At 53.8% G+C, this 57,671-nt stretch carries 51 protein-coding genes (2 of these 51 cut by a window edge); 36 read left to right on the top strand and 15 right to left on the bottom strand.

Features of this window, described 5'->3' with window-relative positions; translation table 11 throughout:
* The 10 genes from ACKI5T_RS04890 to ACKI5T_RS04845 form a co-directional block, all read left to right on the top strand.
* Positions 1-418, top strand: partial view of a phage tail sheath protein gene (locus ACKI5T_RS04890; protein WP_407435968.1) — the final stretch only. Its footprint begins 770 nt before the window's first position; 418 of the gene's 1,188 nt are visible here — the last part of the coding sequence; its start codon lies off the left edge, out of view; it ends in the stop codon at positions 416-418.
* A 12-nt stretch (positions 419-430) separates the two neighbouring features.
* Positions 431-949, top strand: coding sequence for a phage major tail tube protein (locus tag ACKI5T_RS04885; protein ID WP_015960467.1), 519 nt, complete (start codon positions 431-433; stop codon positions 947-949).
* A 56-nt stretch (positions 950-1,005) separates the two neighbouring features.
* Positions 1,006-1,314 carry a phage tail assembly protein gene (locus ACKI5T_RS04880; protein ID WP_407435966.1) on the top strand — a complete coding sequence of 103 codons (309 nt, stop codon included), beginning with the start codon at positions 1,006-1,008 and terminating at the stop codon, positions 1,312-1,314.
* 32 nt (positions 1,315-1,346) lie between these two features.
* On the top strand, positions 1,347-1,469 hold the full coding sequence (locus ACKI5T_RS04875; protein WP_407435964.1) for a GpE family phage tail protein: 123 nt from the start codon (positions 1,347-1,349) through the stop codon (positions 1,467-1,469).
* Complete coding sequence (locus ACKI5T_RS04870) at positions 1,459-3,876, top strand: phage tail tape measure protein (protein WP_407435962.1); 2,418 nt, start codon at positions 1,459-1,461, stop codon at positions 3,874-3,876. The genes ACKI5T_RS04875 and ACKI5T_RS04870 overlap by 11 nt, the downstream gene beginning before the upstream one ends.
* A 14-nt stretch (positions 3,877-3,890) precedes the next feature.
* Positions 3,891-4,355 carry a phage tail protein gene (locus tag ACKI5T_RS04865; RefSeq protein WP_407435960.1) on the top strand — a complete coding sequence of 155 codons (465 nt, stop codon included), beginning with the start codon at positions 3,891-3,893 and terminating at the stop codon, positions 4,353-4,355.
* Positions 4,352-5,521 (top strand): phage late control D family protein, encoded by a 1,170-nt coding sequence (locus ACKI5T_RS04860; protein WP_407435958.1) that lies wholly within the window; start codon positions 4,352-4,354, stop codon positions 5,519-5,521. Before ACKI5T_RS04865 ends, ACKI5T_RS04860 begins: the two co-directional genes overlap by 4 nt.
* 76 nt (positions 5,522-5,597) lie before the next feature.
* Positions 5,598-5,819 carry a DNA-binding transcriptional regulator gene (locus ACKI5T_RS04855; protein WP_407435956.1) on the top strand — a complete coding sequence of 74 codons (222 nt, stop codon included), beginning with the start codon at positions 5,598-5,600 and terminating at the stop codon, positions 5,817-5,819.
* 229 nt (positions 5,820-6,048) lie between these two features.
* Positions 6,049-6,540 (top strand): hypothetical protein, encoded by a 492-nt coding sequence (locus ACKI5T_RS04850; RefSeq protein WP_407435954.1) that lies wholly within the window; start codon positions 6,049-6,051, stop codon positions 6,538-6,540.
* Entirely contained in the window at positions 6,537-7,349 is an 813-nt protein-coding gene (locus tag ACKI5T_RS04845; protein WP_407435952.1) for a hypothetical protein, read from the top strand. The genes ACKI5T_RS04850 and ACKI5T_RS04845 overlap by 4 nt, the downstream gene beginning before the upstream one ends.
* A 481-nt stretch (positions 7,350-7,830) precedes the next feature.
* Here the strand turns inward: ACKI5T_RS04845 and yegQ are convergent, their stop codons facing one another.
* A complete protein-coding gene (gene yegQ, locus ACKI5T_RS04840) occupies positions 7,831-9,192 on the bottom strand; it encodes a tRNA 5-hydroxyuridine modification protein YegQ (RefSeq protein ID WP_407435950.1) in 1,362 nt (453 codons plus the stop codon).
* Positions 9,193-9,565: 373 nt separating this feature from the next.
* Here yegQ and ACKI5T_RS04835 point away from each other — a divergent pair, with 373 nt between their 5' ends.
* On the top strand, positions 9,566-9,994 hold the full coding sequence (locus tag ACKI5T_RS04835; RefSeq protein ID WP_015959696.1) for a VOC family protein: 429 nt from the start codon (positions 9,566-9,568) through the stop codon (positions 9,992-9,994).
* A gap of 174 nt (positions 9,995-10,168) precedes the next feature.
* On the top strand, positions 10,169-10,822 hold the full coding sequence (locus tag ACKI5T_RS04830) for a hypothetical protein (protein WP_407435948.1): 654 nt from the start codon (positions 10,169-10,171) through the stop codon (positions 10,820-10,822).
* A 174-nt stretch (positions 10,823-10,996) separates the two neighbouring features.
* Here ACKI5T_RS04830 and ACKI5T_RS04825 read toward each other — a convergent pair whose 3' ends face one another.
* The gene (locus tag ACKI5T_RS04825; protein WP_407435946.1) at positions 10,997-11,362 is read right to left on the bottom strand and encodes a DUF596 domain-containing protein; all 366 of its coding nucleotides are present in this window, start codon (positions 11,360-11,362) and stop codon (positions 10,997-10,999) included.
* Between the two features lie 187 nt (positions 11,363-11,549).
* On the opposite strand from ACKI5T_RS04825, the gene ACKI5T_RS04820 reads away from it, so the two are divergent.
* The gene (locus ACKI5T_RS04820) at positions 11,550-11,960 is read left to right on the top strand and encodes an ASCH domain-containing protein (RefSeq protein ID WP_407435944.1); all 411 of its coding nucleotides are present in this window, start codon (positions 11,550-11,552) and stop codon (positions 11,958-11,960) included.
* Positions 11,961-12,066: 106 nt separating this feature from the next.
* On the opposite strand, the gene ACKI5T_RS04815 is transcribed toward ACKI5T_RS04820, so the two are convergent.
* The 3 genes from ACKI5T_RS04815 to ACKI5T_RS04805 form a co-directional block, all read right to left on the bottom strand.
* Complete coding sequence (locus ACKI5T_RS04815) at positions 12,067-12,591, bottom strand: GNAT family N-acetyltransferase (protein ID WP_407435942.1); 525 nt, start codon at positions 12,589-12,591, stop codon at positions 12,067-12,069.
* A gap of 320 nt (positions 12,592-12,911) precedes the next feature.
* Positions 12,912-14,090 carry an MFS transporter gene (locus tag ACKI5T_RS04810; RefSeq protein WP_407435994.1) on the bottom strand — a complete coding sequence of 393 codons (1,179 nt, stop codon included), beginning with the start codon at positions 14,088-14,090 and terminating at the stop codon, positions 12,912-12,914.
* Between the two features lie 27 nt (positions 14,091-14,117).
* Complete coding sequence (locus ACKI5T_RS04805) at positions 14,118-15,314, bottom strand: MFS transporter (protein ID WP_407435940.1); 1,197 nt, start codon at positions 15,312-15,314, stop codon at positions 14,118-14,120.
* Positions 15,315-15,448: 134 nt separating this feature from the next.
* Here ACKI5T_RS04805 and ACKI5T_RS04800 point away from each other — a divergent pair, with 134 nt between their 5' ends.
* Positions 15,449-16,036: a TetR/AcrR family transcriptional regulator gene (locus ACKI5T_RS04800; protein ID WP_407435938.1), complete on the top strand. Its 588-nt coding sequence runs from the start codon at positions 15,449-15,451 to the stop codon at positions 16,034-16,036.
* 163 nt (positions 16,037-16,199) lie between these two features.
* On the opposite strand, the gene ACKI5T_RS04795 is transcribed toward ACKI5T_RS04800, so the two are convergent.
* Positions 16,200-16,577 carry a RidA family protein gene (locus ACKI5T_RS04795; protein ID WP_407435936.1) on the bottom strand — a complete coding sequence of 126 codons (378 nt, stop codon included), beginning with the start codon at positions 16,575-16,577 and terminating at the stop codon, positions 16,200-16,202.
* Positions 16,578-16,757: 180 nt separating this feature from the next.
* Here ACKI5T_RS04795 and ACKI5T_RS04790 point away from each other — a divergent pair, with 180 nt between their 5' ends.
* A complete protein-coding gene (locus tag ACKI5T_RS04790; protein WP_407435934.1) occupies positions 16,758-17,147 on the top strand; it encodes a VOC family protein in 390 nt (129 codons plus the stop codon).
* 73 nt (positions 17,148-17,220) lie between these two features.
* On the opposite strand, the gene baeR is transcribed toward ACKI5T_RS04790, so the two are convergent.
* The 7 genes from baeR to yegD form a co-directional block, all read right to left on the bottom strand.
* Positions 17,221-17,943 carry a two-component system response regulator BaeR gene (gene baeR / locus ACKI5T_RS04785; RefSeq protein ID WP_059179522.1) on the bottom strand — a complete coding sequence of 241 codons (723 nt, stop codon included), beginning with the start codon at positions 17,941-17,943 and terminating at the stop codon, positions 17,221-17,223.
* Positions 17,940-19,343, bottom strand: coding sequence for a two-component system sensor histidine kinase BaeS (gene baeS, locus ACKI5T_RS04780; protein WP_407435931.1), 1,404 nt, complete (start codon positions 19,341-19,343; stop codon positions 17,940-17,942). Before baeS ends, baeR begins: the two co-directional genes overlap by 4 nt.
* Entirely contained in the window at positions 19,340-20,755 is a 1,416-nt protein-coding gene (locus ACKI5T_RS04775) for an MFS transporter (protein WP_407435929.1), read from the bottom strand. Before ACKI5T_RS04775 ends, baeS begins: the two co-directional genes overlap by 4 nt.
* Positions 20,756-23,833, bottom strand: a complete 3,078-nt coding sequence (mdtC, locus tag ACKI5T_RS04770; RefSeq protein ID WP_407435927.1) for a multidrug efflux RND transporter permease subunit MdtC — start codon at positions 23,831-23,833, stop codon at positions 20,756-20,758.
* A complete protein-coding gene (locus ACKI5T_RS04765) occupies positions 23,834-26,956 on the bottom strand; it encodes an MdtB/MuxB family multidrug efflux RND transporter permease subunit (protein ID WP_407435925.1) in 3,123 nt (1,040 codons plus the stop codon).
* On the bottom strand, positions 26,956-28,191 hold the full coding sequence (locus tag ACKI5T_RS04760; RefSeq protein ID WP_407435923.1) for an MdtA/MuxA family multidrug efflux RND transporter periplasmic adaptor subunit: 1,236 nt from the start codon (positions 28,189-28,191) through the stop codon (positions 26,956-26,958). Before ACKI5T_RS04760 ends, ACKI5T_RS04765 begins: the two co-directional genes overlap by 1 nt.
* A gap of 371 nt (positions 28,192-28,562) precedes the next feature.
* Positions 28,563-29,915 (bottom strand): molecular chaperone, encoded by a 1,353-nt coding sequence (gene yegD, locus ACKI5T_RS04755; RefSeq protein WP_407435921.1) that lies wholly within the window; start codon positions 29,913-29,915, stop codon positions 28,563-28,565.
* Positions 29,916-30,048: 133 nt separating this feature from the next.
* Between yegD and alkA the strand changes: the two genes are divergently transcribed.
* Positions 30,049-30,909 (top strand): DNA-3-methyladenine glycosylase 2, encoded by an 861-nt coding sequence (gene alkA / locus ACKI5T_RS04750; protein WP_407435919.1) that lies wholly within the window; start codon positions 30,049-30,051, stop codon positions 30,907-30,909.
* A 9-nt stretch (positions 30,910-30,918) separates the two neighbouring features.
* Here alkA and ACKI5T_RS04745 read toward each other — a convergent pair whose 3' ends face one another.
* Complete coding sequence (locus ACKI5T_RS04745; protein WP_407435917.1) at positions 30,919-34,248, bottom strand: diguanylate cyclase; 3,330 nt, start codon at positions 34,246-34,248, stop codon at positions 30,919-30,921.
* Between the two features lie 343 nt (positions 34,249-34,591).
* Here ACKI5T_RS04745 and udk point away from each other — a divergent pair, with 343 nt between their 5' ends.
* From udk to asmA, 3 genes are all read left to right on the top strand, one after another.
* Positions 34,592-35,233 carry a uridine kinase gene (udk, locus tag ACKI5T_RS04740; RefSeq protein ID WP_015959679.1) on the top strand — a complete coding sequence of 214 codons (642 nt, stop codon included), beginning with the start codon at positions 34,592-34,594 and terminating at the stop codon, positions 35,231-35,233.
* 91 nt (positions 35,234-35,324) lie between these two features.
* Positions 35,325-35,906, top strand: coding sequence for a dCTP deaminase (dcd, locus tag ACKI5T_RS04735; protein ID WP_015959678.1), 582 nt, complete (start codon positions 35,325-35,327; stop codon positions 35,904-35,906).
* A 25-nt stretch (positions 35,907-35,931) separates the two neighbouring features.
* Positions 35,932-37,779 (top strand): outer membrane assembly protein AsmA, encoded by a 1,848-nt coding sequence (gene asmA / locus ACKI5T_RS04730; protein WP_407435914.1) that lies wholly within the window; start codon positions 35,932-35,934, stop codon positions 37,777-37,779.
* 43 nt (positions 37,780-37,822) lie between these two features.
* Here asmA and ACKI5T_RS04725 read toward each other — a convergent pair whose 3' ends face one another.
* Entirely contained in the window at positions 37,823-39,406 is a 1,584-nt protein-coding gene (locus ACKI5T_RS04725) for a TerC family protein (protein ID WP_407435912.1), read from the bottom strand.
* 693 nt (positions 39,407-40,099) lie between these two features.
* On the opposite strand from ACKI5T_RS04725, the gene ACKI5T_RS04720 reads away from it, so the two are divergent.
* From ACKI5T_RS04720 to wzxC, 17 genes are all read left to right on the top strand, one after another.
* Positions 40,100-41,239, top strand: a complete 1,140-nt coding sequence (locus ACKI5T_RS04720) for a polysaccharide export protein (protein ID WP_059179533.1) — start codon at positions 40,100-40,102, stop codon at positions 41,237-41,239.
* Positions 41,240-41,244: 5 nt separating this feature from the next.
* A complete protein-coding gene (gene wzb / locus ACKI5T_RS04715) occupies positions 41,245-41,688 on the top strand; it encodes a low molecular weight protein-tyrosine-phosphatase Wzb (RefSeq protein WP_131488711.1) in 444 nt (147 codons plus the stop codon).
* Between the two features lie 2 nt (positions 41,689-41,690).
* The gene (gene wzc, locus ACKI5T_RS04710; RefSeq protein WP_407435909.1) at positions 41,691-43,853 is read left to right on the top strand and encodes a tyrosine-protein kinase Wzc; all 2,163 of its coding nucleotides are present in this window, start codon (positions 41,691-41,693) and stop codon (positions 43,851-43,853) included.
* A 106-nt stretch (positions 43,854-43,959) separates the two neighbouring features.
* On the top strand, positions 43,960-44,802 hold the full coding sequence (wcaA, locus tag ACKI5T_RS04705) for a colanic acid biosynthesis glycosyltransferase WcaA (RefSeq protein WP_407435907.1): 843 nt from the start codon (positions 43,960-43,962) through the stop codon (positions 44,800-44,802).
* Between the two features lie 2 nt (positions 44,803-44,804).
* The gene (gene wcaB, locus ACKI5T_RS04700; RefSeq protein ID WP_407435992.1) at positions 44,805-45,293 is read left to right on the top strand and encodes a colanic acid biosynthesis acetyltransferase WcaB; all 489 of its coding nucleotides are present in this window, start codon (positions 44,805-44,807) and stop codon (positions 45,291-45,293) included.
* A complete protein-coding gene (gene wcaC / locus ACKI5T_RS04695; protein ID WP_407435906.1) occupies positions 45,290-46,507 on the top strand; it encodes a colanic acid biosynthesis glycosyltransferase WcaC in 1,218 nt (405 codons plus the stop codon). The genes wcaB and wcaC overlap by 4 nt, the downstream gene beginning before the upstream one ends.
* On the top strand, positions 46,482-47,702 hold the full coding sequence (wcaD, locus tag ACKI5T_RS04690; protein ID WP_015959669.1) for a colanic acid polymerase WcaD: 1,221 nt from the start codon (positions 46,482-46,484) through the stop codon (positions 47,700-47,702). Before wcaC ends, wcaD begins: the two co-directional genes overlap by 26 nt.
* A gap of 141 nt (positions 47,703-47,843) precedes the next feature.
* Positions 47,844-48,590 carry a colanic acid biosynthesis glycosyltransferase WcaE gene (gene wcaE, locus ACKI5T_RS04685; RefSeq protein WP_407435989.1) on the top strand — a complete coding sequence of 249 codons (747 nt, stop codon included), beginning with the start codon at positions 47,844-47,846 and terminating at the stop codon, positions 48,588-48,590.
* A 15-nt stretch (positions 48,591-48,605) separates the two neighbouring features.
* The gene (wcaF, locus tag ACKI5T_RS04680) at positions 48,606-49,154 is read left to right on the top strand and encodes a colanic acid biosynthesis acetyltransferase WcaF (protein ID WP_407435904.1); all 549 of its coding nucleotides are present in this window, start codon (positions 48,606-48,608) and stop codon (positions 49,152-49,154) included.
* Positions 49,155-49,178: 24 nt separating this feature from the next.
* Positions 49,179-50,300 carry a GDP-mannose 4,6-dehydratase gene (gene gmd / locus ACKI5T_RS04675; RefSeq protein ID WP_407435902.1) on the top strand — a complete coding sequence of 374 codons (1,122 nt, stop codon included), beginning with the start codon at positions 49,179-49,181 and terminating at the stop codon, positions 50,298-50,300.
* Between the two features lie 2 nt (positions 50,301-50,302).
* The gene (locus ACKI5T_RS04670; protein WP_407435900.1) at positions 50,303-51,268 is read left to right on the top strand and encodes a GDP-L-fucose synthase family protein; all 966 of its coding nucleotides are present in this window, start codon (positions 50,303-50,305) and stop codon (positions 51,266-51,268) included.
* Positions 51,269-51,270: 2 nt separating this feature from the next.
* Positions 51,271-51,750, top strand: a complete 480-nt coding sequence (locus ACKI5T_RS04665; protein ID WP_407435898.1) for a GDP-mannose mannosyl hydrolase — start codon at positions 51,271-51,273, stop codon at positions 51,748-51,750.
* Positions 51,747-52,970, top strand: coding sequence for a colanic acid biosynthesis fucosyltransferase WcaI (gene wcaI, locus ACKI5T_RS04660; RefSeq protein ID WP_407435896.1), 1,224 nt, complete (start codon positions 51,747-51,749; stop codon positions 52,968-52,970). Before ACKI5T_RS04665 ends, wcaI begins: the two co-directional genes overlap by 4 nt.
* Positions 52,971-52,972: 2 nt before the next feature.
* Positions 52,973-54,409: a mannose-1-phosphate guanyltransferase gene (gene cpsB / locus ACKI5T_RS04655; protein WP_015959662.1), complete on the top strand. Its 1,437-nt coding sequence runs from the start codon at positions 52,973-52,975 to the stop codon at positions 54,407-54,409.
* Positions 54,410-54,530: 121 nt separating this feature from the next.
* Positions 54,531-55,901: a colanic acid biosynthesis phosphomannomutase CpsG gene (cpsG, locus tag ACKI5T_RS04650; protein WP_407435893.1), complete on the top strand. Its 1,371-nt coding sequence runs from the start codon at positions 54,531-54,533 to the stop codon at positions 55,899-55,901.
* A 48-nt stretch (positions 55,902-55,949) separates the two neighbouring features.
* A complete protein-coding gene (gene wcaJ / locus ACKI5T_RS04645; protein WP_407435891.1) occupies positions 55,950-57,344 on the top strand; it encodes an undecaprenyl-phosphate glucose phosphotransferase in 1,395 nt (464 codons plus the stop codon).
* 155 nt (positions 57,345-57,499) lie between these two features.
* Positions 57,500-57,671 carry the 5' end (the start) of a colanic acid undecaprenyl disphosphate flippase WzxC gene (wzxC, locus tag ACKI5T_RS04640; protein WP_407435889.1) on the top strand. Its footprint extends 1,307 nt past the window's final position, so 172 of the gene's 1,479 nt are visible here — the first part of the coding sequence; the start codon lies at positions 57,500-57,502; its stop codon lies off the right edge, out of view.

Below are 57,671 nucleotides of genomic sequence, written 5' to 3'. Positions count from 1 at the left end.
GAATCAGGCCGGTGTGACCACGCTTATTCGCAACGACGGTTTTAAGTTCTGGGGCAACCGCACCTGCTCGGATGACCCGCTTTTCCTGTTTGAGAACTATACGCGCACCGCGCAGGTGCTGGCTGACACGATGGCGGAGGCGCACGCGTGGGCGATGGATAAGCCCATCACCGCAACGCTTATTCGTGACATCGTCGCCGGTATCAATGCCAAATTCCGCGAGCTGAAAACCAACGGCTATATCGTCGATGGCGCGTGCTGGTATGACCCGGAGTCGAATGACACCGCAACCCTCAAAGTCGGTCATCTGTATATCGATTACGACTACACCCCCGTCCCGCCGCTGGAAAACCTGACCCTGCGCCAGCGCATCACGGATACCTATCTGGCGATCCTGTCGGACTCGGTCAACAGCTAAGGAGCTGCAAGCATGTCACTACCGCGCAAGCTTAAATATCTGAATATGTTCAACGACGGTCTGAGCTACATGGGCGTCGTGGAATCCGTCACCCTGCCAAAGCTGACCCGCAAGCTTGAGAAGTATCGCGGCGGCGGAATGCCGGGCTCGGTGTCAATCGACCTCGGCCTCGATGACGACGCGCTGTCGCTTGAGTGGACGCTCGGCGGTCTGCCTGACATCGACCTGTGGGCGCAGTACGCCTCGCCGGGTGCTGACAGCGTGCCGCTGCGTTTTGCAGGCTCTTACCAGCGCGACGACACCGGCGTAATTTCTGCCGTTGAGGTGGTGATGCGTGGCCGTCACAAAGAGTACGACGGCGGCGAGAACAAGCAGGGCGAAAGCGGGACGACCAAAATGTCGACCGAGCTCGCCTATTACCAGCTCACGATTGACGGCAAAGAAGTCATTGAGATTGACGTCATTAACATGGTGCTGAAAGTCGACGGCGTTGACCGTCTGGCGGAGCACCGCAAGGCGATTGGCCTGTAACCCCTGAACCGGTCAGCGAGGCTGGCCGGTCACTTAATGTTGACGAGAAAAAGCTGATGGAAAATATCAACGAAACTGCAGTAACCGAAACCGTAAATCCTAACGTTGTTACCCTCGATACCCCGCTGATGCGCGGTGAGCAGAAAATCGAGCAGGTGACGTTAACCAAACCGAATGCGGGAACCCTGCGCGGCGTGTCTCTGGCCTCGCTGGCAAATTCTGACGTTGATGCGCTGATTAAGGTGCTGCCACGCATGACGTATCCGGTGCTGACCGAGCACGAAATTATTCGCCTCGATGCGTCTGACCTGATTTCGCTTGCCGGTAAGGTGGTCGGTTTTTTGTCACCGGCTTCGGCTCGTTAACCTTCCCTGAAAACCTGTCGGTCGATGACCTGATGGCGGATATCGCGGTGATATTCCACTGGCCGCCATCAGAGCTGTATTCCCTGAGCCTGAACGGGCTCCTGACATGGCGCGACAAGGCGCTGCAACGTAGCGGAAACCATCATGAGCAATAACGTCAGACTTGAGGTGCTGCTGAACGCGGTCGACCGGGCAAGCCGACCGCTTAAGGCAATCCAGACCGCCAGCAAATCCCTGTCGGGCGATATCCGTACTTCACAGAAATCCCTGCGCGAGCTCAATGCGCAGGCATCCCGCATTGACGGATTCAGGAAAGCCAGCGCGCAGCTCGCCGTGACCGGCCAGTCACTGAACAAGGCAAAGCAGGAAGCGGCCGCGCTGGCCGTCCAGTTTAAAAACACCGAGACACCCACGCTCGCACAGGCGCGCGCACTGGAAGCGGCGAAGAAATCTGCTGCCGACCTGCAGCTCAAATACAACGGCCTGCGTCAGTCCGTGCAGCGTCAGCGCACCGAGCTCGCGCAGGCGGGGATTAACACCCGCACGCTGGCGAATGATGAAAGGGGGCTTAAGTCTCGAATCAGTGACACTACACTGCAGCTTAACCGTCAGCGCGACGCGCTGGCGCGGGTCAGTCAGCAACAGGCCAGGCTGAGCGCAGTGAAAAAACGCTACGAATCCGGGCAACAGCTTGCCGCCGGGGCGCGCAATGCCGGGATGGTCGGCGTCGGTGTATCAACTGCCGGGCTTTACGGGGCGTCACGCTTCATCGCGCCGGGCATCGGATTTGATAAACAGATGTCAGGCACGCAGGCGATCCTCGGGCTTGATAAAAGCGATGACAAACTCGCGGCCATTCGTAAACAGGCGCGTGATATCGGTGCGACCACGGCCTTTTCGCCGGGTGACGTGGCGCGCACGCAAACCACGCTGGCACGCTCGGGCTATAACGCCGACGACGTGCTGGCCGCGACCGGGTCAACCGTCAACCTGAGCCTTGCGGCTGACGTTGATATTGCCGAAGCGGCTGACATCATTACCAACATGCAATCGGCGTTTAACCTGTCGACCACCGAGATTGAGCGCGTTGCGGATGTGATGACCAAAGGTTTTACGTCGTCGAATACTGGCCTTGTCGAGCTGGGCGAGGCGATGAAATACGTCGCACCGATTGCGGAGGCCGCCGGGGCGAGTATTGAAGACACGACGGCGATGCTCGGGATTCTGGCGGATAACGGGATTAAAGGCTCGATGGCCGGGACCGGGGCGAGTGCCATTTTCAACCGCCTGCAGGCTCCGATGGGTAAAGCGGTCGATGCTATCTCAGAGTTAGGCGTCAAAACCCGCGACTCGAAAGGGAACATGCTGCCGGTCGAGAAAATCCTCAAGGATATTCATAAGTCCTTTGCGAAAAACAAGCTCGGGACGGCGGAGCAGGGCGAATACCTGAAAGTTATCTTTGGCGAGGAGGCGATGAAGGGGGCGGTTAAACTCGTCGCCGCTGCCGGTGACGGGTCACTGGCGAATAAGCGCCAGCAAATCGGGGACTCAAAAGGAACCACGGAGCGGATAGCCAAAATCCAGACCGACAACCTCGACGGGGATCTGAAAAACCTGCAGTCGGCTTATGAAGATTTGCAGATGGAGGTATTCGATAAAGAGAACTCCGCGCTGCGTCGCCTGACGGTTTCCGCAACCGATATGCTCGGCAAGGTCGCCGCCTGGGCGAAAGCGAATCCCGAACTGACACAGACTATTTTCACCGTCACCGCCGGGGCGCTGGCGCTGGTTGGTGTGCTCGGCGGGATTGGCCTGATCGCGTGGCCGGTCATCGCCGGGATTAACGGCATTATCGCCGCTGCCGGTTTGCTGGGAGTGATTTTCTCGACTGTCGGGACCGCCATTGTCACGACCATCGGGGCAATCAGTCTGCCGGTGGTGGCCGTGGTCGCGGCTGTCGTGGGTGCTGCGCTGCTCATCTATAAATTCTGGGAGCCGATTAGCGCCTTTTTCGCGGAGGTGGTGGCGGGAATTAAAACTGCTTTTGCCTCGCTGTCGCCGGTGTTTGACGCTATCGCGGAAAAGCTCGGTGCTGTCTGGAAATGGTTCACTGACCTGTTTGAGCCGGTGAAGTCCCTGCAGGACATTTTCGAGCGCTGCAAAAATGTCGGTGTGGCCTTTGGTCAGGCGCTGACTGATGCGCTGATGGCTCCGCTTAATATCTTTAACAGCCTGAGCGGAAAGGTGAGCTGGTTGCTCGAAAAGCTCGGGGTTATCAAAAAAGAATCGAGTGACCTCGACCAGAACGCCGCGAAAACGGACAAGACCCCAAATGACGGGTATATCCCGGCAACCGCGGGTTATGGCGGGTATCAGAGTTATCAGCCGGTGACAGCTCCCGCAGGCCGCTCGTACATCGACCAGAGCAAAAGCGAGTACAACATCACCCTGCAGGGCGGGGTTGCGGCGGGGAGTGACCTCGACCGCCAGCTCCGCGACGCCGTCGATAAACTCGACCGCGAAAACCGTGCGCGCCAGCGCTCCAGCATGAGACACGATTAAGGAGGACATGAAGCATGTTAATGGTGCTGGGCTTTTTTGTGTTTGAGCGGCGCACTCTGCCGTATCAGTCGATGCAGTATTCGAAGGATTACCGCTGGGCGTCAAACGACCGTATCGGCAAGCCCCCGGCGTATCAGTTTCTCGGGGAGGGCGAAACCACGCGCACGCTGTCGGGTGTGCTTTACCCTGAAATCACCGGCGGTCGCCTGTCTCTGCTGGCCGTCGAGCTGATGGCCGACGAGGGGCGCGCATGGCCGCTGATTGACGGGAACGGCATGATCCACGGGATGTATGTCATCGACAAAGTGACCCACACGCACACTGAATTTTTCAGCGATGGCGCGGCGCGAAAGATTGAATTTAGCCTGTCACTGAAACGCGTCGATAAGTCACTTGCGGCCATTTATGGCGACCTGAAAACGCAGGCCAGCAATCTGGTCACGGATGCGGGTAACTGGCTGGGAGGGCTGGCGGGATGATAACTGAAATGAATATTCAGGCCGGGGCGCGCATTGCGCCTGCGTATATGCTCACGCTCAATGGCACGGATATCACGCAGAATTTCAGCGACCGGCTTATCGGGCTGACCATGACCGACAATCGCGGATTCGAAGCCGACCAGCTCGATATCGAGCTCGATGATACTGACGGACTTGTCGAAATGCCGCCGCGCGGGGCAAAGCTGACGCTGTGGCTGGGCTGGCAGGGCTCCGCGCTGGTGAATAAGGGGAGTTTTACGGTCGATGAAATCGAGCACCGTGGCGCGCCCGATACGCTGACCATCCGGGGGCGCAGTGCGGATTTTCGCGGTACGCTGAACTCTCGCCGCGAGCAGTCATGGCATGACACCACGCTCGGGGTGATTGTTGAGACCATCGCGCAGCGCAACAAACTGACGGCCAGCGTCGCGGATGCTCTGAAAGCCATTGCGATCCCGCATATTGACCAGACGCAGGAATCCGACACGGCGTTTTTATCCCGGCTGGCGGAGCGTAACGGGGCGTCTGTCTCAGTAAAAGCCGGGAAACTGTTATTCCTGAAAGCCGGTAGCGGGATGACGGCCAGCGGCAAACCTATCCCACAAATGACCGTTGAGCGTGGCGACGGCGACCGTCATCAGTTTGCGATTGCTGACCGCGAAGCCTACACCGGCGTCACGGCGAAATGGCTGCACACCAAAGACCCAAAACCGCAAAAGCAAAAGGTGAAGCTGAAACGCAAGCCAAAGGTGCAGCAACTGCGCGCGCTGCAGCATCCGAAAGCGACCAAAACCACAGCAAAGGCCAAAGCCAAAAAGGAGCAGGAAGCGCGCGAGGGCGAGTATATGGCCGGTGAGTCTGACAACGTGCTGGAGCTGACGACCATCTATGCGACAAAGGCGCAGGCCATGCGCGCCGCTCAGGCAAAGTGGGACAAAATACAGCGCGGAGTGGCGGAGTTTTCAATCTCGCTGGCGTATGGCCGTGCTGATTTATTTCCTGAAACGCCGGTTGCGGTCAAAGGCTTTAAGCGCGTCATAGACGAGCAGGCGTGGATAATCAGCCGGGTGGTGCACAGCCTAAACGGGAACGGCTACACGACGGGCTTAGAGCTCGAGGTGAAGGTTTCGGATGTGGAGTATGAGAGCGAAGAAACAGAAAGCTGAGTGTGTTTTATCTGTTTGTTTTATAAAGTGAAAATGAGTAAAATCCGTACATTGAAAACGTTCAAGGGTGCTCATCATGTTTCACTGTCCTAAATGCCATCATGCCGCTCATGCTCGCACAAGCCGCTATTTTTCTGACACGACAAAAGAGCGTTACCATCAGTGCCAAAACATCAACTGCAGTTGCACCTTCGTCACGACCGAGACCCTTTCGCGTTTTATAGTTTCGCCGGGTGAGGTCGTGCCAGCACCTCCACACCCGACAACGTCAGGACAGCAGCAGATCCACTGGATGTAATCAAAGAGAAAGCCCAGCTAATGCGGGGCTTTGATATATTTTACATTTGTGGCGTTAATTATATGACCGTCAGCAAAGTGCCAGAAGTGAACCTTTCACAATTCCAAATAGATAGCTTAAATTAGTACGCAACTACACCACGCATGATAGGTATAGCTTCCTTCGCTAATGGTTAATATACACATTTCTATGTTCATTTCTGAAAAAACATAACAGAGGTATGAACTCTATGAGTACAGAAGTGCGCGATTACATTTCTATTTCTGAAAAATTAAAAGACTTCGGAGTTTCAGTTCCCAATGGACTTGCAATCCTACCCTACAATCTAGCAACGGCAAAGTCAGTCAATGACCTTCGTCAGCACGTCGAATCTGATACGGTACGGACCCTGCTCAAGGTAAGCAAGATCCCCTATGTCGAGATTTTCGACGAGGATAATCAGCCACCGTATCTGCAACAGTACGGCTTTGAGTGGTTCGGACCTACTCTTTTTATATCGACAGGCCTGCTATCTCAGAATCCTAATGTTCTATCCATAACTCTCGGACTTATAACGAATTATCTGTATGACATGTTCAAAGGAGCTCAGAATAGCAAGGCCTCGCTCGATGTCATCATCCAACAAGCAGATGGTTCTTGCAAAGAGATTCACTATAGCGGACCTCCTGATGGATTGATTAATATTGCCGAAATTGTCAAGGAATTAGGGGGGGAATCGTGAACGACCCCCTCGTGGAGCAATCAGGTAAGATGACCTTCGAACAGGTAATCAATTTCTTCAATAATGGCATAAAGCAAGCTGAAAATTTCCTGCTTCTAACCCGCTCTAGTCAGTTGCAATTAGAACAATGTTTAGCGCTAGATCTTTTGTTATATAACGCTACTCGGGTTAAGCACGAAGAGATACATCGCGGTGAAGAAGATACTGCCAACCTTTTCTTAGGTTTCGAGTGTGCCATTGGTGCTGTACGGTCAGAATTAATGATGTGGATCTTGCTAAAACGTGATATGCCGAATGAGGCGTGGGACCAACTTGTGGCAGCTCAAATGGGCTGTTTAGACGCAAGTCGTGCGCATAAAGGGTTTACGCACTGCGACCAACGGCGAGAGGTTTTGGAGCAGCTTGAAGATAAAATTTTCCCGCAACAGGCATTCATTAGTGCAGGATTTGTTTCAGATAGGTTGGATTGCTCTATTTGCGGTAGGCGTTACTCTCAATGCGAACATCTGAGAGGAAAACCTTATATGGGCCAATTCTGTGAAGTCATCCATCGTAATCCTCGTGGCGACCATGCAGCATTAGTCAAAGCACCTGAGGACAAGCGTTGCCGGGTTGTTTCATTTAAAACTAAAGATGGTTATCGGGACAAACTGTCATGGACAACTACGCCATACAATGAAGGAGAATTTTTCAAAGAAGGTGAACCACTAGAGGCGAAAATATACCTTTTATCTCTGGATCGCTATCCATATCTGGCCTCAACAGAAAAAGTCCTTGGTACTGAGTTTTCAGCATTGATATCGAAATAATAACCAGGATAACTTGAGTTGCCACAGTGGATAGTGTCAGCTCAAATTATTTTATGTGCAGATGACTGGCTCTCCATTCACTATGACATTGATGTAAGTCATGTTTTTTATCTGTCATAAATACAACTGCTAACAACCAATCCTCGCTCATAGCAGTGGGTCGAAAGCATACTCATTACTGACGAAATGTGTATTTACCTAACAGCACCAGTTCAAACAAAAGCCCCGCATTTGCGAGGCTTTTTGTATCGATGTGGTCAATGTGTGGACATTTATAGAAATAAATCCATTTATTTCATTGGGTTAGAGCAAAAAAATAAGCCTGCGTAAGGGAGATTACGCAGGCTAAGGAGGTGGTTCCTGGTACAGCTAGCATTTATGGGTTATGTTTTTCAGCGGAAGGGATAATACCCGTAACAAACGAAGCGGTATGTGATCCGTTTCTAAGAATCTTCCGGCTGTGAAAAATAACCCTAATAAACTATTTATTGTGCGGATTACGGGTGCTTTCACCCGCGAAATTGCGCATAAGCAGTGCGTATTCCAGCTCCACTTCTTCCGGTACCGGCAACCACACGGTGTGTCCGTCACCAGGCGCCACCGTGATGGTCTCGCCTTTGCCGTTTTCCATGTGTTCCAGCGTAAAGTTGATGTTGCCCTGCGGGGTCATCAGCTCAAGGCTATCGCCCATGGTGAATTTGTTTTTCACCGCGACGGCGGCTAAATGGCCTTTACGCGCGCCGGTAAAATCACCGACAAACTGCTGGCGCTCGGACACGGAATAGCCGTGCTCGTAGTTCTGGTAATCGTCGTGCGTGTGGCGACGCAGGAAACCTTCTGTATAGCCACGATGCGCCAGGCCTTCCAGCGTTTCCAGCAGGCTGGTGTCAAACGGTTTACCGGCTGCAGCGTCGTCGATGGCTTTGCGATACACCTGTGCGGTGCGTGCGCAGTAGTAATACGATTTGGTGCGGCCCTCGATTTTCAAAGAATGCACGCCCATCTGGGTCAGACGCTCGACGTGCGCAATCGCCCGCAAATCTTTGGAGTTCATGATGTAGGTGCCGTGTTCGTCTTCGAACGCCGTCATGTACTCGCCCGGACGCTTGGCTTCTTCAATCATAAACACGCTGTCGGTTGGCGCGCCCACGCCCAGCGTTGGCTCAACGTTTTTCACCGGAATCGGTTCGTGCTGATGCACGATATTACCCACATCATCTTCTTTGCCTTCCTGGACGTTATATTCCCAGCGACAGGCGTTGGTGCAGGTGCCCTGATTCGGATCTCGTTTGTTGATGTAACCCGACAGCAGGCAGCGGCCAGAATAGGCCATGCACAGCGCGCCGTGAACGAAGATTTCAAGTTCCATTTCCGGGACTTGAGTACGGATTTCTTCGATCTCTTCGAGCGACAGTTCACGCGACAGGATCACGCGGGTCAGGCCCATTTGTTTCCAGAATTTCACCGTCGCCCAGTTCACGGCGTTCGCCTGCACGGATAAGTGAATATCCATTTCCGGGAAGTTCTCGCGCACCAACATGATCAAACCCGGATCCGACATAATCAGCGCGTCAGGACCCATTTCCACGACCGGCTTGAGATCGCGAATAAACGTTTTCAACTTGGCGTTGTGCGGCGCAATGTTCACCACGACGTAGAATTTTTTGCCCAGGGCATGCGCTTCGTTGATGCCGAGCTGTAAATTCTCGTGATTGAATTCGTTATTACGCACGCGCAGTGAGTAACGCGGCTGGCCCGCATACACGGCATCTGCGCCATAGGCGAAAGCGTAACGCATATTCTGCAGCGTTCCCGCCGGGGAAAGGAGTTCTGGTTTAAACATGTTTGTTCTCGTTCTGATGACAGGTCAGATCCGCCTGCACCAGGTGCAGCGGTGGGGAGATCCCGTACTTTAAGGGCGGGCATTGTAGCGCTGCGGGGCAGGGAGGTAAACCTTTACCCGCTAGCACTTGTTTCAACGCGCTTTGCCATGCCGCCAGTAACGATAACCACTAGAACATCCATAGACTTATGCACCCAACGCCAGTTTACCTCCCGCGCTGAGGCCTCTCACAAACCGGCTAAATGTGGTTTATCACTGCCGTCCATACGAAAAATAATATTCTGTAAAATCAATCATGAAATCATCTTGACCTAAAGTTAACTTGAGCTTTTAAGATGCACGTTCTGAACTCAACCTGGAACATATTCTGCCTATGAAAGATATTGATGTTGGTTTCACGCACGTTGCGTTTGTCGTCAGAGATTTAGACAAGAGCGTTGCTTTCTATCAGCGCTATGCCGGTATGGAAGTTGTCCATTCGCGTGAGCCTGGCGTTCCGGATGCGCGTAAAGTGGCGTGGTTAAGCGATCATACTCGCCCTTTTGCGCTGGTTCTTGTGCAGGCAGACAAGGTCACCGATACCCCGTTGGGACAATTTGGTCACCTTGGCGTTGCCTGCGCGACCCGCGAAGAAATTGATCGTAAAACGGCGATGGCGCGTGAAGAAGGGTGCTTACGAAAAGAGCCTCAAGACTATGGCGAGCCGGTTGGCTACTTTGTCTTTTTTGCTGACCCGGACGGTAACACGCTGGAGCTCTCTTTCGGGCAGCGTGTCGGGCTTGAAGCCATTCGCAACGCGTGATCTCAACAAATGCGCAGCGCCGGGGACAACGCTGGCAGAGCTGCGCTCTCGATCATTGATGGGAGTTATACGTTAATTTTCTCAGTCTGGATCAACGCATGAATGAGGTTGTCGCGCAGGCGTAAGACGGGCAATATGCGTACAGCCTGAGTCAATAATAAATAAGGGATTTTAATGTTCCGAAAATCGACTGCGATGACTTTACCTCTGCTGATGGCGTCGGTATTTCTGCTGACAGGGTGTCCACCCCCACCGGATCTCACTCAGTGGCAGCGCCCAGATACGGATATCAACGGCGTGCGCGACGCGATGCGTCAATGTGGTGAGCAAATTCCTGGCCCTGAAATTCCCAAAACGGATAATGAATCTGTCCTGTATTACCAGTGCATGGAGAAGCAGGGTTTTACCCGTAAAGACGGATTCAAAATTTGCAGCATTCGTGTTTACCGCGACACGCCAGCCTGCATCACGCAAGATCAAGGGCACTCTTTGAGTCAGAGCCAATTAGATGCGCTGCCTTTTGTCGCAGACCGCGGTTTCCATCCCATTAGGCCCGATTCTGGTGTGAGTCCGTCTTCCTTGATTTCCTGGCGGAAAGCGGGGGCTTCGCTGCATTTTTCTCATGAACTTGAAAACGACAAACAAGCGCTGGCGGTGATGTATCAGTGCGGTTATCCGCAGCCTCTCGGTTCGGTGCCTTACGTACCGACGCTTCGTAAAGCCGCGAATGTTCAGCAATGTATGTTGGATAAGGGGTTCGAGCCGAAAAAAAAACTCAATTTAGTCTGCCGTAATTATCCGCAAGTCACGGGCTGCTCGAAAAAATAAGGCTGTCGCAGAATGTCTCCCAGAGAAACGGAATTAACACTCTGGGGATTTCTTCCAGATATAATCTATTTAGTTGATAATTTTATATATTCGTAGAGAAATATTAATAATTAAATGTTTATATCGTAATTCATTGTTTGAATAGCGCTTAAAATTCTGGCTGAAGGCATTTCGTTAAGTCCATATCTCTTGACCATCGGATGTCAACCACACAATCCCGGCTGGCGCTTTGACTAAAAACCACAGTCCAAACTCATCAAGATCATCATTCTCGTCTTCTGATGAACAAGGTGGCCAGGAATGGTGTAATAGCGCAAGCTGCTCTGATAGCGTCCCAGTCAAAAATAGGCCATTTTTTGCAAGCTTAATGACTTTCTTTTCTAATAATTGAGTCAAAATATCAAAGAAGATCTTTTTTCTGAATAAGCCATCGTCGGAATAGGCGATGCAATCGATGCGAACGTGTTGCCACATTGTCCCCATCGACAGACCATAACAACTTTTAATAACGGATGAGTATAATGCGTTAAAATTTTCCATTTTTTATCTCTAAAGTATATCGTTCTTACGCGCTTGTCATTTGATGATACTTTAATGGGAATTGCAACGATCTCCTCTGGCATGTGATAAACGGGGAAATATTTTCCGCCTCACTCGTGAAAAACTTTAAGAATCACCTGAACGTGTATAAGATTTATTTTTAGCACGCGATGAATAAGGGAATGTGATGTGTACCGTCGACGAATTAAAAATAAAGTATCCAGGCGCGAATGCCTGGCAAATTGGTGATAGCCCGGAACTGGCTAATGCGCTTGCCGATCTTGTTATTAAAGGTCTAAAAACGGCCTCATGTGGCTCTTTGGCCGCTTACCAGCAAGAAGCATTCGCACCCAGGATTGGGAGTCACAACATCATCCTTAATGGCGAGAATGTACCGGTATGCGTTATCAGATTAGTGTCGATGCGACTGGTGCGTTTTTGCGATGTGACTGCTGAGTTTGCCCGAAAGGAAGGTGAGGGCGATTTGAGCCTTGCATACTGGCGGAAAGAACATCAGCGATTCTTTACGCAGGAAGGTTATTTTGCTGAGGATATGGAGCTGATTGCAGAAGAGTTTGATGTTGTTGAGGTGCTGTGACTCAAACAGACTTTCTTTGGAAAGTGTTTATCGCACGTGTTCCTGATGGCCATCGCATCCGTGTCTGTATACGGAGAAAAGTCAAAAACTGGTATCACTGCGGTGGTTAAAAATTCAAACGCATTGCTACGCGCCGCGCAGGGTTAAGCACATGTTTTACTTCCTCAGCTTTCTCGATGAGCAGATGCGGCGGACACAAGTGGCCCTCCACGCGCTCAAAACCCAGCGTGGCGTAAAATTTGGCGTTGAAGGCGGCCATATTATCCGTTGTCAGTGTGGCACCAGCCAAACCGCGTTGCTGTCCGGCGGAGAGCAACGTCTGCATCAGCAATCGACCGATCCCACGGCGCTGCCAGTGGGGATGCACATCAATTTCAGCAACATGCACCCATAAATTGACGATTTTTCCTGCGACAAATCCTACGGGGGTTAAATCAGGCGTAAAGGCCGCAAGCAGCAGACCGTCGCGACTAAAGTCACCAAATTCCTGGAGACTGTTTGCGACAGGCTGACCCGCCACAGCGCCTGCGTTGCGTAACGTTTCAAAAGCCGCTAACTCAATGGCGCGCAGCGCAGGAAAATGCTTAGGTTGTGCAGTGTTGATAGTGATATCCAAAACTGAGTTCTCCATGGCCTTATCCCTTCAAAATGCTACCAGGCCATCTCCTGTTCTATCAATGAATGATATCAGCCTTCTTCGCATTTGGTCTAAAGTAACGTTTATATACCCCCCCTTACTTTCTGAGCAACGTCGAGAGCCTGTTTTTCGCCCAGGCATCCTGGAGTTCACCAATCGTCTTTAAAAACACGTGATCATTTGAGCATGAGTTTGCAACGATTATGACCACTCCTGGCACTAAATGGACAGCCCTGGCTCCACGATGTCTGGTTGGAGCAAACAAAGAATTTTACTCAGGGTGAGGAACAGTGCGTCAGGGCTCACCATCAAGGTCAGGATTGGGCTTGAGTGCGACCCGCGATGACTGCCGAAAGGAGCGCGGCAACCGCTAACCCACTGGCCAGCCAAAGCGTATCTCTCAACGTGACTGTGTCGATGAGTTTTCCTCCCGCCCACGCCCCTAGTGCAATCCCGATATTAAACACGGCGACATACAGCGCACTTGCTATCTCCACTTCACGGGGGGCGACTTTCATCATCCAGGTCATCAGCCCGACTGACAGCCCACCGTATGCCAGACCCCAGAATATTAAGGTCGACCCACCGCCAAGGGTTGTGTGCCCTGCGGTTAAGAACAGCAGTGGTGTCAAGACCAGCCCTGTTGCGATAGCAATCAGGGTGAGCGTCGTGTAGCGTGCCGCGCAGATACCCACAATGAAGTTACCAACAATGCCGGCGATACCATAAGCGAAGAGGATCGCGCCTATCCATTGTGGATTAAATCCAGACACTGAGATTAAAAGCGGGCGTACGAAGGTAAAGGCCACAAAGTGGCTTGTGACAAGCAACAACGTCAGCAGCAACCCAGTCAATAATTTGCGATTACCCAGTTGCGCAATGAACTGGCTGATGTGAACAGATCCGGCAACGGGCAGCGTCGGGATAACCGAAAGATGGAGTGCCAGCACCAGCGCGCTGAAAAGTGCCATGCATCCAAATGCCCAGCGCCATCCGATAGCGTCGCCAATAAATGCCCCGAGAGGGATACCCAGCACGGATGCAGCAGCCACGCCGCCGAAGATAATGGATGTCGCCAGGCCTATAGCATTTTCCGGAACCAGACGCGCCGCTAGCCCGCCTGCAATAGCCCATATTCCACCCATGCAGAAACCTACAACTGTGCGAGCTGCCAGCATAATAATCAGGTCCGGAGCCAGCGCCGAAGCCAGGTTCGCTATTACCAGTAACGCCAACAGACCACACAGTATCAAGCGTCGATCTATTCCGCCCGATGCAATAACGACGAATGGCGCGAATAAGGCTGCCAGCATGGCTGGCAGGGAAATCATCAGACCCGCGTTCCCTGTAGAGATATCGAGCGTCCCGGCGATAACTGTCAGCAAACCCACCGGGAGCATTTCCGTCGTCACAACAGAGAACGTCGCCAGACCAACAGCGATGACCGGCATCCACGCACTACGAACAGAAGGCAGAGTTGAAAATGTGTTCATCATTCAGATCCTTAAGTGTTCATCGCCTCAGGCGCATTTATCCTGCTTCTGGAAGGTCAAATAGCTGAAAAAAGCCATCAGTATTACGACGACCGCGGCACAGACTGCGACAGTGAATCCACCTCGCGCGCTACTGCTGTCAACAACCTGACCGGCTAACGCTGCACCCAGCGCAACCCCTACATTTAGCCCAGCCAGCAGCCAGGTCATCCCTTCGGTTAACTGAAGGTCCGATACCTGGCGTTCGATGAGCGACATAGCCACGATCATGGTTGGGGCGAAAAAAAGACCCGCCACCAGGATGGCTATCGCCAGAGCGGTGAGATTCGTGACCAAAATCAGAGGGATGGTGGTTGCGGCGGTTGCCAGCCCGCCCAACCACAACAGCCGATAGAGTGGCGTCTTCAACTTCAACGAGCCATATAGCAACCCCGCGAGACACGAACCGACGGCATAAGCCGACAAAACCAGGCTCGCCGCTGCCGGATGCCCCAGCTGTTCGGCATAGGCTACGCTCACGATATCAACCGTGCCGACAATGACGCCCATCGCCACCATGAGAATCGTTAACAGCCGTACGCCTTTCATCCGAATCACCGAGCCCGATTCAGGGGCGTCGCAAGAGAACGCCATAACGGGAGGTTCTGTATTGCGCTGTACAACCAGGGCAAGAACGCCAAAAAATAGTAAAAGTGCCGCGAGGAGCAGACCCAACTGGGGAAATACTGCAATGGAAAGGCCAATCGACAGAGGCGGGCCAATAATAAACGTCAGTTCATCCAGTACCGTTTCAAGCGAATAGGCTGTCTGTAAACGGGGCTGGCCTCTGTACAGTGCAGTCCACCGTGCCCGTACCATGGCGGACATACTGGGCATAAACCCCGCCAGCACAGCACCGACAAACAGAAATCCGTTGGCAATACTCCAGTGGGATCCGGCTATCAGGATGAAAAATCCGCTGATACTGATAGCCGTAGTCGCAGGCAAAACGCGCGACTGTCCATAACGATCCACGTATCGGGAGATCTGCGGCGATAGCAGGGCATAGGCCAGAACAAACGTCGCGGAAATGGCTCCGGCCAGCCCGTAGGCGCCGTGTTTCTGGGAGAACAGCGTGATAATGCCGATGCCCGCCATTGGCAAGGGGATTCGCGCGAGCAGACCCGCAATTGCAAAACGTGCCGTGCCAGGTTCAGAAAAAAGATCTCGATACAGATTAGCCATCTCACCCTCCGTGAGCATTTACTTGCCACAACGAGGTGGCGCGACGACAATACATACAACGCGTATGAATAAGAGTCTATATTCATACGGTTCGTATGTAAATAATCATTCACTCCGTATGTAAGGAAGTCATTATGGTTCGTCGTACCCGTGCCGAGATGGAAGAGACAAGAGCCGCGCTGTTAGCAATGGCCCGGAAAGTTTTTAAAGAACATGGCTACGCAGAAACTTCAATGGACGACCTGACTGCACAGGCAGGGCTAACCCGAGGGGCGCTGTATTATCATTTCGGTGACAAAAAAGGCTTGTTGGCAGCCGTCGTGGATCAGATCGACGATGAGATGGATCAGCGTCTGCAGACAATTTCTGATAACGCTCAGGACCCATGGGATGGTTTTTGCAACCGGTGTCGGGCGTATCTCGAGATGGCGCTGGAACCTGAGTTTCAGCGTATTGTTTTGCGCGATGCAAAAGCGGTATTGGGCGGCTCCTCCCCTGAATCGCAACGCTATTGTGTGCAATCCCTGCAGCGTCTGATTGGCAATTTGATACATCAAGGTGTCGTTGACGACGCCGATCCGCAGGCACTAGCTTCGTTGATCTACGGCAGCCTGGCAGAAGCGGCGTTCTGGATTGCAGACGGCGAAAAGAGTGATAATCGGCTAACGCAAAGCATTACCGCCTTGAATTTGCTCCTTCGTGGTTTGCAACGGGTAGGTTGAAACTCATAACAAAACGTGCTGTCAGGCGTTTCAAATTTGGGAAAAAACGGACTGGAGATCGGTCAGTCACTCTACAGGCAGCAACGGGACACGCGGCTCTTAAGGCGGTTTTAAAAATGACGTTACAGCCGAAAGTGGTCACTGTTCGGCTGTAAACAAAGAATCAAAGACCGAAAATAGCCTCAATCTCAATTGAGAGATCAGGTGAAAAGAGGCGGCTGACTTCTACGAGTGAGCTGGCGGGTAAGTGATCACCGTAATTTCGGTACAGCACGTTACGCAGCTCATCGATCTCGCCGAACGACGTAATGAATATCGTCACTTTGATCAGCGCGGAGAAATCAGCGTCTTCCGCGCTGACGATTTTCCTGAGTTGGCTGAATATTTCTTCAGCCTGCTCGGCAATGCCTTTATGTTGCGCCGGTGTGCCAAACGCAGTCAGTCCAGAAATATAAAGTGTTTGCCCATGCTTTACTGAATGGACATAAGGGGCCTTTACTTCACCTAACTCGGGATAATTCTTTCGTAACACATTGCTCATGCTGAAAGCCTTTTTGTGAAGCGACAAACATCAACCTTATCATGCCCCTGTTAAAGCTGAACGCATTTTGCGTGAAGAAAATTGGCTGATTTATAATCATCTGTTGTTATGCCAAATCAAATATCATCCAGTGAATGAATGCTTAACTGCATACTCTGCTTTGCTGACAGGAGTATTAGAATGATTGATCACACCGGTTTCAGCGTCACTCATCTTGAAGACAGTAAACGGTTTTACACGCGCGTTCTGGGGAGTCTGGGCCATATTATCCGGCGTGAATTCCCGGAAGCCGCGGTTGGTTTTGGCCCTGCCGAAGAGAACGAAGGCGCAGATCCGGGAGGGGGTTTCTGGATAACGCAAGGCACGCCCTCAACGCCACGGATGCATCTTGCCTTTAGCGCAAAAAACAAAGAACAGGTGGATGCCTTCCACCGTGTTGCCCTCGACGCGGGGGGGAAAGATAATGGCGCGCCGGGATACAGGCCGCAGTATCACTCGGGGTATTACGCCGCGTTTGTTCTTGATCCTGATGGCTACAATATTGAAGCGGTTTACCACGAGCCAGACTAACGACTCACGGCATCATTCTGCGATTTCCGAATAAGCAAAACCCGCCAGACGGCGGGTTTTCATGAAGGGTGTATCAGGCAATTCTGCACGCATCCGCTTCCCATCGATACCCCACGCCATACACGGCGCGAATAAATGACTGGTCGGCGTCGAGCGCTTCGAGTTTACGACGCAGGTTTTTGATATGGCTGTCGATGGTACGGTCGGTGACCACGCGGTAATCGTCATACAGCTGGTTCAACAGCTGTTCGCGGGAGAACACTTTTCCCGGTTCGTGCGACAGCGTTTTTAACAAGCGAAATTCCGCAGGTGTCAGATCCAACAATTTGCTGCGCCAGCTGGCCTGAAAGCGGCTTTCGTCGACAATCAGTGGGCTTTCGGCATCCAGTACCTGCAGTTCACGCTGCGGCTTGCAGCGGCGCAAAATCGTTTTGACGCGCGCCACCACTTCACGCGGACTGTACGGCTTACAGATGTAATCATCCGCACCGATTTCCAGCCCCAGCAGGCGATCGATCTCTTCGATTTTGGCGGTCACCATCACAATCGGCACTTCGGAAAAACGGCGGATTTCACGGCAAAGCGTCAGACCGTCAGTACCGGGCAGCATCAGATCCAGCAGGATAAGATGCGGCGGCGTCTGGCGTACATACGGCAAAACCTGATCGCCGTGGCTGATAAGCGACGGGGCATAGCCCGCCGCACGCAAATAGTCGATCAACAGTTGCCCAAGCTTAGGCTCGTCCTCCACGATCAAAATGCGTGGCGTGTTTTCGTCAATGGGTAACTCAGTCATACTTCTCTCGATAAATCCCGTTCCAGCGGTAACTCTACTGTAATGCTAACCCCGCCAAAAGGCGAATGGGCGGCGCGGATCGAGCCGCCGTGTGCTTCAACGATATTCACGCAAATTGCCAGCCCTAAACCGGACCCGCCGCTGGCACGATTGCGGGAGCCTTCGGTGCGATAAAAACGCTCGAACAGTTTTTCCAACTGCGCGTCTTGTACGCCGGGCGCGGTGTCCGCGAAGGTCAGCGCGAAAGACCGGTCATCCAGCACGCCGGAAATGTGCAACGCGCCGCCGCTGTCGGTGTAGCGCAGGCTGTTTTCGAGCAGATTATTGAACAACTGCATCAGCCTGTCAGGGTCACCAAACACCACGGCGCTATCCGGCAACGACAGGTCGATATTCAGATTGCGGCTGGCGAAGCGCTCGCGGAACGCGCCGGTGGTGACTTCCAGAATATTGATCACGTCCACCGGTGATTTTTGATAAGCCAGCGCGCCTTCGTCGGACATCGACAGCTGATGCAGATCGTTCACCAGCTTGGTGAGCGTCCCCACTTCCGCCTGCAACGACGTCACCGATTCCGGCGTAAACTGACGCACGCCGTCCTGAATCGCCTCCAGCTCGCCGCGCAAAACCGCCAGCGGCGTACGCAGTTCATGGGAAATATCGGCCATAAAGTCGCGGCGCATCTGCTGGTTTTTCTCCAGGGTGCTGGCGAGTTGGTTAAAATCCTGCGCCAGTTTGCCGATCTCGTCCTGGCTGCGCGTATCCACGCGGGTGGTGAAATCGCCCGCTGCCAGCTTGTGCGTGCCTTCAACCAGTCGTTTCACCGGGGCCAAAAGACCGCGCGCCAGCGGGAACGTCGCCAGCGCGGCAAGCAGCGTGGAAAGGGCGACAATCAGCCAGCTGGTCTGGCGCTGCTGGCGATCAAAGTTGATATCGGTATTGCGCGTCAGCCGTTCGACGGGCGAGGCAATCACCCAGCCAACGGGCGTGCCGTTAAAGGTAATCGAGCGCTTTGTGCCGTCAGGCGGAACCGGGGCGCGGGGGCCAACCAGTACGCGTTTGTCCTGATCGATAACCCAAAACTGGGTGCGCCAGCCGTGCGGCGGCATGCCCGGCCCGGGGCGGTCGTCGTCGTTATCGTGCTCAAGGGAGCGCAAAATCTGGAAAACAAAACGGTCGTTATTGCGTAAAAAGCGCCAGTTACCGTGCAGGGCATACTGATCGGCCAGGGCATCGCTCAACCCCTGCAATCGCTGCTCGTTCCCGCGCTTAATGTAGTCAATAAAGCCGCGCTCGAAGCTGATACGCACCGCCCAGTGCATAGTGATCAGCAGAACGATGCAGGTGGCGAAAATGGCCAGAAACAGTTTGCCAGTAATGCCGGGACGCCAGAATTTCATCGTTCACTCCTTTTGCGTCGGCCGATGACGACGTTCTTGCTGGTATCATTCGGAACCCGGGCGAAAATCAACGCGGGCAGGGCGATAATCACCGCCATGCTGAGATAGGTATACAGGAAAACGTGATGAGCACCGGCGGTGTCGGCGCCAGGATGTTGCTGACCATACATTCCGAGCAACAGCCCCGCGACGGTGACGCCAACGCTCATCGAGAGCTGCATAATCATCGACAGCAGGCTGTTGCCACTGCTCGCCAGTTCATCGGGCAAATCTTTCAGCGTCAGCGTGTTCATGGACGAGAAGCGCGTCGAGTTAATCATCCCCTGGAAGAACAGCACCAGCGGCAGAACGTAGTACCAGCCCATCAGCGCCACGGCCATAAATACCAGGCTTATCAGCGCCAGACCAAGCGTGCAGACGACCAGAACCCGGCGATAGCCAAAGTAATTCACGACCTGCACCACGATACGCTTCATCCCCATACTGCCGAGCACCATCGGGATCATCATCAAACCGGCATGGAACGGCGAAAAGCCCAGCCCAATTTGCAGGAATACCGGCGTCATAAACGGCAGCATGCCGCTGCCGAGGCGTCCGACGAAGCTGCCAAACAACCCGATCCGATACGTGGTGCTACGGAAAAGCGCCAGGCTGAACAGCGCGCGGTCATTGTCACGCGCGTGCCACAGATACCAGAGGATGGAAGCGATCCCGATAACGATCAGCAGACACAGCGTGAGCGTGGAGATCCCCAACCCTTTTTGCCCATCGAGCGCCAGTGTGAGCGTCGCCATTCCTGCAGCCAGCAGCACGAAGCCGAAAATATCAAAGCGCCGCGTCTGCATTTTGTAGTTCGGCATCAACCATAATGTGGCAATGGCACCGACAATGCCAACCGGCAGGTTGATCAGGAATATCCAGTGCCAGGAGGCGTATTCGACCAGAATCCCGCCCAGCGCCGGGCCGAGCAACGGGCCGACCTGACCGGGTAAGGTGACAAAGGTCATCGCCGCCATGTACTGCTCGCGTGGGACGATTTTCATCACCGTCAGTCGTCCGACGGGCACCATCATTGCGCCCCCCACGCCCTGTAACACGCGCGACATCACCAGCTCATTCAGCGTATCGGCCTTTGCGCAAAACAACGAGCCGAGGGTAAACAGGACGATGGCGGTGAAAAAGATGTTTCGTACGCCGATTTTGTCCGCCATCCAGCCGCTCGCAGGCAGCATCACGGCTACTGTCAGCACATAGGAGACAATCACCATGTGCATATGCAGCGGGCTTTCCCCAAGGCTTTTTGCCATCGAGGGGAGGGCGGTATTGACGATCGTCGTATCCAGCGACTGCATGAAAAAGCCGAAGGCGACAATCCACAGTTGCCAGCGCACGTTGTTAGGGAGATCGGTCATTTACTCGGTTACCGTCGTTCTGTTTTTATGCGAAAAACGCACTCGCAAGCGATCGAAGAACAGATACACCACCGGCGTTGTGTAAAGCGTCAATAGCTGACTCATCACCAGCCCGCCAACGATAGTGATCCCCAGCGGCTGGCGCAGTTCAGAGCCGTCACCGCTGGAAATGACCAGCGGCAGCGCGCCAAACAAGGCTGCCAGCGTGGTCATCATGATCGGGCGAAAACGCAGAATGCAGGCCTGGAAAATGGCGTCCTGAGGCGACATATTGCCGTTGCGCTGCGCGTCGAGGGCGAAGTCCACCATCATGATCGCGTTTTTCTTCACGATACCTATTAATAGCATGATCCCGATAAGGGCGATGAGACTAAAGGGCGCATCGAACAACTCCAGCGCCAGCAACGCACCCACGCCTGCTGACGGCAAAGTAGAAAGGATCGTCAGCGGATGCACGTAGCTTTCATACAAAATGCCCAGCACGATATAGACCGTCGCAATCGCCGCCAGAATCAAAATCACCTGCGAATTCATGGTGTCCTGGAACACCTGTGCAGTACCGGCAAAACTGCCGCGCACGGTAGACGGTACGCCAAGCTGCGTCATGGTGCGATTAATCGCGTCGCTGGCTTCGGATAACGACGAGCCGGTCGGCAGGTTAAACGAAATCGTCGAGGCAGCAGACAGCCCCTGATGGTTCACCGACAACGGCGCATTAGCCGGTTGCCAGCTGGCAAAATAAGACAACGGGATCGATTTGCCATCGTTGTTAATGACGTACATTTTATCCAGCGCGCTGATATCCTGGGTGTAGCGCGGATCGACTTCCATCACCACTTTGTACTGGTTCATCGGCTGATAAATAGTGGATATCTGCCGCTGACCAAACGCGTTATTCAGCAGGCTATTAGCGGCTGCAACGTCAATCCCCAACCGCGACATGGTTTCGCGGTCGTAGGTCAGGTTCATCTCCGCGCCGTTGTCCTGTTGGTCGGAATTCACGTCTGCCAGCTCCGGCAATGCCGCCAGTGCTTTACGGATTTTGGGCTCCCATTCGCGCAGCGCCGCCAGGTCGTCGGACAGCAGCGTGTACTGATAGCTCGCATTCGACTGACGTCCGCCGACGCGGATATCCTGAACGGCCATCAAAAACAGGTTTGCGCCCGGCTCTTTAGCCAGTTTGCCACGCAGACGATCAATCACCTGCTGGGCAGTTTCGTTGCGCTCGCCGCGCGCCTTCAGGGTAATAAACATCATTCCGCTGTTCACTCGTGAGCCGCCGGTAAAACCGGTGACGTTATCCACGGCAGGATCTTCGCGAATAATCTTCATGAAATCCTGCAGCTTCACGCGCATCGCCTGGAACGAAATGCTCTGATCCGCCTGAATCCCACCCATCAGTACGCCGGTGTCCTGCTCAGGGAAGAACGTTTTGGGGATGGTGATATACATCCAGACGTTCAGCGCAATGGTTCCCACCAGCACCAGCCCAACAATCCGCGTATGGTTCAGCACCCATTTCAGCGATTTGCCGTAGCCTTCCTGCATTGCCACCAGCACGCGGCCAAAACCTTTATTGCGCGGTTGTGAATGCGGTTTGCTGCGTTTGAGCATCCAGCCACACATCATCGGTGTGAGGGTCAGCGAAATCACCAGTGAAATGCCAATCGCCACCGAGAGCGTAACGGCAAATTCGCGTAACAATCGCCCCGGTAATCCGCCCATCAGCAGCAGCGGCAGAAAAACCGCCACCAGCGATACGCTCATGGAGAGCACCGTAAAGCCGACTTCTCGCGTTCCCTGCAATGACGCTTGCAGCGGTTTCATACCCGCTTCCAGATGGCGCGAAATGTTTTCCAGCACTACGATGGCGTCATCGACGACAAATCCGGTGGCGATGGTCAGCGCCATCAGCGACAGATTATTGAGGCTGAAATCGCACAGGTACATGGCGGCGAACGTGCCGATCAGCGAGACCGGCACCGCTACGGCAGGGATGAGCGTGGCACGTCCCGATCGCAGGAACAGGAACACCACCAGGATCACCAGCGCAATTGAAATCACCAGCGTCTGTTCGACTTCTTCCAGCGAGGCGCGAATCGTCGGCGAACGGTCCTGCGCGATTTGCAGATCGATGGCCGCCGGAATCGTCTCCTGGAGTTCCGGCAGTCGGGCACGAATACTCTTCACCGTCTGGATAATATTGGCTTCCGGCAGCTTGCGGATCATCAGCAAAATGGCCGGTTTGGCATTGGTCATCCCGGCGTTACGCACGTCCTGGACGGAATCGGTGACGCTGGCCACATCGCTCAAACGCACCGCTGCACCATTGTTGTAGTGAATAATCAGCGGCTGATATTCGGCGGCGGTTTTGAGTTCGTCGTTGGTCTGTATTTGCCAGCGATGGCTGCTGTCCTCAATTGCTCCCTGCGGTTTGCGCACGTTGGCATTGCTGATGGCGCTGCGCACGTCGTCCAGCGACACGCCCTGATTAAACAGCGCTTCCGGGTTTAATCCCACACGCACGGCGGGCAGGGAACTGCCGCCAACGTCCACGTCGCCCACGCCGTCAATCTGGGCGATCGTTTGCGCCAACTGGGTGGAGGCGAAATCGTACAATTCACCCTGCGAATAGGTGTCCGACGTGAGCGTCAAAATCATGATCGGCGCATCGGACGGGTTCGCTTTGCGATAGGTTGGACGGCTCGGCATTCCGCTCGGCAACAGGCTTTGCGCGGCATTGATTGCTGCCTGCACGTCGCGCGCCGCGCCGTTGATATCGCGATTAAAATTGAATTCCAGAATAATGCGTGTGCTACCCAGCGAGCTGCTGGAGGTCATTTCGTTGACCCCGGCGATGCGCCCAAGCGAGCGCTCCAGCGGTGTGGCAACCGAGGACGCCATGGTTTCTGGCGAGGCGCCCGGCAGCGAGGCGCTGATCATGATGACCGGGAAATCCACCTGCGGCAGCGGTGCTACCGGCAGAAGGCGGAAGCCGAGCACGCCGCACAGCGTGATGGCGACCGCAATCAAAATCGTCGCGACCGGGCGGTAAATGAAGAGGGCGAAAAACTTCACTTACGCCTCCTCTTCACGTTTGGGGAAACGGGCTTTCATCTTCAGCGCCAGGGTGTCAAACAGCAGATAAATCACCGGCGTGGTGAACAGCGTCAATACCTGGCTCACCAGCAGACCGCCCACCATGCCAATTCCTAACGGACGGCGCAGTTCCGCACCGACGCCGGTGCTGAGCATCAGCGGCAGCGCGCCCAGCAGCGCCGCCATGGTGGTCATCAGGATGGGACGAAAACGCAACAGGCAGGCCTGGAAAATCGCGTCGCGCGGTGCCATGCCCTGTTCGCGTTCGGCGGCGAGCGCAAAGTCGATCATCATGATGGCGTTTTTCTTGACGATACCGATCAGCAAAATGATGCCGATAATGGCGATGACGTCCAGCTCGCTGCCGGAAATCATCAGCGCCAGCAGCGCACCAACACCTGCGGTCGGCAGGGTCGACAGGATCGTCACCGGATGGATAAAGCTTTCATACAGCACGCCGAGCACGATATACATCGCTACTACGGCGGCGACAATCAGCCAGATGGTGTTGCCGAGCGCGGCCTGGAACGCCAGCGTGCTGCCCTGGAACTGAGTCTGAATATCCGCCGGGAAGTTCAGCGTTTTTTCTGCGTTCAGAATCGACTCAACCGCTTCGCCGAGCGAATAGTTATCCGGGACGTTGAACGAAATGGTGGTCGACGGGAACTGATCCAGATGGTTAATCGACAGCGGCGCAAACCGCTGTTCAACCGTCGCAATAGCGCTCAACGGCACAATGCCGCCGTCTTTGCTGGTGAGGCGCACTGTATCCAGCGCCGTAAGCCCTGGCGTTTGCTCGGTGTTGTGCTCCAGCACCACGCGATACTGGTTGGCCTGGGTGTAAATCGTGGAGATCAGCCGCTGACCAAAGGCGTTATACAGTGCGTTATCGACATCGGCCATGCTGATACCCAGACGGCTGGCGGTGTCGCGGTTGACGTTCACGTATGCCGCCAGCCCTTTATCCTGCCAGTCGCTGCTCACGTCTGAAAGTTGCGGCAGTTCCTGGAGTTTAGTGACAAGTTGTGGAACCCAGGTGCTGAGCGCCTCCAGGCTGGTGGCCTGAAGCGTAAATTGATATTGGGTGCGGCTCACCGTGGTATCGATGGTGAGATCCTGCGTCGGTTGCAGATATAGCTCAACGCCCGGCACTTTAGCCACCGCGCTTTGCAGGCGCTCAATCACGGTATTGACGCGGTCATCACGGTCATCCAGGGGCTTTAGGTTGATCTGCAAGCGCGCGCTGTTCAGCGAAGGGTTAGTGCCGTCGACGCCAACAAACGAGGTCAAACTTTCGACCGCCGGATCTTTCATGATAACGTCCGACACCGCCTGCTGACGCTGCGCCATACTGGCAAATGAAACCGACTGCGGTGCCTGCAGCGTGCCCTGGATAATCCCGTTATCCTGAATCGGGAAGAAACCTTTCGGGATAACAATCCACAGCATCACGCTTAACGCCAGCGTCCCGAGCGCTACGCTTAGCGTTGCCCACGGATGATTAAGCACTTTTTCCAGCATGCGTCCGTACGCGGCAATAATGCGTTCAAACATGCGCTCAGACGCGCGCGAAAAGCGGTTTTGCTTGCGCAGCGATTCGGCGCTTAGCATGCGGGCGCACATCATTGGCGTCAGCGTCAGCGACACTACGGCGGAGATCAAAATCGCTACCGCCAGCGTCACCGCAAATTCGCGGAACAGCCGGCCCACAATATCGCCCATAAACAGCAGCGGGATCAGCACCGCAATCAGCGAGAAGGTCAGGGAGATAATGGTAAAGCCGATTTCGCCCGCGCCCTTGAGCGCGGCTGCCAGCGGCTTTTCGCCTTTTTCGATATAGCGCGAGATATTTTCGATGACCACGATGGCGTCATCGACCACAAATCCGGTGGCGATGGTCAGCGCCATTAGCGTCAGGTTATTGATCGAGAAATCGAGGAAAACCATCACCGCGAAAGTGCCGACGAGCGACAGCGGCACGGCGACAGCGGGAATAATGGTTGCCGGGACGTTGCGCAAGAACACATAGATAATCATGACCACCAGCGCCATCGCCAGCATCAGCTCAAACTGCGTGTCGCTGACGGAGGCGCGAATGTTGGTGGTGCGATCGGAAAGTACTTTTACGTTTACGGATTTTGGCAGGCTTTCAATCAGCTGCGGGAGCATTGCACGGATGCTGTCGGCGGTGTCGATAATGTTCGCGCCGGGCTGGCGCTGAACGTTCATCACGATCGCTTGCTCTTTGTTGGCCCACGCGCCCAGCCAGCGGTTTTCAGCCCCTTGTTCAACGGTGGCGACATCACCCAGGCGAATCGGCGCGCCGTTCTGGTAGGCCACAATCAGCTGGCGATATTCATCGGCGGACTGCATCTGATCGTTCGCGGAGAGCGTGACCGCGCGGGTCGGGCCATCCAGCGAGCCTTTCGCCGAGTTGACGTTGGCACTGACGATCGCTGTGCGGATGGTTTCGCTGGTCAGCCCTAGCGCTGCAATCGCCTGCGCGTTGAGTTTGACGCGCACGGCCGGACGCTGTCCGCCGGAGAGCGTCACCAGCCCGACGCCGGACACCTGAGAAATTTTCTGCGCCACGCGCGTTTCGACCATATCTTCCACCTGCGTCATTGGCATGGCGGAGGAGGTGACGGCGAGCGTCATGATCGGCGGATCGGCGGGATTCACTTTGCTGTAAACCGGCGGATTGGGCAGGTCAGACGGCAACAGATTGGTGGCGGCGTTAATCGCGGCCTGTACCTCTTGCTCGGCGACGTCGAGCGGGAGCGTCAGCTGGAACTGCAGCGTTACCACAGACGCGCCGCCAGAGCTTTGCGAAGACATCTGTTTTAAGCCGGACATCTGCCCAAACTGGCGCTCAAGGGGCGCGGTAATGGCGGAGGTCACCACGTCCGGGCTGGCGCCAGGATAGAGGGTGATCACCTGAATCGTTGGGTAATCGACTTCGGGCAGGGCAGAGACCGGCAGGAAACGGTAGCCGATAATCCCCGCGATCAGGATCGCCACCATCAACAGCGTGGTGGCGACGGGGCGCATAATAAACAGGCGTGACGGCCCACCTGTCGAACTTGGTGGTAACACCTGCATCAGGAGTTCGCTCCCTGTTTGGTGTGTTCGCGACTCGCGGGTTTTTCGCTTGCCGTGGTGGCGCTGTGCGCGTCCACCACTTCCACTTTCGCGCCTTCCGTCAGGCGATCGATCCCGTCAGTCACCACGCGGTCGCCTGCGGAGAGACCGGCGCTGATCACCACCGTCTGGCTGTCCTGAATACCCGGTTTCACGAGGTGTTTGCTGACTTTATTGTCGCTGTTCAGTACCCAGACAAAATTGCCTTCGTTACCCATTTGCAGCGCCGCCGTTGGGATCACCACCGCGTTTTCTTCCGTAGCGACCAGCATGCGGGCGTTGACGAACTGGTTAGGGAACAGGGCGTCATCCCGATTGTTAAAGCGCGCTTTCACCTTGATGGTACCCGTCGTCGCGTCAATCTGGTTATCCAGACTCAGCAGCGTACCATCACTCAATTTTGCTTTGTTAGTGCGATCCCAGGCTTCGACCGCCAGCGGCTGGCCAGTTTTCTGGGCCTGAACGACGGTCGCGATTTCGTTTTCGGGCAGCGTAAAGACCAAATCGATAGGATGGGTTTGGGTGATGACCACGATACCTGTGGTATCACCGCTTGAAATCTGATTGCCGATATCCACCTGTTTGAGGCCGACGCGTCCGTCAATCGGGGCGGTGATTCGGCTCCAGTCGAGCTGCAACTGCGCGCTGGCGACAGCAGCTTCGTCCGTTTTAATCGTGCCCTGGGCTTCGCTGACCAGCGATTGTTGGGTATCCAGCTCCTGACGAGACACCAGACTGGTTTTCACCAACTGCTGATAACGGGCTAAATCGCGGCGGGCGTTAGCCAGCGTGGCTTTGTCTTTTGCGAGCTGTCCCTGCGCCTGAGCCAGCGCCACTTTGAACTGGCTCGGATCGATTTCGGCCAGCAGATCGCCCGCTTTCACCTGTTGGCCTTCCTGGAAGTGTATCGCCATCAGTTGACCATCAACGCGGCTGCGCACGGTGACCGTGTTGGCCGCGGTTACCGTACCGAGTCCGGTGAGATACCGAGGAACCGACTTGCTGACAGCCGTGGCAGCCTGCACCGGTGCCAGTGCGCCACCGCGCATGCCGTGACGGCCACCGCCAGCGGGACGCTGTTGCTGCGTTGTCGCCTCATTCGACGAGGAGTGACTGTGCCAGTACCAGGCGGCGGCAAGCGCTACCACAATGATACCTGCGGCGATTGCCCAGCGAGATGTGTTACTGCCTTTCATCGTTATACGTTCTCATCCTGAATACTTCGGGGAATGATACTAGTTTAGACACGTAACGCCGCGGAAAAATGGAGGAAATATGAAGGACTGTCTGGAATTGTCTGAATGAAGGCAGGTGTACCTGGACGGTCCGATGCCTATATTCTGGCTATGCCTGTCAGATTTGATGGGGCCTTAAAAATGAAAACCTGCACGACTGGCTCCCTCTCGGCGCATCCATGCGCCGCGCCCCGGCCATAGGGAAACATCTCGGCGATTTACAGCCGGACTAAGGCCTCGCTTCGAAACTCTCGAATTCCGTTACTATTCAATAGCTGCCGGTTTCACTCACTCTCAAAAGAAGGTGAGAGGGTGACGTAATCCGGGAACAGTTAACTAAACATCACTTTCGCCCATCGGGCCAGCCCTGCGGTCACCGAGCCAAAATCATCGCCGCCAGAAATAGGAATGCCCGGCAGCTGTTCCGCCAGCGCTTTTTTGATCAGCGGTGAACGGGCGCTACCGCCGGTCAGATAGATAACGTCGGGCTTCTCGTTGCCGTTTTCCAGCGCCAGCTGCACCTGTTCCAGAATGCGTTGCAGCGGTTGAGACAGCGCGGTTTCAAGCCCGTGCTGCGAAATCGCAGTGGCCAGTTCATCACTGATAAACGGCAGCGTGACGGCGTGTTCTGCGGCGTCAGAAAGTGCGATTTTGCTCTCTTCGGCGCTACGCACCACGCGATAGCTCAGACGCTGACGCCAGACTTTATGCAGTAACGCCACTTTGTCACCGTCCTGTGCGTCGCGCATCAGATCGTTCAGGAAACGGCCGTTGGCGGTGCTGTAGAAATCACTCTGCGCCGGGACGTCGTTAATCGCGACGGCATTCCACCACGGCAGAATCGGCAGCGCGGTGCCTTTTTCGGTCTGTCCGCCCATGCCGAGCAGCGGCATCAGGCTTTTAAATGCCAGCGCGATATCCAGATCGTTACCGCCCACGCGGCATCCGCTGTGGCCTAGCAGACTGTTTTCGCGATCGCGGCGCGTGTGCCATTCAGGGCCCATCAGCAGCAGGGAACAGTCGGTGGTTCCGCCGCCGATATCGACGACCAGCACGCGTTTTTCTTCACGCAGCGTGGCTTCAAAATCCAGACCGGCAGCCACCGGCTCATACTGGAATACGACGTCACGGAAACCAGCGCGGTGCGCAGCACGCTCAAGAATCCCCTGCGCCTGATGGTTAGCGTCATCGCCGCCCAGGCCCTGGAAGTTGATTGGGCGTCCGATCACCGCCTGGGTGATCGTTTCCGTCACCTGCGTTTGCGCCTGGTGACGGATGTGCAGCATCATGGCGCAGACCAGATCTTCAAACAGGGCGACCTGCTGCGGCTTGAGTCCACTGGCACCGAGAAAGGATTTTGGCGATTTGACGAAGTAAACTTCTTCGGGATCTTCGATGTACTGGCCCAACGAGGCTAATCCGAATTGGACGCTCGACGGCGTCACATCAATATCTTCTTCGCGGTTAAAATTCACGGCACGACGCAGCAGCGCCTGGGTTTCCGTCGCGGTGGCGGGAACCTGATGATGGCGATACAGCCATTCGCTCACCGCCTCACGCGTCGGTGCGCACAGCATCGACGGCAGCAGGGTGCTCTCTTTTTCCATTTTCAGCAGACGTGGCTGATCGTTGTCCATCACTGCCACTGAGCAGTTTGCCGTACCGTAGTCAAATCCAATAAACACTGACGAAGTCCCCATGCCGTTGAGAAGGGGCGAGACTTTAGCGAAATGTCACGCTCGCGACAACTGGAATATGAAAGCAAGGCAGCGCACAGAAAGACAGTTTATGCTGAGGAGCAGATGAAAAGGAGCAGCGATGTATACCCTGAACTGGAAACCACCTTATGACTGGCAATGGATGTTTGGATTTCTGAGTGCGCGTGCGGTGGCGGGCATCGAAACCGTGACTGACGCCTATTACGCGCGGAGTTTCGCGTATAACGGGCATCAGGGGATGTTTCGCGTCACGCCTGATGTTGGCAATTGCACGTTACGCGTCACCCTGAGCGAAGGGTTAATTCCCGTTGCGCAGGTCTGTCTTGAGCGCATTGAGCGCCTGTTCGATCTTAGCTGTGACCCGCAGGAGATAGCCGCGACGTTAGGCGACCTGGGGGCGGCTCGGCCTGGATTACGTCTACCCGGCTCAATGGATACCTTTGAACAGGGCGTGCGGGCGATTCTTGGCCAACTGGTGAGCGTATCGATGGCGGCAAAGTTGGCGTCGCGAGTTGTAGCGTTGTGCGGCGAACCGCTGAAAGATTTCCCTGAATACCGTTGTTTCCCGACGGCAGCGGCACTTGCAGGCACCGATCCGCTGGCGCTCAAGGCGTTGGGGATGCCCGTTAAACGCGCAGAGTCGCTGATTCATCTGGCGCAATCGGTCGTGGAGGGGACGTTTCCGCTGCGACCGCCGGAGGACATTGATGCGGGCATGAAGGCGCTGCAAACCCGTCCGGGGATAGGGCGCTGGACGGCGAACTATCTGGCGCTGCGCGGCTGGCAGGCGAAAGACGTATTTTTACCGGATGATTATCTGATTAAGCAGCGTTTTGCCGGTATGACCCCGGCGCAAATTCGCCGCTATGCCCAGCGCTGGCAGCCGTGGCGTTCCTATGCTTTGCTGCATATCTGGTACACCGACGGCTGGACGCCAGACTTGCGAAAGCCTGATGAATAGGGTTTCGGCCTAATTGATCGCGAAATAGCTGGTATTGAGCAGCAGCTCTAGCGGCTGCGGCTCGGCAATGCAGTCGCCGTAGATATAATCGATACCAATTCCGGAAAGCGTATCCATCATCAATGGCTGGTTACTTGGCCCGGCGATGGTTTTCATGCCGAGTCGTTGGGCGTGTCCCTGAATGATAGACACCATCATTTCGTCCATCAGGTTACCGTGAACGTTGGTGACCAGTTCAGGATCCAACAACAGATAATCAGCCATGTGCGGGGTGAGATGATTAAACACATCCATATTGCGCCCGACGTGACACAGCACAATTCGGCATCCCGCCAGACGCAGTTTTTGTAATCCATTCTGAATGTGAACATCCTGATTTTGCAGGGTTTCTACCGGAATAACCAGATGCAGCAAGCGTCCCTGCAGAGGACTTTTTTCCAGTAAATCGAGCAGTTCGCTCACCAGCGTCGTGCTGGACAGCCCTTCAGCTGAGAGCGGCAGCGCCACACCCATTCCCTTAGTTGCGACTTGCGTGGCGTAGGTGCGGAAAAATGTCTGGAAGATGCGGCGATCCAACGCATGTAACAGATCCGGCTCCATCAGACCTGAGCGGAACGCCTGTTCTTCTACAACGTCGCCCTGGCTGGTCCACAGTCGCAGAGAGATGAGCCAGAAGTTACTGCTTTCCGGGATGCGCGGAGAGGCTACGCTACGGCCCGTCATCAGCAACTGATTGTCTTTGATCATATGCCACTGCTCATCCAGCGACATCATGCCCCGCGCGCTGTGAATACGTTCCTGCTGTGGTTCGTACACCGTCACCACGCCACGGCCATTATTCTTGGACGCGTAGCAGGCGATGTCGGCCTGAGACATCACTTCCGCAACCTGATAGTTGCTGTCATCAAGCAGTGTAATCCCGGCGCTGGCACCGATACGATGCAGACGACCTTCCCACATAAACTGGTAATCGTTGATGGCGTGAACGATACGCCCGGCAATGTAGCGCGAACTTTCCACGTTGCAGTCCGGAAGCAGCAGACCAAATTCATCGCCACCCAGACGAGCTAACACGTCGCTGGAGCGCAGCATGCTGAGCATCAGCGACGAGAGCTCGCGCAGCAGCGCATCACCCGCGGCGTGTCCTGCGGTATCGTTCACCGCTTTGAAGCGATCGAGATCGATAAACACCAGCGCGTGGCGTTGATGCGTGTCATGAACAGTTTGCAGAAGGCGCTTTAAATGGCTTTCAAAACTGACGCGGTTAGCGAGGTGGGTGAGGCCGTCATGCGAGGCGCTGTAGCTGAGCTGGCGCAGCATTTTACGTGACTCGGTGACATCCTGAATGACCAGAACGGAACCGATGTTATGTCCGTCCAGCGTGCTTAATGGGGTAATACTGTAATGAATATCGAACGTTCCGCCGGTGCGGCTGTGCAGTACGACATCCTGATTAATGTCGGAACGTGACATATCGCCGCTGTGAATGTTTTCCATCGGCGGACCGTTTTCGCTGAACGTAATGTGTAACACGCTCAAAATCGGCTGACCCATCGCTTCTTGCTGCGTCCAGCCGCTCATTTTCTCGGCAACGGGGTTCATAAAGGTGACGTGCATATCGACATCAGTACAGAGTACCGCTTCACCGATGGAGTCGAGCGTGATGTGCAGACGCTCTTTTTCCTGGAACAATGCTTCGTTAAGTTCCTTAACTTCGGTCATGTCCATATTAATGCCGAGCAGCCGTTCGACTTCGCCTTGCTTGTTCAGCACTCGGTTCGCAAGGGAACGGATATGACGTACGCCTTCTTTCACGCGGATGCGGAACTCAAGCTTAAAGGGCACTCGTGCCATCAGCGAATCGCGAATAACCTGCTCGGCGTACGCGCGATCTTCGGGAATAATACTGTCGTTCCAAAGCTGCCAGGTCGGCTTGATGTGCGCCGGGATTTCGTACATCTCGAACATGCGTTTGTCCCAACTGATGACGTCAGGCTGCAGGTCCCATTCCCAGATACCAATGCCGCCCGCTTCGTTCGCCAGCGTAATACGCTCCATCAGGCGCTTATTCACCCATTCGGTGTGTTTGAGGTCATTAATATCTTCGATTTGCGCAATAAAATAGAGCGGTGACCCGTCCGTATGACGCACAACCGAGACGGTCAGCAGCGCCCAGACGACTTCGCCGTTACGGGTGTAATAGCGCTTCTCCAGCGAGTAGCTGTTAATGTCACCGCGCGCCAGTTGCTCGAGGCTCTCAAGATCGGTATGTAAATCTTCAGGCCAGGTCAGTTGCTGAAACGTGAGTGACTGCAGTTCGGTCTGGGAATAGCCAAGAAACTCACACAGCGCTTTGTTGGTCTGCAGCCACTGGCCATCAATCCCGACCAGCGCCATGCCAATCGCCGAATATTCCATGGCATTGCGAAAACGTTCTTCACTTTCGGTGATGTGCTTACGTTCGGCACGAAAGGCGTACATCACCATGGTCATGACGTTCGCGGGAAGCAGCATCATCAGGAACGGCAACCACGGTGCGTTAAGCATGACACTGGTATTTTGAGTGGTCATGGGGGTCGGATTGGTCGCCATCATCAGTGACACCATCATTACCGTGACCAGAAAAACAAGGAACGCTTCGAGCCGCGGGAGGCGTACGGCACTCCACATCAGCAATACGATGACGCAGGTAAACGGCCACGGAAGGAACGTAATCGCAACCCAACATAGCACCAGCGTGACCGCCATGGTGACGAGCGTTTCAAGCAGCAGTTTTGGGTTGCGATGGCGCAGTAAATAGTGCGGTTTGAAAAGCAGTCCTAGCGGGACAAGCGCCAGCGCACCAATAGATTCCGATAATACCCACACCAGAAAGTTGCGCAGTGGCTCCTCGCTGGGAACTAAAAGCCAGGCCAGCACACCACCCAGCAACGGCGGGATCGCGGCGCTGCCGATCGCCAGACGTATCCAGTCGCCAAGATTTTTTAAGGGGTTATACCAGGGCAACATTTTACGCAGCAGCAGCGCGCCCACAAATGCTTCGATAGCATTTATCGTGGGGTACAAGACATTAAGCGACTCCCAACTGAACAATAATCCTGTAGCGAGAATATTCCCCAGGGAGCAGGCGAGGGCAATACCCGGCCACATTTTTCCGGCATGGCGGTAAAACGCGACCATCATGATTGAGGTCGGGAACCACAACGGCGCCAGCAACGTTCCGAATCGAGTCAGTTCGAGCGAGAAAAGGGTAAATATGAACGTTACCAGACCAAGACTGACAAGCCGTAGCACTGGATGTGGGGTAGTAACCAAAACGCGCTGGTATTGTTTATTCATTACCGCTTTATCCAGGGACGCCATGCCGCCAGGAACCAGGTCCGGACGAGTTGAAATTTGAATTTGGATTATGCTAGTACAAACAATTTACAATTCATATGCCGACTGCTCATAATTTGCCATCATAGAGTTATTAAATAGTTAGTCTGCAGAAATTTCATCATGAATGCGTTAAATTTGACCATCAAAATTTGTGTCAGGCAGAAATGAACGACTTTGGAATGACTCACGCATTAGCTGCGCTTACGACTAGTATCACGCAAGCGAAATCCCTATAATTGCGGCGTTTGACGCTCCGGCGTCGTCCTTCCTTTACATCCAGGTTAATCAGGTCGCTAAATTTATGACTGATAAGTCCCATCAGTGCGTCATTATCGGCATCGCCGGCGCATCGGCTTCAGGTAAAAGTCTTATTGCCAGTACGCTTTATCGTGAACTGCGCGATCAGGTTGGTGATGAACACATCGGCGTCATTCCCGAAGACAGCTATTACAAAGATCAATCGCATCTGTCGATGGAAGAGCGTGTAAAAACCAACTACGACCATCCCAATGCCATGGATCACAGTCTACTGTTCCAGCATTTACAAATGATCAAAAACGGCACGCCTATTGATCTCCCGGTCTACAGCTACGTTGATCACACGCGTACGCAGGACACCATTCACATCGAACCGAAGAAGGTCATCATTCTGGAAGGCATTTTGTTGCTGACCGACGCGCGCCTGCGCGAAGCGATGAACTTCTCCATTTTCGTCGATACACCGCTGGATATTTGTCTCATGCGTCGTATCAAACGTGACGTCAACGAGCGTGGCCGTTCGATGGATTCCGTCATGGCGCAATATCAAAAAACGGTACGGCCGATGTTCCTGCAGTTTATCGAACCGTCTAAACAATACGCCGATATCATCGTGCCGCGCGGGGGTAAAAACCGCATTGCCATCGATATTCTGAAAGCGAAAATCAGTCAGTTTTTTGAATAATTCGCGCAAATTGTGTACCGTTCAGAAATAACCTGATTTGCCCTGAGGCCAGTATGGCTTCAGGTTCTGATGCAGCAAAGGAGAAAGTGGCATGCGTCTTTGTGACCGTGATATAGAAGCCTGGCTGGACGAAGGCCGTCTGTCTATCACCCCGCGTCCACCCGTGGAGCGAATTAACGGCGTGACCGTTGATGTGCGTCTGGGCAATAAATTCCGCACGTTTAGTGGTCATACCGCTGCCTATATCGATTTGAGCGGGCCGAAAGACGAAGTCAGCGCCGCACTTGATCGTGTGATGAGTGACGAAATCGTGCTGGCAGAAGGTGAAGCTTTTTATCTGCATCCCGGCGAACTGGCGCTGGCGGTCACGTTTGAATCCGTCACATTGCCTGCTGATTTGGTTGGCTGGCTCGATGGGCGTTCTTCACTGGCGCGGCTGGGATTAATGGTTCACGTCACCGCACACCGTATCGATCCAGGTTGGTCAGGTCATATTGTATTGGAGTTTTTCAACGCCGGGAAACTGCCCCTGGCATTACGTCCTGGAATGATGATCGGTGCACTGAGCTTCGAGCCGTTAACCGGCCCGGCCGATCGTCCTTATAACCGCCGGCAGGATGCAAAGTATCGCGATCAGCAGGGCGCGGTTGCCAGTCGTATCGATAAAGACTGAATTTAGGCCGTTCACCGAGGATGCCATGAGAAGAGTTCTTACGACGCTGATGATTTTGCTGGTTGTGCTTGTTGCTGGCCTTTCGGCGTTGGTTCTGCTGGTTAACCCCAATGATTTCCGCAGCTATATGGTGCGGCAGGTCGAAGCCCGAAGCGGGTATGAACTGAAGCTTGATGGGTCACTTCGCTGGCACGTTTGGCCGCAGCTTAGCATTCTTTCCGGTCGCATGTCTTTGACAGCGCCTGGTGCCTCCGCTCCCCTGGTCTCTGCAGACAATATGCGTCTTGACGTGGCCTTAATTCCGCTGCTGTCGCATCAGTTGCAGGTGGAGCAGGTGATGCTGAAAGGCGCGGTCATTCAACTGACTCCGCAAACCGAAGCCGTTCGCAAAGGGGATGCGCCGGTCGCGCCGCGTGAAAACTCGTTACCTGACGTCCCGGATGATGCCGGCTGGTCGTTTGATATCGGTAGCCTGAGAGTGGTTGATAGCGTGCTGGTGTTCCAGCATGAGGATGAAGAGCAGATCACACTGCGTAACATCAACCTCAAAATGGAACAGGATCAACATCATGTGGCGACCGTTGACTTCTCAGGGCGCATCAACCGAAATCAGCGCGACTTGACGTTGTCGATGAATGCGAACGTCAATGCGTCCGACTATCCGCATCAGCTTACAGCGGATATCACCCAGCTTAACTGGCAGTTGTCCGGTGTCGATTTACCGGCTCAGGGGATTACCGGGCAGGGCAGTTTGCAGGGAATTTGGCGCGAAGAACATAAGCAGCTTGAGCTGAATAATCTTAACCTGCAGGCCAACGACAGTACGCTGAAAGGACGCGCCAGCGTAGTGCTGAGTGAACAGCCAAAATGGGTCGTTGATCTCCAGTTGGATAAGTTGAATCTGGAAAATCTGCTGGTCTCTCAAACTGTGGTCACCGACGATAAGACCGTGCAGCAGGGGCAAAATCAGCCTACACAAACGCGTCCTGTTATTGCCTCGAATGTCGATCAACCGGATTACAACGGGCTGCGTAGTTTCACCGCGGATATTCAGCTTAAAGCCAACACTGTGCGCTGGCGTGGTATGGATTTCACCAATGTCAGCAGCCAGATGCTGAACCATAATGGTTTGCTGGTTATCTCCGAATTGAGTGGTCAAATGGGCGCGGGGCATATTTCGCTGCCCGGTCTTCTGGACGTGCGTAAAGGAATGGCGAAAGCCGAGTTCCAGCCGCGTCTTGATAACATTGAGATCGGTACCATCCTGAAAGCCTTCGATTATCCTATCGCCCTAACCGGCAATCTGACGATGGCGGGTGATTTTTCCGGCGATAAAATTGATGCGGAAGCATTTCGTCGCAGCTGGCAGGGAACGGCGCATGTTGACCTGGTCGATAGCCGCATGGAAGGCCTGAACTTCCAGCAGCTTGTGCAGCAGGCTGTGGAACGCAGCAGCAGCGTCAAAGCCACTGAAAACTATGACAGCGCGACGCGACTCGACAGGTTTACGGCCGATCTGACGCTGGATGACGGCCAGTTAAAGCTTGATAATATGCAGGGGCAATCTTCGCTTCTGAATATGACGGGCGCAGGCACCATGGATCTGGTGAAAGAGACGACGGATACGCGATTCAACGTCCGCGTGCTGGCCGGTTGGGAAGGGGAAGGCAAACTCATCGATTTCCTGAAAGAAACGCCTATTCCGTTGAACGTTTACGGAAAATGGCAGGAGCTGAACTACAGCCTCCAGGTTGACCAGATTCTGCGTAAACACCTGCAAGATGAAGCGAAACGTCGTCTGAATGACTGGGCGGACAAAAACAAAAATTCGCAAAACGGCAAGGACGTGAAGAAGCTGATAGATAAGCTTTGATTTCTAGCCGGGCAAGCGCGACAAACGCTTGCCCGGCTCTGTTTTACACTTCGTAATCTAAATCATCTTCTCCGCGTAGCGGAATAAGCTGCACTTTTTGCACGCGATGGCTTTCGACCTGTAGCGTCTTCAACATGTAATCACCCACCTGAACCTCTTCGCCCGGCTTCGGAATACGCTGTAGATACTCCATTAGCAATCCGGCAATGGTGTGATATTCGCGCTTTTCATCGAGCGGCAGGGGAACATACTGCACCAGATCTTCCAGCGGCATATGGCCGTTTGCCGTCCAGGACCCGTCAGCGTTTTTCTGAATGTCATGGCGAGCATCAATCTCATCGATTTCGTTCGGCAGATTACCTGCGATAGTTTCCATTACGTCACTCAGCGTCACCAACCCTTCTACTGACCCGAATTCATCCACCACAAAGGCAAAGTGGGTTCGTGCATTACGGAACTGCTCAAGGGCAGACAGCAGCGGCAATGTTTCGGGGAATACCAGTGGCTGTCGAACGAGCACACGTAAATCCAGCGGATCGCCGCGCAGAGACTGTTGCAACAGGTCAATAATGTGCACCACGCCGAGCAAATCGTCTTCATCATCGCCGCCCGTTACCACTACGCGGGTATGCTGGTTTTTATCCAGCAGCGCGCGTATCTGCGTCTCGGGTGAGTTGAGGTCAATGTGCTCAATGTCGTGGCGCGACGTCATGATGCTGCTGACAGAGCGCTGATTCAGATTCAACACCCGCTCAATCATCCGGCGTTCTTGCGGGTTAAAAATCTGACTATCGTCGTGATCGGCAAGCAGCGAAGCAGATTCCGCATCAAGTTCGGCATCTTCTTTTTTGCCGCTCAACAGACGCAAAACCGTCTCGGCAGTCCGCTGACGCAATGTTTGATTGGCGGACAGGAAACGGCGTCGATTGAAAATTGCCAACTGATTCAGCGTCTCAATAATGACCGAGAACCCAATCGCCGCGTACAGATAGCCTTTTGGAATAGAGAAACCAAAACCGTCTGCCACCAGGCTAAAGCCAATCATCAGCAGAAAACTCAGGCACAGAATGACAATCGTGGGATGGCTGTTCACAAAGCGGGTCAGCGCCTTGCTCGCCATGACCATCAGGGTAATGGCGATAATTACCGCGGCCATCATCACCGCCAGGTGATCGACCATGCCCACGGCGGTAATTACGGAATCCAGGGAGAAGACCGCGTCGAGGACCACAATTTGCGCCACAACTGGCCAGAACTTTGCGCCGCGCCGTTGGGTTGGATTATCACTGTCTTTTCCTTCCAGTCGCTCATTCAGTTCGACCGTGGCTTTAAACAGCAGGAACAGCCCACCGAACAGCATGATCAGATCGCGCGCGCTGAAGCTCAGGTCGTGGAAGGTAAAAAGCGGCTTGGTCAGCGTGACCATCCAGGAGATAGAGGCCAGCAGCAGCAGGCGCATTACCATTGCCAACAGCAAACCGGTTACGCGAGCGCGGTCGCGCTGCGCCGGGGGCAATTTATCGGCAAGTATGGCGATAAAAACCAGATTATCGATGCCCAGGACTAATTCGATGACGACCAGCGTCACCAGCCCGGCCCAGATTGACGGATCGGCAATCCATTCCATAGTAATTGCAGTACCTTTAGTTATATGACATTTGTCACACTTCGATCATGGATAATGTGGGCGGAAATTGCAATGCCATGCTGAGATTTCTCTTAATCAATGCAAAAGAAATACCTCAGGGTAATAACCGTACTATTTCCATTGGGAAGTTTAAATTTGTATATCTGGTAATAATTAGGATATATCGCATCCGCTAATTTAGGATCGGTATAAGTCAATATGAAGAAATTCCTAAAACTGCGAAAATTTGCGCTTAATATTATTCTTAAAAACCAATATTAGGACAGATGTCTCCTTGCCTGCTATTAGGTTAGCTGCAACAATTCCCCCAGCATCAAATGCTAAATCTTCTTGTTGCTATTTTTGTACTGGTCTTCGGGGCTGAATTTCAATTCGGCCTGGCTGCTAAATGTGCCGGATAATATATCCGCGAAAGCCAGTTTTAAGAGGGTGTATATCCATAACACATTGTTTCGTCAGTGGATTGGTAACTGAAAGCCAAGGGCGGTAGCGTGCCTGAAAGCGTGTGAATCAGCCTCGATTATTCTGTCAATAGCCAGCGGGTGAATAAGGTTTTTTTAGGAATGATGCCAGTTATATTTCTTTTTGATTAACTGCATTCTGAATGCCAAAACGATCCGCGCTTATTTAAATTGCACAGGATAATTACTCTGCCAAAGTGATAAATAATCAATGATGAAATCCAAAATGAAATTGATGCCATTATTGGTGTCTGTGACCTTGATGAGTGGTTGTACGGTCTTTCCCGGCAGCAATATGTCAACAGTGGGCAAGGATGTGATCAAGCAACAGGATGCTGATTTTGATCTCGACAAAATGGTGAATGTTTATCCATTAACGCCACGCCTTGTCGAACAATTACGTCCGCGTCCCAATGTGGCGCAGCCGAATATGTCTCTGGACCAGGAAATTGCGAGCTACCAATACCGTGTAGGTCCGGGTGATGTGGTGAGTGTGACCGTCTGGGATCACCCTGAACTGACCACCCCCGCTGGACAATATCGTAGCTCAAGCGACACCGGTAACTGGGTTCAGCCAGATGGCACGATGTTCTATCCCTATATCGGCAAAGTCCACGTGGTTGGGAAAACGCTTGCAGAAATTCGTAGTGATATTACCGGCCGCTTAGCGACGTACATCGCCGATCCGCAGGTAGACGTTAATATCGCCGCGTTCCGTTCGCAAAAAGCCTATGTGTCCGGTGAAGTGAATAAATCGGGTCAGCAGGCGATCACTAACGTCCCGCTGACGATTCTGGATGCAATTAACACGGCAGGCGGTCTGACCGATGCTGCTGACTGGCGCAACGTGGTGCTGACGCACGACGGTAAAGAAGAGCGTATTTCGCTCCAGGCGCTCATGCAGAACGGCGATCTGAGCCAAAACCGTTTGCTCTATCCTGGCGATATTCTGTTTGTTCCGCGCAATGACGATCTGAAAGTGTTCGTGATGGGCGAAGTGAAAAAACAAACCACGCTCAAAATGGACTTCAGCGGCATGACCCTGACCGAAGCGCTGGGCAATGCGGAAGGCCTCGACATGACGGCGTCTAACGCCAGCGGCATCTTCGTTATTCGTCCGCTGAAAGGCGAGGGCAGTGCCAAAGGCAAAATTGCCAACATCTACCAGCTCGATATGTCCGATGCGACGTCTCTGGTTATGGCAACTGAGTTCCGACTCCAGCCATACGATGTGGTGTACGTCACCACGGCACCGGTTGCCCGCTGGAACCGTCTGATCAACCAGTTGCTGCCAACCATCAGTGGCGTCCGCTACATGACGGATACGGCGCGCAACATTCATACCTGGTAATCGCGATGTTTAACAAAATTCTGGTGGTGTGCGTGGGGAACATTTGCCGTTCCCCCACGGCTGAACGGCTGCTGAAAAATTACCAGCCCAATCTGATCGTCGAATCAGCAGGGCTGGGGGCGCTCGTCGGTAAAGGGGCTGATGAGCGCGCAACGAACGTGGCGCAGGAACATAACCTCTCCTTAGACGGGCACGTTGCTCGTCAGGTTTCGGGCCGGATGTGTCGGGATTACGACCTGATCCTGGCAATGGAAAAACGCCATATCCATGCGCTGTGTGAACTCGCTCCGGAGATGCGCGGCAAAGTGATGCTGTTTGGTCACTGGGACGGTGAACGCGAAATTCCCGATCCGTATCGTAAAAGCCGTGAGGCCTTTGAGGCGGTTTATACCTTACTTGACCAGTCTGCCCAACAGTGGGCGCAGGCACTGAAAGCTCAGCAGGGATAACAATGACAGAAAAAACAAAACCTTCTGCCGCCCCGATTTCGGGCAGTGATGAAATAGATATTGGTCGTCTGGTCGGGACGGTCGTTGAGGCGAAATGGTGGGTGCTGGGCATTACCGCGGTGTTTGCGTTAGCTGCCGTGATTTACACCCTGTTTGCGACGCCAATCTATAGCGCCGATGCGCTGGTACAAATTGAGCAGAACTCGGGCAACTCGCTGGTGCAGGATATCGGCTCGGCGCTGGCGAATAAGCCACCGGCGTCGGACGCTGAAATTCAGCTCATCCAGTCGCGCCTGGTGCTCGGCAAAACCGTTGACGATCTGGATCTCGACATCGGTGTCACCAAAGACACTTTCCCGATATTTGGTGCTGGCTGGGACAGGCTGATGGGCCGTCAAAATGACATGGTCAAAGTGACCACCTTCGAGCTGCCAAAAGGGGCGGGCGATCAGGTCTTCACGCTTGAGGTTCTCGGGCCAAAGCAGTACCAGCTCACCAGCGACGCCGGGTTCAGCGCGCGTGGCAAAGTTGGACAGATGCTGACCAAAAACGGCGTGAGCATGATGGTGAGCGACATCAAGGCGGCTGAGGGCGGCAAATTCACCGTCTCCAAATTCTCGATGCTGGGGATGATCAACAATCTGCAGGGCAATCTCACCGTAACGGAAAATGGTAAGGACACCGGCGTATTGAGCATGACCTTCACCGGTGAAGACAAAGACAAGATCCGCGACATTCTTAACAGCATTACTCGCAACTATCTTGAGCAAAACGTCGAACGCAAGTCCGCTGAGGCGGCAAAAAGCCTCGCCTTCCTGGCGAAACAGCTCCCGGAAGTGCGCGCGCATCTTGATGAAGCGGAAAACAAACTGAACGCCTATCGTCAGGATAAAGATTCTGTCGACCTTCCGCTGGAGGCGAAGTCCGTCCTCGACTCGATGGTGAACATCGACGCGCAGCTGAATGAGTTGACGTTCAAAGAAGCGGAAATTTCGAAGCTCTACACCAAACGTCACCCGGCGTACCGCACGCTTCTGGAAAAACGTCAGGCGCTGGAAGATGAGAAATCAAAACTCAACAACCGCGTAACGGCGATGCCGAAAACCCAGCAGGAAATTGTGCGTCTGACCCGCGATGTGGAATCGGGCCAGCAGGTGTACATGCAGCTGTTGAACAAACAGCAGGAGCTGAAGATCACCGAAGCCAGTACCGTTGGCGATGTCCGTATCGTTGACCCGGCGATCACCCAACCGGGTGTGCTCAAACCGAAAAAAGCGCTGATCGTTCTGGGCAGCATTATTCTCGGTCTGATGCTGTCGATTATGGGCGTGCTGCTGCGTTCCCTGTTCAATCGCGGAATCGAAAGCCCGCAGGTGCTCGAAGAGAATGGGATCAGCGTTTACGCCAGCATCCCGCTGTCGGAATGGCAGAAATCGCGGGATAGCGTCAAAACCGTCAAAGGAGTTAAACGCTACAAACAGAGCCAATTGCTGGCAGTAGGTAACCCCACGGATCTGGCGATTGAAGCGGTGCGTAGCCTGCGAACCAGCCTGCACTTCGCGATGATGCAGGCCAAAAATAACGTCCTGATGATGACCGGTGTGAGTCCATCGATTGGTAAAACCTTCGTGTGCGCCAACCTGGCGGCGGTGGTGAGTCAAACCAATAAACGCGTGCTGCTGATCGACTGCGATATGCGTAAGGGCTACACCCACGAACTGTTAGGGACCAACAACGTCAACGGTTTGTCGGAGATTCTGCTCGGCAAAGGGGAAATTGAGCAGTGCGCCAAGCCGACGTCGATCACTAACTTTGACCTTGTACCGCGCGGTCAGGTGCCACCGAATCCCTCCGAACTGCTGATGAGCGAGCGTTTCACGCAACTGATTGAGTGGGCGAGCAAACATTACGATCTCGTTCTGATAGATACCCCGCCGATTCTGGCCGTGACCGATGCCGCCGTGGTCGGTCGCCACGCTGGCACCACGCTGATGGTGACTCGCTATGCGGTCAACACGTTGAAGGAAGTGGAAACCAGCCTGAACCGCTTCGAGCAGAACGGCATTGACGTGAAAGGGGTGATTCTGAACTCCATCTTCCGCCGTGCGACGGGATACCAGGATTACGGGTATTACGAGTACGAATACAAGTCTGACAGTAAATAACCGTTTTCCCTCACCCTAACCCTCTCCCGACGGGAGAGGGAATTGTATCGTCTCTCGTCTGGGACGATGGGTGAGGGCAGAAACAACCAGCCATTCGGGGAAGAAAATGACAACACAACGCCCTTTGATCTCCATTTATATGCCGACCTGGAATCGTCAGCAGTTGGCGATCCGCGCGATTAAATCGGTATTACGTCAGGACTACGACAACTGGGAAATGATCATCGTCGATGACTGCTCTTCATCTTATGAGCAGTTACAAAAGTTTGTTGAAGAACTTGGCGATGCGCGGGTGAAATATATCCACAATGACATTAATTCCGGCGCGTGTGCCGTGCGAAACCAGGCGATTCTCCAGTCTGGCGGGGAGTTCATCACGGGTATTGATGATGATGATGAATGGACGCCAAACCGTTTGTCCATTTTCCTGGCGCACAAGCATCAGCTGGTGACGCATGCATTCTTGTACGCCAATGACTATGTCTGCGAGGGTGAAGTTTATTCCCAACCGGCGAGCTTGCCGCTGTATCCAAAGTCACCGTACTCTCGTCGCCTGTTCTACAAGCGCAATATTATTGGCAATCAGGTCTTTACCTGGGCGTGGCGTTTCAAAGAGTGCCTGTTTGATACCGAACTGAAAGCCGCGCAGGACTACGACATTTTCCTGCGCATGGTGGTGGAATATGGCGAACCGTGGAAAGTGGACGACGCCACGCAAATTCTGCATATCAATCACGGTGAGATGCAAATCACCTCGTCACCAAAGAAATTCTCTGGCTACTTCCACTTTTACCGTAAGCACAAAGATAAGTTTGACCGTGCCAGCCGTAAATATCAGCTTTTTACGCTGTATCAGATCCGCAATAAGCGCATGAACTGGCGCACGCTGCTGACGCTCTTTTCCGTACGCAATACCAAGCGTCTGGCTGATGGGCTGCGGGGGAAATAATGATTCTGGAAGATTTCCGCGCCAACAGCTGGAGCCTGCGCCCGTGCTGCATGGTACTGGCGTACCGTATTGCGCATTTTTGCTCCGTCTGGCGCAAAAAAAATGTTCTCAATAATCTGTGGGCGGCACCGATTCTGGTGCTGTATCGCATCATCACCGAGTGTCTGTTTGGTTACGAAATTCAGGCTGCAGCCACCATTGGGCGACGCTTTACCATTCATCACGGTTATGCCGTGGTGATCAATAAATTTGTCGTCGCGGGTGATGATTTTACGATTCGCCACGGCGTGACCCTCGGCAACCGTGGCCCGGCGAGTCTGGCGTGCCCGGTGATTGGCAACAATGTCGAACTGGGCGCAAACGTCGTCATGATCGGTGAAATTACCGTAGGTAATAACGTCACTATCGGCGCGGGCAGCGTGGTGCTGGACAGCATTCCTGATAACGCACTTGTCACCGGTGAAAAAGCCCGTGTGAAGGTCATCAAATGAATATTCTTCAATTTAACGTTCGCCTGGCAGAGGGCGGGGCGGCAGGCGTCGCGCTGGATTTGCATCAGCGCGCGCTGCAAAAAGGTCTTCAGTCACGTTTTGTCTACGGCTATGGCAAAGGTGGCAAAAAAAGCGTCAGTCATGATAATTATCCTCAGGTCTTAAAGCAGACGCCGCGCCTGACGTCGATGGCCAATATCGCGCTGTTCCGCCTGTTTAACCGCGATCTGTTTGGGAATCTCAAAAGCCTTTATCGCACCGTGACCCGCACCAGCGGCCCGGTAGTGCTGCATTTCCACGTATTGCACAGCTACTGGCTCAACCTGGAAGAGGTAGTGGCGTTTTGCGAGAACGTGCAGGCACACAAACCGGACACCACATTTGTGTGGACCTTACACGATCACTGGAGCGTCACCGGTCGCTGCGCCTTTACCGACGGCTGCGAAGGCTGGAAAACAAACTGCCAGAAATGTCCGACGCTTTCTAATTATCCCCCGGTAAAAGTGGATCGCGCGCACAAACTGGTGGCCGGCAAACGTCAGCTCTTCCGTGACATGCTGGCGCTGGGGTGTACTTTTATCTCGCCAAGTCAGCACGTCGCCGATGCGTTTAATAGCCTGTACGGCCCGGGCCGCTGCCAGATCATTAACAACGGTATTGATGTGGCGACCGAAGAAATTCTGGCGGAACTCACGCCGGTGGCCGTGACCCCTGGTAAACCGAAAATCGCCGTGGTGGCACACGATCTGCGCTACGACGGGAAAACCAATCAGCGGCTGGTACGCGACATGATGGCGCTCGGCGACAAAATTGAGCTGCACACCTTCGGTAAATTCTCGCCGTTTGAGGGCGATAACGTCACCAACCACGGGTTCGAAACCGATAAGCGCAAGCTGATGAGCGCCCTGAACGGAATGGATGCTCTGGTCTTCAGTTCGCGCGTGGATAACTATCCGCTGATTTTGTGCGAAGCGCTGTCCATTGGCGTGCCGGTCATTGCAACCCACAGTGATGCTGCGCGTGAAGTGCTGGAAAAATCAGGCGGAAAAACCTTCAGCGAAGATGAGGTTTTACCGCTGGTGCAACACGCCAAGGCGGACATCGCACAGGCTGTTTTTGGCACTGACCTGGAATCGTTCCGCAACCGCAGCCGTAAAGCGTACAGCGGCCAACAGATGCTGGAGGAATATGTCTCGTTCTATCAGAATCTGTAGTTATCTGCTGCTTCCGCTTATATACCTGCTGGTCAACGTCAAAATTGCCCAGCTCGGCGAAAGTTTTCCGATAACCATCGTCACCTTCTTGCCCGTTTTGCTGTTGATGTACGTTGAGAAAATCAGCATCAAGAAGCTGATGATTGCCCTGGGGCTCGGTTTTGGCTTAACGGCTTTCAACTATGTCTTCGGTCAGTCGCTGGACGCGAGCAAATACGTTACCTCCACCATGCTGTTCGTTTATATCGTGATTATTATTGGCATGGTGTGGAGTATTCGTTTTAAAACGATTTCCCCGCACAATTATAGGAAAATCCTTAGATTCTTTTATATTGCCGTGACATTCATTGTTGTGCTTGCTGCATTGGAAATGGCGCAAATTATTTTGACCGGCGGCAGTAGCCTGATGGAAATAATTTCGAAATATCTCATTTACAGTAACAGCTATGTACTGAACTTCATTAAATTTGGTGGTAAGCGAACCACGGCGCTTTATTTTGAACCCGCATTTTTCGCTCTGGCATTAATCTCAATTTGGCTGAGCATCAAACAGTTTGGTATCAAAACCCCCAAGACCGATGCTATGATTCTTGCAGGGATTGTCCTGTCAGGCTCATTCTCTGGGGTAATGACGTTTATCCTGTTTTACCTGCTTGAATGGGCATTTCAGTATCTGAACAAAGACGCGATCAAGAAAAAACTACCGTTAGCAATAATTTCGCTAACCGTGTTTTTAGTGGGCATTGTTTTTGCATTTCCCTACATCGCAACGCGTCTGGGTGATTTAGGCACGGAAGGCTCGTCTTCTTATTATCGAATTATTGGGCCGCTGGTGATGGTTGGGTATTCTTTAACCCATATCGATGGCGTAGTCAGATTTGGCTCACTTTATGAATATGTTGCATCATTCGGAATCTTTAACGGTGCGGACGTCGGTAAAACCATAGACAATGGTCTGTATCTGCTGATTATTTATTTCTCATGGTTCGCAGTGCTGTTAACGCTGTGGTACATGTTTAAAGTTTTCAAAATGATGCTCAATGCATTCGGTGATAATCAAAACTTTCGTGTGCAGCTTTATCTTTTTACGCCGGTGTCGCTGTTTTTTACCGGGTCAATATTTAGCCCGGAATATGCATTCTTAATTGTGTGTCCGTTTATTTTGCGTAAAGCGCTCAATATTACGCGGGTATGACGAAATGAGGTGGTTTATGTTTCGATATTCAAACTTATTCAAGTTGCATCAAGGCGGCAAGGCGGACAATTCCCAGGCGCTGACACAAGTCAGTGACTGGGGTGAACAGATGAAGCCAACGCAGAGGCAGCTTGAACAATGATGAATATAAGCGTTATTACTGTCGCCTTTCGCAACCACGAAGGGGTAGTAAAAACCTGGCGCTCGCTGCGCAACCTGGCACGCGATCCCAGCCTCACGTTTGAATGGATTGTGGTCGACGGCGGCTCAAATGATGGCACGGCTGAATTTCTCGAAAAACTGAACGGGGAGTTCAACTTACGCTACATCAGTGAGAAAGATAAAGGCATCTACGATGCGATGAATAAAGGCATCGAGATGGCGCAGGGGCGCTATACCATTTTCCTGAATTCGGGCGATATCTTCCACGAAGACGTGGCGCTTTTTGCGCGTCAACTTGCGCGTCAGAAAGACGACGCAATGGTCATCGGCGATGCGCTGCTGGATTTTGGTGATGGCAATAAAGTGTCCCGTAGCGCGAAACCCGGCTGGTATATTTATCACAGTTTACCGGCCAGTCATCAGGCAATTTTCTTCCCGACAGTCGGGCTGAAAAAACACCCCTATGATTTGCAATATAAGGTGTCATCTGATTATGCGCTGGCTGCCAGCCTGTATAAATCAGGTTATCCGTTCCGTCGAATTAAAGGCCTGGTGTCAGAGTTCTCAATGGGCGGCGTGTCAACCTCGAATAATCTGGAATTATGCCAGGATGCCAAAAAAGTGCAGCGCAATATATTACGCGTGCCGGGCTTCTGGGCGGAATTATCCTATTTATTCCGTCTGAAAACGACGGGCAAAACGAAAGCCTTATATAACAAAGTCTGAATATAAGGGAATGTTATGCAGGATCTCAGTGGTTTTTCCGTTCCCAAAGGATTTCGGGGCGGCAATGGAATTAAGGTGCAATTGTGGTGGGCTGTGCAGGCAACATTATTTGCCTGGTCGCCACAGGTTTTGTATCGCTGGCGCGCCTTTTTACTGCGAATGTTTGGCGCAAAAATCGGCAAGAATGTGGTTATTCGTCCGTCAGTCAAAATTACGTATCCGTGGAAATTAACACTCGATGATTATGCCTGGGTAGGGGATGACGCGGTGTTATATACCCTGGGTGAAATTACCATCGGCGCACATTCCGTGGTGTCTCAGAAGTGTTATTTGTGTACCGGCAGTCATGATTTTATGAGTCCGCATTTTGATATTAATGCCACGCCTATTGTGATTGGCGAAAAATGCTGGCTCGCGACGGATGTTTTTGTTGCACCTGGTATTACTGTTGGCGATGGCACGGTTATTGGTGCACGCAGCAGCGTTTTTAAATCGCTTCCGGCAAATAAGATTTGCCGTGGCAACCCCGCAGTGGTGATACGCGAACGCGTTGAAACTGAATGAATTCATAAGTAGAGGAAAATAAACATGTCTAAAGTCGCTCTCATCACCGGCGTTACCGGACAGGATGGTTCTTATCTGGCGGAGCTGTTGCTGGAAAAAGGGTATGAAGTTCACGGTATTAAACGTCGCGCTTCATCATTCAACACTGAACGTGTGGACCATATCTACCAGGATCCACATTCAGCGAATCCGAAATTCCATCTGCATTACGGCGATCTGACCGATTCCTCCAACCTGACCCGTATCCTACAGGAAGTGCAGCCTGATGAAGTGTACAACCTGGGTGCGATGAGTCACGTAGCGGTATCGTTTGAATCCCCGGAATACACCGCAGATGTTGATGCCATGGGCACGCTGCGTCTGCTGGAAGCCATTCGCTTCCTGGGTCTTGAGAAGAAAACCCGTTTCTACCAGGCGTCCACCTCTGAGCTGTACGGTCTGGTGCAGGAAACCCCGCAGAAAGAGACCACGCCGTTCTACCCGCGCTCTCCGTACGCTGTCGCAAAACTGTACGCTTACTGGATCACCGTGAACTACCGTGAATCCTACGGCATGTATGCGTGTAACGGTATTTTGTTCAACCACGAATCCCCACGCCGTGGCGAAACCTTCGTAACCCGCAAAATCACCCGCGCGATCGCGAACATCGCTCAGGGCCTTGAGAAGACACTGCACCTCGGCAACATGGATTCCCTGCGTGACTGGGGCCATGCGAAAGACTACGTGAAAATGCAGTGGATGATGTTGCAGCAGGACAACCCGGAAGATTTCGTGATTGCGACCGGCGTGCAGTATTCCGTGCGTCAGTTCGTCGAGATGGCCGCAGCACAGCTGGGTATCAAACTGCGTTTCGAAGGCACCGGCGTTGAAGAGAAGGGCATCGTGGTTTCTGTTACTGGCCATGATGCACCAGGCGTGAAACCGGGCGATGTGATCGTTGAAGTTGACCCGCGCTACTTCCGTCCTGCTGAAGTAGAAACCCTGCTCGGCGATCCAACCAAAGCGCATGAAAAACTGGGCTGGAAACCGGAAATCACCCTGCAGGAAATGGTATCTGAAATGGTGGCCAAGGATCTCGAAGCGGCGAAAAAACACTCTCTGCTTAAGTCCCATGGCTACGAGGTTGCCATCGCGCTGGAGTCCTGAGAATGACCAAACAACGTATTTTTGTCGCCGGACATCGTGGGATGGTGGGATCTGCCATCGTCCGTCAGCTTGAGCAGCGCGGTGATGTAGACGTCGTGGTGCGTACCCGCGACGAACTGAACCTGCTTGACGGTCAAGCCGTGCAGGCATTCTTTGCGAACGAACGTATCGATCAGGTGTATCTGGCGGCGGCAAAGGTTGGCGGCATTGTCGCCAACAACACGTACCCGGCGGATTTCATCTACGAAAACATGATGATTGAGAGCAACATTATTCACGCCGCGCATCTGCACAACGTGAATAAGCTGCTGTTCCTCGGCTCTTCATGCATTTATCCGAAGCTGGCGAAGCAGCCGATCGCGGAGAGCGAACTGCTGCAGGGCACGCTCGAAGAGACGAACGAGCCGTACGCGATTGCCAAGATTGCCGGTATCAAACTGTGCGAATCCTACAACCGCCAGTATGGCCGCGATTATCGTTCGGTGATGCCGACCAATCTGTACGGTCCGCACGATAACTTCCATCCGAGCAACTCACATGTGATCCCCGCGCTGCTGCGTCGTTTCCATGAAGCGACGGCGGAAAGTGCGCCAGACGTCGTGGTGTGGGGAAGCGGTACGCCAATGCGCGAGTTCCTGCACGTTGATGACATGGCCGCTGCCAGCATTCACGTGATGGAGTTGGATCGCGAAGTTTGGGAGGAAAATACCGAGCCGATGCTTTCGCACATCAACGTCGGAACCGGAGTGGATTGCACGATCCGCGAGCTGGCGCAGACCATCGCGCACGTGGTCGGCTACAAAGGCCGTGTGGTGTTTGATGCCACCAAGCCGGACGGCACGCCGCGCAAACTACTGGACGTGACGCGTCTGCATCAGCTCGGCTGGTATCACGAGGTATCACTTGAGCAGGGGCTGGCAAGCACCTACCAGTGGTTCCTGGAAAACCAGCACCGCTTCCGGGGGTAATCATGTTTTTAAGTCAGGAAGATTTTGCCACGGTAGTGCGTTCTACCCCGCTGATATCCATCGATTTGATTGTGGAAAACGAGCGAGGGGAGTTCCTGCTGGGTCAACGAACCAATCGCCCTGCGCAAGGGTACTGGTTCGTCCCCGGCGGACGCGTACAAAAGGATGAACGGCTTGAGCGCGCTTTCGAGCGCCTCACGCTGGCGGAACTGGGGCTGAGCCTGCCGATGACGGCAGGCCAGTTTTACGGGATCTGGCAGCACTTCTATGACGATAACTTTTCTGGCACCGATTTCAGCACTCATTACGTGGTGCTGGGCTTTTGCCTGAAAGTGAATCAGGCCGATCTGAACCTGCCTGATTCACAACATGATGCTTACCGCTGGCTAACGCCAGATGCCCTATTGGCAAGCGATAACGTGCATGACAACAGCCGCGCGTACTTCCTTGCGGAGCGTCAGGTTGAGGCACCCGGTTTATGAGAATCTTAGTGTACGGCATCAATTATTCACCTGAACTGACCGGTATCGGCAAATACACAGGTGAAATGGTCGAGTGGATGGCCAGCCAGGGTCACGAGGTGCGGGTCATTACGGCCCCGCCTTACTACCCGGAATGGAAAGTTGGCGAACGTTATTCCAGCTGGCGCTATCGCCGTGAAGTGGGCAATGCGACCGTCTGGCGCTGTCCGCTGTATGTGCCTAAACAGCCTTCGACGCTGAAGCGCCTGATTCATCTGGGCAGCTTTGCGCTCAGCAGCTTCTTCCCATTGATGGCGCAGCGTCGCTGGAAGCCAGACCGCATCATCGGTGTGGTGCCCACGCTGTTTTGCACGCCAGGCATGCGCCTGCTGGGCAAACTCTCGGGCGCACGTACGATCCTGCATATTCAGGATTACGAAGTTGACGCGATGCTCGGCCTGGGCATGGCGGGTAAAGGCAAGAGTGGCAAGGTGGCCAAACTCGCCAGCGCCTTTGAGCGCAGCAATCTGCATAACGTCGATTACGTCTCAACGATCTCGCGCTCAATGATGAACAAAGCGCAGGAGAAAGGCGTTCCGGCTAAAAAATTGATTTTCTTCCCGAACTGGTCAGAAGTGGCCCGTTTTCGTGATGTGAGCGAGAGCGATGCGCTGGCCTTGCGTGCGCAGCTCGGTTTACCGGACGGCCAAAAAATCATTCTTTACTCAGGCAACATTGGCGAAAAACAGGGGCTGGAAAGCGTTATTGATGCCGCCGCGCAGCTGAGCAATCAGCCCTGGACATTCGTGATTGTCGGGCAGGGTGGCGGTAAAGCGCGACTGGAGAAAATGGTCAGCGAACGCGGCCTGACCCACGTGAAATTCTTCCCGCTTCAGTCCTACGAGGCACTGCCTGCGTTACTGAAGATGGGCGATTGCCATTTGGTCGTGCAAAAGCGCGGCGCGGCGGATGCGGTACTGCCGTCGAAATTGACCAACATTTTGGCCGTGGGGGGCAACGCGGTGATCACTGCGGAGCCAGAAACCGAACTTGGTCAGCTGTGCGACACCTACCCGGAGATCGCGGTTTGCGTTGAACCAGAATCAGTCCCTGCGCTGGTCGCGGGCATTGAACGGGCACTCGCCATGCCAAAACAGAACACGGTGGCACGTCAATATGCCGAACGCACGCTCGAAAAAGAGAACGTGCTTAGCCAATTTATTGCAGATATACGGGGATAAACATGAGTCAAAATAAACTTTACCCGGTTGTGATGGCGGGTGGCTCTGGTAGTCGGTTGTGGCCGCTGTCCCGCGTGCTCTATCCAAAGCAGTTCCTCTGCCTGAAAGGGGAACTCACCATGTTGCAAACCACGGTGTCGCGCCTGAACGGTGTGGAGTGCGAAAGCCCGGTGGTGATTTGCAACGAGCAGCACCGTTTTATCGTCGCGGAACAGCTGCGTCAGCTGAACAAACTGACTGAAAACATCATTCTTGAACCGGCTGGGCGTAATACCGCACCGGCCATCGCGCTGGCCGCACTGGCGGCACAACGCAGCAGCCCAGATTGCGACCCGATGATGCTGGTGCTGGCGGCGGATCACGTTATCCAGCAGGAAGATGCCTTCCGCGAGGCGGTTCGTGCGGCGATCCCTTACGCCGAAAGCGGCAAACTGGTGACCTTCGGTATCGTACCGGATCTGCCAGAAACCGGCTATGGCTACATTCGTCGTGGTGATGTGACGCCGGGCGAAGGCGACAGCGTGGCGTTTAACGTGGCGCAGTTTGTCGAAAAACCGAATCTTGATACCGCCCAGGCGTATGTGGCCAGCGGTGAGTATTACTGGAACAGCGGCATGTTCCTGTTCCGCGCGGGACGTTATCTGGAAGAGCTGCAAAAGTATCGCCCGGATATTCTGAGCGCCTGCGAAAAAGCGATGGCCGTTGTTGACCCGGATCTGGACTTTATCCGCGTGGATGAAGCGTCATTCCTCGCCTGTCCTGAAGAGTCTGTCGATTACGCGGTGATGGAGCGTACGGCGGATGCCGTTGTGGTTCCCATGGACGCTGGCTGGAGCGATGTGGGGTCCTGGTCTTCCCTGTGGGAAATCAGCGCACACACGCCGGAAGGCAACGTGCATCACGGCGATGTGATCAGCCATAAAACCGAAAACAGCTATGTTTACGCCGAGTCTGGTCTCGTGACCACGGTGGGCGTGAAAGATCTGGTTGTCGTCCAGACCAAAGATGCGGTGTTGATTGCCGATCGCAATTCAGTGCAGGACGTCAAAAAAGTGGTCGAGCAGATCAAAGCCGATGGTCGTCATGAGCACCACATTCACCGCGAGGTCTATCGTCCTTGGGGTAAATATGACTCCATCGACTCAGGCGACCGCTATCAGGTCAAACGCATTACCGTGAAACCGGGCGAAGGGTTGTCGGTGCAAATGCATCATCACCGGGCCGAACACTGGGTTGTGGTGGCGGGAACCGCAAAAGTGACGATTGACGGCGACGTTAAACTGCTCGGTGAAAACGAGTCTATTTATATCCCGTTGGGTGCGAAGCACTGTCTGGAAAACCCAGGGAAAATTCCTCTCGATCTGATTGAAGTGCGTTCCGGCTCGTATCTCGAAGATGACGACATTGTGCGCTTCGAGGATCGCTACGGCCGGGTTTAGCGCTAACTGACCTCTTTCGCGCGGCAGATGAGTTGCAACGCGAAATCGAAGGGTTATTCAATTTAAAAATAAAATCTCCTGAACAGGAGAGGGCCGACTGTTGCCTGAAAAAGGGGTCATCATGGAAAAGTTAACCTGTTTTAAAGCCTACGATATTCGCGGCAAGCTGGGCGAAGAGCTGAATGAAGACATCGCGTGGCGCATTGGCCGGGCGTACGGCGAATATGTAAAACCAAAAACAATTGTACTGGGCGGCGATGTACGCCTGACCAGCGAGGCGCTCAAGCTGGCGCTGGCAAAAGGGTTGCAGGACGCAGGCGTGGATGTGCTGGATATCGGCCTGTCCGGAACCGAAGAGATTTATTTCGCCACCTTCCATCTGGGCGTTGACGGTGGGATTGAAGTGACCGCCAGCCATAACCCGATGGACTACAACGGAATGAAGCTGGTGCGTGAGGGCGCGCGCCCGGTGAGCGGTGATACGGGTCTGCGCGACGTGCAGCGTCTGGCGGAAGCAAACGACTTCCCCCCGGTTAATGAAGCGAAACGCGGCAGCTACACACAAATCGACCCGCGCAAAGCGTACATCGACCATCTGCTCGGCTACATCAACGTTGAGAATCTTAAACCGCTGAAGCTGGTGATTAACTCCGGCAACGGCGCGGCGGGTCCGGTGGTTGATGCGCTGGAAGCCCGCTTTACAGTCCTGAACGTTCCCGTCACCTTTATCAAAGTCCACAACACGCCGGACGGCAATTTCCCGAACGGGATCCCGAATCCACTGCTGCCGGAATGCCGCGCCGATACCCGCAACGCGGTGATTGAGCACGGCGCGGACATGGGCATTGCCTTTGACGGCGATTTCGACCGCTGCTTCCTGTTCGACGAGAAAGGCCAGTTTATCGAAGGCTATTACATCGTCGGTCTGCTGGCTGAAGCGTTCCTCGAGAAAAATCCGGGGGCGAAAATCATTCACGATCCGCGTCTGTCGTGGAACACGGTTGATGTCGTGAGCGCCGCAGGCGGTCAGCCGGTGATGTCGAAAACCGGTCACGCGTTCATCAAAGAGCGTATGCGCCAGGAAGATGCCATCTACGGCGGTGAGATGAGTGCTCACCACTACTTCCGCGATTTTGCCTACTGCGACAGCGGGATGATCCCGTGGCTGCTGGTGACGGAGCTGCTGTGTCTGAAAGGCCAGACGCTGGGTGAGCTTGTGCGTGACCGAATGGCGGCGTTCCCGGCGAGCGGCGAGATTAACAGCAAGCTGGAAAATCCTGCTGATGCGATAGCGCGCGTGGAGCAGCATTTTGCGCCGCAGGCGCTGGAAATAGACCACACCGACGGGATCAGCATGGCGTTCCCGGAGTGGCGTTTCAATTTGCGTTCGTCGAATACGGAACCCGTTGTGCGTCTTAACGTGGAGTCGCGGGCCGACACGGCGCTGATGGAGGCGCGAACACAGGACATTCTGGCGCTGTTGAAACAGTAATCCTTGCCCCCTTCCGCTGGAAGGGGGGACCCGATAACAGGACCAACGATGACAAATCTAAAAAAGCGCGAGCGAGCCAAAACGAATGCATCGTTAATTTCTATGGTGCAGCGTTTTTCTGACATCACCATCATGTTCGGTGGGCTGTGGGTGGTATGTAAGTTCAGCGGGCTGCCGTTTTTATACATGCATCTGTTGATGGCGCTGATTGCGCTGGTGGTATTCCAGATGATCGGCGGCATGACGGATTTTTACCGTTCGTGGCGCGGCGTAAAACTCACGACAGAACTGATGCTCTTGCTGCAAAACTGGACGTTGAGCCTGATTTTCAGCGCCGGTCTGGTGGCTTTTAACAGCGATTTTGATAACAGCTTTGTGACCTATCCGAGTTGGTATCTGCTCACCAGCGTTGGGTTAGTGGTCTGTCGAACGCTGATCCGCTTTGGTGCGGGCTGGCTGCGTAATCGCGGGTATAACAAGCGCTTTGTCGCCGTCGCAGGCGATTTGCCGGTCGGACTGGCGTTGCTGGACAGCTTTCGCAAAGAACCCTGGCTGGGGCTGGACGTGGTGGGTGTTTATCACGATGCAAAACCTGGCGGTGTGCCGTCTGAATGGGCGGGCAATATCGAACAGCTGATTGAAGATGCGCGTGCCGGGAAAATCCACAACGTCTATATCGCGATGCCGATGAGCGAGGAAAGCACGATCCGTAACCTGATGCGCGAACTGGCTGATACCACCTGCTCGGTGAGCCTGATTCCTGACGTGTTTACCTTTAACATTTTGCATTCCCGCATTGAAGAAGTTAACGGTGTGCCAGTGGTGCCGCTGTACGACACGCCGCTTTCCGGAATTAACCGTGTCCTGAAACGTCTGGAAGATATCGTGCTCGCGACGCTGATTTTACTGCTCATTTCCCCGGTACTGTGCGGGATTGCGCTGGCGGTCAAAATCAGCTCGCCTGGCCCGATTATCTTCCGTCAGACTCGCTACGGAATGGACGGCAAACCGATCAAAGTGTGGAAGTTCCGTTCCATGAAAGTGATGGAAAATGACAGTGTGGTCACCCAGGCGACGCAGAACGATCCCCGTGTTACCCGCGTGGGGAACTTCCTGCGCCGAAGTTCGCTGGATGAGCTGCCGCAGTTCATCAACGTGCTGACCGGCGGGATGTCGATTGTTGGGCCGCGTCCGCATGCGGTGGCGCACAACGAACAGTATCGTGCGCTGATTGAGGGCTACATGCTGCGCCACAAAGTGAAGCCAGGCATTACCGGCTGGGCGCAGATCAACGGCTGGCGCGGTGAAACGGACACCCTGGAAAAAATGGAAAAACGCATTGAGTTCGATCTGGAATACATCCGCGAGTGGAGCGTCTGGTTCGATATCAAAATCGTTTTCCTGACCATCTTTAAGGGCTTTGTGAATAAAGCGGCTTATTAAATGCCTTCCTCACCAGACGACTTTGCTTGCCATGTTGAACCTGGGCAGTGCTCAAAACCCTCTCGTACTCTGTGTACGCGCCGGTTTTTGTGCGCTGTTCGTGTTCAATCTGGCTGTGCCAGTAACGCGTTTGAGAAAGGTATGAAGGAACAGTCATGAGCTTACGTGAAAAAACCATCAGCGGCGCCAAGTGGTCGGCTATCGCCACGGTGATTATCATCGGCCTCGGGCTGGTGCAGATGACCGTGCTGGCGCGCATTATTGATAATCATCAGTTTGGTCTCTTGACCATCTCACTGGTGATTATCGCCCTGGCCGATACGCTGT

It is taken from the genome of Lelliottia sp. (genome assembly GCF_045627565.1).
In the GTDB taxonomy this organism is placed as follows: domain Bacteria; phylum Pseudomonadota; class Gammaproteobacteria; order Enterobacterales; family Enterobacteriaceae; genus Enterobacter.
Note: the sequence above shows the minus strand (reverse complement) of the source record. Positions and strands in the feature narration are given on the sequence as shown.

What these genes read in the sequence shown, in the direction of transcription:
- ACKI5T_RS04885 (WP_015960467.1), top strand. Translation starts at nt 431, where the DNA reads ATGTCACTACCGCGCAAGCTTAAATATCTGAATATGTTCAACGACGGT.
- ACKI5T_RS04880 (WP_407435966.1), top strand. Translation starts at nt 1,006, where the DNA reads ATGGAAAATATCAACGAAACTGCAGTAACCGAAACCGTAAATCCTAAC.
- ACKI5T_RS04875 (WP_407435964.1), top strand. Translation starts at nt 1,347, where the DNA reads ATGGCGGATATCGCGGTGATATTCCACTGGCCGCCATCAGAGCTGTAT.
- ACKI5T_RS04870 (WP_407435962.1), top strand. Translation starts at nt 1,459, where the DNA reads ATGAGCAATAACGTCAGACTTGAGGTGCTGCTGAACGCGGTCGACCGG.
- ACKI5T_RS04865 (WP_407435960.1), top strand. Translation starts at nt 3,891, where the DNA reads ATGTTAATGGTGCTGGGCTTTTTTGTGTTTGAGCGGCGCACTCTGCCG.
- ACKI5T_RS04860 (WP_407435958.1), top strand. Translation starts at nt 4,352, where the DNA reads ATGATAACTGAAATGAATATTCAGGCCGGGGCGCGCATTGCGCCTGCG.
- ACKI5T_RS04855 (WP_407435956.1), top strand. Translation starts at nt 5,598, where the DNA reads ATGTTTCACTGTCCTAAATGCCATCATGCCGCTCATGCTCGCACAAGC.
- ACKI5T_RS04850 (WP_407435954.1), top strand. Translation starts at nt 6,049, where the DNA reads ATGAGTACAGAAGTGCGCGATTACATTTCTATTTCTGAAAAATTAAAA.
- yegQ (WP_407435950.1), bottom strand. Translation starts at nt 9,192, where the DNA reads ATGTTTAAACCAGAACTCCTTTCCCCGGCGGGAACGCTGCAGAATATG.
- ACKI5T_RS04835 (WP_015959696.1), top strand. Translation starts at nt 9,566, where the DNA reads ATGAAAGATATTGATGTTGGTTTCACGCACGTTGCGTTTGTCGTCAGA.
- ACKI5T_RS04830 (WP_407435948.1), top strand. Translation starts at nt 10,169, where the DNA reads ATGTTCCGAAAATCGACTGCGATGACTTTACCTCTGCTGATGGCGTCG.
- ACKI5T_RS04825 (WP_407435946.1), bottom strand. Translation starts at nt 11,362, where the DNA reads ATGGAAAATTTTAACGCATTATACTCATCCGTTATTAAAAGTTGTTAT.
- ACKI5T_RS04820 (WP_407435944.1), top strand. Translation starts at nt 11,550, where the DNA reads ATGTGTACCGTCGACGAATTAAAAATAAAGTATCCAGGCGCGAATGCC.
- ACKI5T_RS04815 (WP_407435942.1), bottom strand. Translation starts at nt 12,591, where the DNA reads ATGGAGAACTCAGTTTTGGATATCACTATCAACACTGCACAACCTAAG.
- ACKI5T_RS04810 (WP_407435994.1), bottom strand. Translation starts at nt 14,090, where the DNA reads ATGAACACATTTTCAACTCTGCCTTCTGTTCGTAGTGCGTGGATGCCG.
- ACKI5T_RS04805 (WP_407435940.1), bottom strand. Translation starts at nt 15,314, where the DNA reads ATGGCTAATCTGTATCGAGATCTTTTTTCTGAACCTGGCACGGCACGT.
- ACKI5T_RS04800 (WP_407435938.1), top strand. Translation starts at nt 15,449, where the DNA reads ATGGTTCGTCGTACCCGTGCCGAGATGGAAGAGACAAGAGCCGCGCTG.
- ACKI5T_RS04795 (WP_407435936.1), bottom strand. Translation starts at nt 16,577, where the DNA reads ATGAGCAATGTGTTACGAAAGAATTATCCCGAGTTAGGTGAAGTAAAG.
- ACKI5T_RS04790 (WP_407435934.1), top strand. Translation starts at nt 16,758, where the DNA reads ATGATTGATCACACCGGTTTCAGCGTCACTCATCTTGAAGACAGTAAA.
- baeR (WP_059179522.1), bottom strand. Translation starts at nt 17,943, where the DNA reads ATGACTGAGTTACCCATTGACGAAAACACGCCACGCATTTTGATCGTG.
- baeS (WP_407435931.1), bottom strand. Translation starts at nt 19,343, where the DNA reads ATGAAATTCTGGCGTCCCGGCATTACTGGCAAACTGTTTCTGGCCATT.
- ACKI5T_RS04775 (WP_407435929.1), bottom strand. Translation starts at nt 20,755, where the DNA reads ATGACCGATCTCCCTAACAACGTGCGCTGGCAACTGTGGATTGTCGCC.
- ACKI5T_RS04765 (WP_407435925.1), bottom strand. Translation starts at nt 26,956, where the DNA reads ATGCAGGTGTTACCACCAAGTTCGACAGGTGGGCCGTCACGCCTGTTT.
- ACKI5T_RS04760 (WP_407435923.1), bottom strand. Translation starts at nt 28,191, where the DNA reads ATGAAAGGCAGTAACACATCTCGCTGGGCAATCGCCGCAGGTATCATT.
- alkA (WP_407435919.1), top strand. Translation starts at nt 30,049, where the DNA reads ATGTATACCCTGAACTGGAAACCACCTTATGACTGGCAATGGATGTTT.
- ACKI5T_RS04745 (WP_407435917.1), bottom strand. Translation starts at nt 34,248, where the DNA reads ATGAATAAACAATACCAGCGCGTTTTGGTTACTACCCCACATCCAGTG.
- udk (WP_015959679.1), top strand. Translation starts at nt 34,592, where the DNA reads ATGACTGATAAGTCCCATCAGTGCGTCATTATCGGCATCGCCGGCGCA.
- dcd (WP_015959678.1), top strand. Translation starts at nt 35,325, where the DNA reads ATGCGTCTTTGTGACCGTGATATAGAAGCCTGGCTGGACGAAGGCCGT.
- asmA (WP_407435914.1), top strand. Translation starts at nt 35,932, where the DNA reads ATGAGAAGAGTTCTTACGACGCTGATGATTTTGCTGGTTGTGCTTGTT.
- ACKI5T_RS04725 (WP_407435912.1), bottom strand. Translation starts at nt 39,406, where the DNA reads ATGGAATGGATTGCCGATCCGTCAATCTGGGCCGGGCTGGTGACGCTG.
- ACKI5T_RS04720 (WP_059179533.1), top strand. Translation starts at nt 40,100, where the DNA reads ATGATGAAATCCAAAATGAAATTGATGCCATTATTGGTGTCTGTGACC.
- wzb (WP_131488711.1), top strand. Translation starts at nt 41,245, where the DNA reads ATGTTTAACAAAATTCTGGTGGTGTGCGTGGGGAACATTTGCCGTTCC.
- wzc (WP_407435909.1), top strand. Translation starts at nt 41,691, where the DNA reads ATGACAGAAAAAACAAAACCTTCTGCCGCCCCGATTTCGGGCAGTGAT.
- wcaA (WP_407435907.1), top strand. Translation starts at nt 43,960, where the DNA reads ATGACAACACAACGCCCTTTGATCTCCATTTATATGCCGACCTGGAAT.
- wcaC (WP_407435906.1), top strand. Translation starts at nt 45,290, where the DNA reads ATGAATATTCTTCAATTTAACGTTCGCCTGGCAGAGGGCGGGGCGGCA.
- wcaD (WP_015959669.1), top strand. Translation starts at nt 46,482, where the DNA reads ATGTCTCGTTCTATCAGAATCTGTAGTTATCTGCTGCTTCCGCTTATA.
- wcaE (WP_407435989.1), top strand. Translation starts at nt 47,844, where the DNA reads ATGAATATAAGCGTTATTACTGTCGCCTTTCGCAACCACGAAGGGGTA.
- wcaF (WP_407435904.1), top strand. Translation starts at nt 48,606, where the DNA reads ATGCAGGATCTCAGTGGTTTTTCCGTTCCCAAAGGATTTCGGGGCGGC.
- gmd (WP_407435902.1), top strand. Translation starts at nt 49,179, where the DNA reads ATGTCTAAAGTCGCTCTCATCACCGGCGTTACCGGACAGGATGGTTCT.
- ACKI5T_RS04670 (WP_407435900.1), top strand. Translation starts at nt 50,303, where the DNA reads ATGACCAAACAACGTATTTTTGTCGCCGGACATCGTGGGATGGTGGGA.
- ACKI5T_RS04665 (WP_407435898.1), top strand. Translation starts at nt 51,271, where the DNA reads ATGTTTTTAAGTCAGGAAGATTTTGCCACGGTAGTGCGTTCTACCCCG.
- wcaI (WP_407435896.1), top strand. Translation starts at nt 51,747, where the DNA reads ATGAGAATCTTAGTGTACGGCATCAATTATTCACCTGAACTGACCGGT.
- cpsB (WP_015959662.1), top strand. Translation starts at nt 52,973, where the DNA reads ATGAGTCAAAATAAACTTTACCCGGTTGTGATGGCGGGTGGCTCTGGT.
- cpsG (WP_407435893.1), top strand. Translation starts at nt 54,531, where the DNA reads ATGGAAAAGTTAACCTGTTTTAAAGCCTACGATATTCGCGGCAAGCTG.
- wcaJ (WP_407435891.1), top strand. Translation starts at nt 55,950, where the DNA reads ATGACAAATCTAAAAAAGCGCGAGCGAGCCAAAACGAATGCATCGTTA.